56 protein-coding genes and 1 pseudogene (2 of these 57 only partly in view) are annotated in these 56,219 nt (G+C 61.4%); 32 read left to right on the plus strand and 25 right to left on the minus strand.

Annotated elements, in window-relative coordinates; all coding sequences use genetic code 11:
• Positions 1-843, minus strand: the 5' portion of a protein-coding gene (locus HFO99_RS21760; RefSeq protein ID WP_222363526.1) for a hypothetical protein. 1,680 nt of this gene lie to the left of the window's left edge; 843 of the gene's 2,523 nt are visible here — the first part of the coding sequence; the start codon lies at positions 841-843; its stop codon lies beyond the left edge, outside the window.
• 190 nt (positions 844-1,033) lie between these two features.
• On the opposite strand from HFO99_RS21760, the gene HFO99_RS21765 reads away from it, so the two are divergent.
• Both HFO99_RS21765 and HFO99_RS21770 read left to right on the plus strand, forming a co-directional pair.
• Positions 1,034-2,320, plus strand: a complete 1,287-nt coding sequence (locus HFO99_RS21765; protein WP_222247642.1) for an ABC transporter substrate-binding protein — start codon at positions 1,034-1,036, stop codon at positions 2,318-2,320.
• Between the two features lie 422 nt (positions 2,321-2,742).
• Positions 2,743-4,005 (plus strand): DUF3422 domain-containing protein, encoded by a 1,263-nt coding sequence (locus HFO99_RS21770; RefSeq protein WP_222247640.1) that lies wholly within the window; start codon positions 2,743-2,745, stop codon positions 4,003-4,005.
• 67 nt (positions 4,006-4,072) lie between these two features.
• Here the strand turns inward: HFO99_RS21770 and HFO99_RS21775 are convergent, their stop codons facing one another.
• From HFO99_RS21775 to HFO99_RS21800, 6 genes are all read right to left on the minus strand, one after another.
• A complete protein-coding gene (locus HFO99_RS21775; RefSeq protein WP_222363528.1) occupies positions 4,073-6,217 on the minus strand; it encodes a methyl-accepting chemotaxis protein in 2,145 nt (714 codons plus the stop codon).
• A 16-nt stretch (positions 6,218-6,233) separates the two neighbouring features.
• Positions 6,234-7,163, minus strand: coding sequence for a substrate-binding domain-containing protein (locus HFO99_RS21780; RefSeq protein ID WP_222363530.1), 930 nt, complete (start codon positions 7,161-7,163; stop codon positions 6,234-6,236).
• Between the two features lie 200 nt (positions 7,164-7,363).
• On the minus strand, positions 7,364-8,248 hold the full coding sequence (locus HFO99_RS21785; protein ID WP_222363532.1) for a carbohydrate ABC transporter permease: 885 nt from the start codon (positions 8,246-8,248) through the stop codon (positions 7,364-7,366).
• A complete protein-coding gene (locus HFO99_RS21790; protein ID WP_222363534.1) occupies positions 8,238-9,164 on the minus strand; it encodes a carbohydrate ABC transporter permease in 927 nt (308 codons plus the stop codon). Before HFO99_RS21790 ends, HFO99_RS21785 begins: the two co-directional genes overlap by 11 nt.
• A 66-nt stretch (positions 9,165-9,230) precedes the next feature.
• Complete coding sequence (locus HFO99_RS21795) at positions 9,231-10,454, minus strand: ABC transporter substrate-binding protein (RefSeq protein WP_222363536.1); 1,224 nt, start codon at positions 10,452-10,454, stop codon at positions 9,231-9,233.
• A gap of 51 nt (positions 10,455-10,505) precedes the next feature.
• Complete coding sequence (locus HFO99_RS21800; protein ID WP_222363538.1) at positions 10,506-11,828, minus strand: alpha-L-fucosidase; 1,323 nt, start codon at positions 11,826-11,828, stop codon at positions 10,506-10,508.
• Between the two features lie 207 nt (positions 11,829-12,035).
• Here HFO99_RS21800 and HFO99_RS21805 point away from each other — a divergent pair, with 207 nt between their 5' ends.
• Positions 12,036-13,043 (plus strand): LacI family DNA-binding transcriptional regulator, encoded by a 1,008-nt coding sequence (locus HFO99_RS21805; protein ID WP_222363540.1) that lies wholly within the window; start codon positions 12,036-12,038, stop codon positions 13,041-13,043.
• Positions 13,044-13,061: 18 nt separating this feature from the next.
• Here the strand turns inward: HFO99_RS21805 and HFO99_RS21810 are convergent, their stop codons facing one another.
• Positions 13,062-13,355 carry a hypothetical protein gene (locus HFO99_RS21810; protein ID WP_222363704.1) on the minus strand — a complete coding sequence of 98 codons (294 nt, stop codon included), beginning with the start codon at positions 13,353-13,355 and terminating at the stop codon, positions 13,062-13,064.
• Between the two features lie 26 nt (positions 13,356-13,381).
• Here HFO99_RS21810 and HFO99_RS21815 point away from each other — a divergent pair.
• The 4 genes and pseudogenes from HFO99_RS21815 (at position 13,382) to HFO99_RS21830 (ending at position 17,329) form a co-directional block, all read left to right on the plus strand.
• Positions 13,382-14,156, plus strand: a pseudogene (locus HFO99_RS21815) (FadR/GntR family transcriptional regulator).
• Between the two features lie 353 nt (positions 14,157-14,509).
• On the plus strand, positions 14,510-15,523 hold the full coding sequence (locus HFO99_RS21820; RefSeq protein ID WP_222363544.1) for an ABC transporter substrate-binding protein: 1,014 nt from the start codon (positions 14,510-14,512) through the stop codon (positions 15,521-15,523).
• A gap of 94 nt (positions 15,524-15,617) precedes the next feature.
• Complete coding sequence (locus HFO99_RS21825) at positions 15,618-16,436, plus strand: ABC transporter ATP-binding protein (protein WP_222363546.1); 819 nt, start codon at positions 15,618-15,620, stop codon at positions 16,434-16,436.
• Positions 16,437-16,447: 11 nt separating this feature from the next.
• A complete protein-coding gene (locus tag HFO99_RS21830; RefSeq protein ID WP_222363548.1) occupies positions 16,448-17,329 on the plus strand; it encodes an ABC transporter permease in 882 nt (293 codons plus the stop codon).
• An 80-nt stretch (positions 17,330-17,409) separates the two neighbouring features.
• Here the strand turns inward: HFO99_RS21830 and HFO99_RS21835 are convergent, their stop codons facing one another.
• Both HFO99_RS21835 and HFO99_RS21840 read right to left on the minus strand, forming a co-directional pair.
• Positions 17,410-18,813: a sensor histidine kinase gene (locus HFO99_RS21835; protein WP_222363550.1), complete on the minus strand. Its 1,404-nt coding sequence runs from the start codon at positions 18,811-18,813 to the stop codon at positions 17,410-17,412.
• Positions 18,803-19,471: a response regulator gene (locus HFO99_RS21840; RefSeq protein WP_222331866.1), complete on the minus strand. Its 669-nt coding sequence runs from the start codon at positions 19,469-19,471 to the stop codon at positions 18,803-18,805. The genes HFO99_RS21835 and HFO99_RS21840 overlap by 11 nt, the downstream gene beginning before the upstream one ends.
• Before the next feature lie 157 nt (positions 19,472-19,628).
• Between HFO99_RS21840 and HFO99_RS21845 the strand changes: the two genes are divergently transcribed.
• The gene (locus tag HFO99_RS21845; RefSeq protein ID WP_222363552.1) at positions 19,629-20,207 is read left to right on the plus strand and encodes an isochorismatase family protein; all 579 of its coding nucleotides are present in this window, start codon (positions 19,629-19,631) and stop codon (positions 20,205-20,207) included.
• Positions 20,204-21,214, plus strand: a complete 1,011-nt coding sequence (locus HFO99_RS21850; protein ID WP_222331864.1) for a GlxA family transcriptional regulator — start codon at positions 20,204-20,206, stop codon at positions 21,212-21,214. Before HFO99_RS21845 ends, HFO99_RS21850 begins: the two co-directional genes overlap by 4 nt.
• On the opposite strand, the gene HFO99_RS21855 is transcribed toward HFO99_RS21850, so the two are convergent.
• A complete protein-coding gene (locus HFO99_RS21855) occupies positions 21,209-22,036 on the minus strand; it encodes a carbohydrate-binding protein (protein ID WP_222363554.1) in 828 nt (275 codons plus the stop codon). The two genes, HFO99_RS21850 and HFO99_RS21855, sit on opposite strands and share 6 nt — an antisense overlap.
• 125 nt (positions 22,037-22,161) lie before the next feature.
• On the minus strand, positions 22,162-23,958 hold the full coding sequence (locus HFO99_RS21860) for a heparinase II/III family protein (protein WP_222363556.1): 1,797 nt from the start codon (positions 23,956-23,958) through the stop codon (positions 22,162-22,164).
• Between the two features lie 131 nt (positions 23,959-24,089).
• Between HFO99_RS21860 and HFO99_RS21865 the strand changes: the two genes are divergently transcribed.
• The 7 genes from HFO99_RS21865 (at position 24,090) to HFO99_RS21895 (ending at position 32,263) form a co-directional block, all read left to right on the plus strand.
• Positions 24,090-25,076 (plus strand): carbohydrate ABC transporter permease, encoded by a 987-nt coding sequence (locus HFO99_RS21865; RefSeq protein ID WP_222363558.1) that lies wholly within the window; start codon positions 24,090-24,092, stop codon positions 25,074-25,076.
• Positions 25,073-25,909, plus strand: coding sequence for a carbohydrate ABC transporter permease (locus HFO99_RS21870; protein WP_222363560.1), 837 nt, complete (start codon positions 25,073-25,075; stop codon positions 25,907-25,909). Before HFO99_RS21865 ends, HFO99_RS21870 begins: the two co-directional genes overlap by 4 nt.
• 4 nt (positions 25,910-25,913) lie before the next feature.
• Entirely contained in the window at positions 25,914-27,086 is a 1,173-nt protein-coding gene (locus tag HFO99_RS21875) for a glycoside hydrolase family 88 protein (protein WP_222331860.1), read from the plus strand.
• Positions 27,087-27,101: 15 nt separating this feature from the next.
• Positions 27,102-28,211 (plus strand): ABC transporter ATP-binding protein, encoded by a 1,110-nt coding sequence (locus HFO99_RS21880; protein ID WP_222363562.1) that lies wholly within the window; start codon positions 27,102-27,104, stop codon positions 28,209-28,211.
• Positions 28,212-28,231: 20 nt separating this feature from the next.
• Positions 28,232-29,020, plus strand: a complete 789-nt coding sequence (locus HFO99_RS21885) for a YesL family protein (protein WP_222363564.1) — start codon at positions 28,232-28,234, stop codon at positions 29,018-29,020.
• Between the two features lie 40 nt (positions 29,021-29,060).
• On the plus strand, positions 29,061-30,335 hold the full coding sequence (locus HFO99_RS21890; protein WP_222363566.1) for an ABC transporter substrate-binding protein: 1,275 nt from the start codon (positions 29,061-29,063) through the stop codon (positions 30,333-30,335).
• A 77-nt stretch (positions 30,336-30,412) separates the two neighbouring features.
• Positions 30,413-32,263: a DUF2264 domain-containing protein gene (locus HFO99_RS21895; RefSeq protein WP_222363568.1), complete on the plus strand. Its 1,851-nt coding sequence runs from the start codon at positions 30,413-30,415 to the stop codon at positions 32,261-32,263.
• Between the two features lie 46 nt (positions 32,264-32,309).
• On the opposite strand, the gene HFO99_RS21900 is transcribed toward HFO99_RS21895, so the two are convergent.
• Positions 32,310-32,816, minus strand: coding sequence for an HIT family protein (locus tag HFO99_RS21900; protein WP_222363570.1), 507 nt, complete (start codon positions 32,814-32,816; stop codon positions 32,310-32,312).
• A gap of 208 nt (positions 32,817-33,024) precedes the next feature.
• Between HFO99_RS21900 and HFO99_RS21905 the strand changes: the two genes are divergently transcribed.
• From HFO99_RS21905 to HFO99_RS21920, 4 genes are all read left to right on the plus strand, one after another.
• Complete coding sequence (locus HFO99_RS21905) at positions 33,025-33,852, plus strand: hypothetical protein (protein ID WP_222363572.1); 828 nt, start codon at positions 33,025-33,027, stop codon at positions 33,850-33,852.
• The gene (locus HFO99_RS21910; RefSeq protein ID WP_222363574.1) at positions 33,849-34,493 is read left to right on the plus strand and encodes an RES family NAD+ phosphorylase; all 645 of its coding nucleotides are present in this window, start codon (positions 33,849-33,851) and stop codon (positions 34,491-34,493) included. Before HFO99_RS21905 ends, HFO99_RS21910 begins: the two co-directional genes overlap by 4 nt.
• A 230-nt stretch (positions 34,494-34,723) precedes the next feature.
• Positions 34,724-34,987 carry a hypothetical protein gene (locus tag HFO99_RS21915; RefSeq protein ID WP_222363576.1) on the plus strand — a complete coding sequence of 88 codons (264 nt, stop codon included), beginning with the start codon at positions 34,724-34,726 and terminating at the stop codon, positions 34,985-34,987.
• A 44-nt stretch (positions 34,988-35,031) separates the two neighbouring features.
• Positions 35,032-35,301 carry a cyclase gene (locus tag HFO99_RS21920; protein ID WP_222247611.1) on the plus strand — a complete coding sequence of 90 codons (270 nt, stop codon included), beginning with the start codon at positions 35,032-35,034 and terminating at the stop codon, positions 35,299-35,301.
• A 126-nt stretch (positions 35,302-35,427) separates the two neighbouring features.
• On the opposite strand, the gene HFO99_RS21925 is transcribed toward HFO99_RS21920, so the two are convergent.
• From HFO99_RS21925 to HFO99_RS21940, 4 genes are all read right to left on the minus strand, one after another.
• Entirely contained in the window at positions 35,428-35,847 is a 420-nt protein-coding gene (locus tag HFO99_RS21925) for a metal-dependent phosphohydrolase (protein WP_222332215.1), read from the minus strand.
• A gap of 5 nt (positions 35,848-35,852) precedes the next feature.
• Positions 35,853-36,179 carry a DUF2934 domain-containing protein gene (locus tag HFO99_RS21930; RefSeq protein WP_222363578.1) on the minus strand — a complete coding sequence of 109 codons (327 nt, stop codon included), beginning with the start codon at positions 36,177-36,179 and terminating at the stop codon, positions 35,853-35,855.
• Between the two features lie 53 nt (positions 36,180-36,232).
• Positions 36,233-36,589, minus strand: a complete 357-nt coding sequence (locus tag HFO99_RS21935; protein WP_222331854.1) for a hypothetical protein — start codon at positions 36,587-36,589, stop codon at positions 36,233-36,235.
• Positions 36,590-36,697: 108 nt separating this feature from the next.
• Complete coding sequence (locus HFO99_RS21940) at positions 36,698-36,988, minus strand: hypothetical protein (RefSeq protein WP_131643281.1); 291 nt, start codon at positions 36,986-36,988, stop codon at positions 36,698-36,700.
• A gap of 337 nt (positions 36,989-37,325) precedes the next feature.
• On the opposite strand from HFO99_RS21940, the gene groES reads away from it, so the two are divergent.
• The 3 genes from groES (at position 37,326) to HFO99_RS21955 (ending at position 39,711) form a co-directional block, all read left to right on the plus strand.
• Positions 37,326-37,640 (plus strand): co-chaperone GroES, encoded by a 315-nt coding sequence (groES, locus tag HFO99_RS21945; RefSeq protein WP_222331853.1) that lies wholly within the window; start codon positions 37,326-37,328, stop codon positions 37,638-37,640.
• A gap of 150 nt (positions 37,641-37,790) precedes the next feature.
• On the plus strand, positions 37,791-39,422 hold the full coding sequence (groL, locus tag HFO99_RS21950) for a chaperonin GroEL (protein WP_222363580.1): 1,632 nt from the start codon (positions 37,791-37,793) through the stop codon (positions 39,420-39,422).
• Positions 39,423-39,474: 52 nt separating this feature from the next.
• Positions 39,475-39,711 carry a hypothetical protein gene (locus HFO99_RS21955; RefSeq protein WP_222331851.1) on the plus strand — a complete coding sequence of 79 codons (237 nt, stop codon included), beginning with the start codon at positions 39,475-39,477 and terminating at the stop codon, positions 39,709-39,711.
• Between the two features lie 54 nt (positions 39,712-39,765).
• On the opposite strand, the gene HFO99_RS21960 is transcribed toward HFO99_RS21955, so the two are convergent.
• From HFO99_RS21960 to HFO99_RS21970, 3 genes are read right to left on the minus strand one after another with little or no spacing between them, the layout of a single operon-like run.
• Positions 39,766-40,044, minus strand: coding sequence for a DUF6522 family protein (locus HFO99_RS21960; RefSeq protein WP_222331850.1), 279 nt, complete (start codon positions 40,042-40,044; stop codon positions 39,766-39,768).
• Between the two features lie 35 nt (positions 40,045-40,079).
• Positions 40,080-41,210, minus strand: a complete 1,131-nt coding sequence (locus HFO99_RS21965; RefSeq protein ID WP_222363582.1) for an HPP family protein — start codon at positions 41,208-41,210, stop codon at positions 40,080-40,082.
• A gap of 52 nt (positions 41,211-41,262) precedes the next feature.
• Positions 41,263-42,168 (minus strand): LysR family transcriptional regulator, encoded by a 906-nt coding sequence (locus tag HFO99_RS21970; protein ID WP_222363583.1) that lies wholly within the window; start codon positions 42,166-42,168, stop codon positions 41,263-41,265.
• Between the two features lie 261 nt (positions 42,169-42,429).
• On the opposite strand from HFO99_RS21970, the gene HFO99_RS21975 reads away from it, so the two are divergent.
• Positions 42,430-42,741 carry a hypothetical protein gene (locus HFO99_RS21975; RefSeq protein WP_222247597.1) on the plus strand — a complete coding sequence of 104 codons (312 nt, stop codon included), beginning with the start codon at positions 42,430-42,432 and terminating at the stop codon, positions 42,739-42,741.
• Between the two features lie 154 nt (positions 42,742-42,895).
• Here the strand turns inward: HFO99_RS21975 and HFO99_RS21980 are convergent, their stop codons facing one another.
• Positions 42,896-43,798: a GNAT family N-acetyltransferase gene (locus tag HFO99_RS21980; RefSeq protein ID WP_222363695.1), complete on the minus strand. Its 903-nt coding sequence runs from the start codon at positions 43,796-43,798 to the stop codon at positions 42,896-42,898.
• Positions 43,799-44,077: 279 nt separating this feature from the next.
• On the opposite strand from HFO99_RS21980, the gene argE reads away from it, so the two are divergent.
• The 6 genes from argE (at position 44,078) to HFO99_RS22010 (ending at position 50,647) form a co-directional block, all read left to right on the plus strand.
• Positions 44,078-45,199 (plus strand): acetylornithine deacetylase, encoded by a 1,122-nt coding sequence (gene argE, locus HFO99_RS21985; protein WP_222363584.1) that lies wholly within the window; start codon positions 44,078-44,080, stop codon positions 45,197-45,199.
• A gap of 26 nt (positions 45,200-45,225) precedes the next feature.
• A complete protein-coding gene (locus tag HFO99_RS21990) occupies positions 45,226-46,149 on the plus strand; it encodes a 2-hydroxyacid dehydrogenase (protein WP_222363585.1) in 924 nt (307 codons plus the stop codon).
• 25 nt (positions 46,150-46,174) lie between these two features.
• The gene (locus HFO99_RS21995) at positions 46,175-46,528 is read left to right on the plus strand and encodes a cupin domain-containing protein (protein WP_222363586.1); all 354 of its coding nucleotides are present in this window, start codon (positions 46,175-46,177) and stop codon (positions 46,526-46,528) included.
• A gap of 129 nt (positions 46,529-46,657) precedes the next feature.
• Entirely contained in the window at positions 46,658-48,121 is a 1,464-nt protein-coding gene (locus HFO99_RS22000; RefSeq protein ID WP_222363587.1) for an aldehyde dehydrogenase family protein, read from the plus strand.
• Positions 48,122-48,130: 9 nt separating this feature from the next.
• On the plus strand, positions 48,131-49,174 hold the full coding sequence (locus tag HFO99_RS22005) for a tartrate dehydrogenase (protein ID WP_222363588.1): 1,044 nt from the start codon (positions 48,131-48,133) through the stop codon (positions 49,172-49,174).
• A 15-nt stretch (positions 49,175-49,189) separates the two neighbouring features.
• Positions 49,190-50,647: an NAD-dependent succinate-semialdehyde dehydrogenase gene (locus HFO99_RS22010; protein WP_315857780.1), complete on the plus strand. Its 1,458-nt coding sequence runs from the start codon at positions 49,190-49,192 to the stop codon at positions 50,645-50,647.
• A 63-nt stretch (positions 50,648-50,710) separates the two neighbouring features.
• On the opposite strand, the gene HFO99_RS22015 is transcribed toward HFO99_RS22010, so the two are convergent.
• The 4 genes from HFO99_RS22015 to HFO99_RS22030 all read right to left on the minus strand — a co-directional run bounded on the left by HFO99_RS22015 (position 50,711) and on the right by HFO99_RS22030 (position 54,514).
• Positions 50,711-51,985 carry an NAD(P)/FAD-dependent oxidoreductase gene (locus HFO99_RS22015; RefSeq protein ID WP_222331840.1) on the minus strand — a complete coding sequence of 425 codons (1,275 nt, stop codon included), beginning with the start codon at positions 51,983-51,985 and terminating at the stop codon, positions 50,711-50,713.
• A gap of 13 nt (positions 51,986-51,998) precedes the next feature.
• Complete coding sequence (locus HFO99_RS22020; protein WP_222331839.1) at positions 51,999-52,667, minus strand: haloacid dehalogenase type II; 669 nt, start codon at positions 52,665-52,667, stop codon at positions 51,999-52,001.
• A 157-nt stretch (positions 52,668-52,824) separates the two neighbouring features.
• Positions 52,825-53,499, minus strand: coding sequence for an aldolase (locus HFO99_RS22025; protein ID WP_222331838.1), 675 nt, complete (start codon positions 53,497-53,499; stop codon positions 52,825-52,827).
• Between the two features lie 16 nt (positions 53,500-53,515).
• Positions 53,516-54,514, minus strand: coding sequence for a LacI family DNA-binding transcriptional regulator (locus HFO99_RS22030; protein WP_222363589.1), 999 nt, complete (start codon positions 54,512-54,514; stop codon positions 53,516-53,518).
• A 239-nt stretch (positions 54,515-54,753) separates the two neighbouring features.
• On the opposite strand from HFO99_RS22030, the gene HFO99_RS22035 reads away from it, so the two are divergent.
• Both HFO99_RS22035 and ltnD read left to right on the plus strand, forming a co-directional pair.
• Positions 54,754-56,070: an MFS transporter gene (locus tag HFO99_RS22035; RefSeq protein ID WP_222363590.1), complete on the plus strand. Its 1,317-nt coding sequence runs from the start codon at positions 54,754-54,756 to the stop codon at positions 56,068-56,070.
• Between the two features lie 68 nt (positions 56,071-56,138).
• Positions 56,139-56,219, plus strand: partial view of an L-threonate dehydrogenase gene (ltnD, locus tag HFO99_RS22040; protein WP_222247566.1) — the 5' end (the start) only. 864 nt of this gene lie beyond the right edge of the window; 81 of the gene's 945 nt are visible here — the first part of the coding sequence; the start codon lies at positions 56,139-56,141; the stop codon falls past the right edge of the window.

The raw sequence follows: 56,219 nt of genomic DNA on the forward strand, positions 1-56,219 counted from the left end.
GCCGCAGACGTCTTCGGCCGTGAGGCTGCTCTGATGGGCCTTGAGCGTCAATCGGGAATGCGCGAGAACGGGCCGCTCGTGACCATGGCCGACGACCTTGAGCTCCACCGGCAGATCGCGCTCGGGCGCCGTGCCGAAGATGATCTCCAGAGGCTGATTGACGAAAACGTCGCGGGCCGGGCGCACGCCACGGGCAAGGGCTTCCAGCTCGCGGACCTCTTCCTGGTCCAGCGATACGGGCAGCAGCACGCAGAGCGGCTCCTCGTCCAGCATCTCGAGCTCGAAGAACCACGTCGTGTCACGCTCAGCCAAGTCTTCGGTGTGGACGAGAATCTGGTTGTCGCCGGCTTTAAGCGGCAGGCTGATGTCGGTTGCGCTCTCGACGTTGCGCTTGAAGGGTTCGAAGCGCACTTCCTCCTGTCCGTTGACCCATATGCGAACGCCGCCGCAGGTCTTCAGCCTGAGATTGAGCGTTCGCGCGGTCTCTGTCCTGAACGTGCCCTTCAGCCATCGCCTGAGGTGCGTCGGCACGTGCCAGAAGCCGGTGAACTCGACGCGGCGGTTCGAGCCGGGAAGATTGAGGCTTTCGGTCGGCCAGGCGGTGTCGGGCAGTAGCGGCCGCCCGACCATGGTCGACCAGAAGGCCTTGCGGCAGGGCAGGTCGCCGACATCGACGAAACCGTTGATGAAACGATAGTTCACGCGGTCTTCGGCCGGCGCAGGCTCGCCGGGAAAATAGCTGGCGATGAGGCCGGAAACGGCCCATGCCGTGATCGTCTGGCCCTCGGCCGCGCTGTAGGCTGGCGCCATATCGTCCCGCTGCTTGATGCATTCCGTTTTCACAGACCGCCTCCTCCGCAATCCTATGAAAATATTTTCATTAGGTCTTTGTGCGCGCTATTTTTGCAAATTGCCCAAAAACATCGCTATTGCCGTAGAAAACAGCTTGACGGAACGAATGTCAAGTATATGAAATTCATTCATCGATGGCTGACGCCGCGATTGATGAAAATGTTTTCATGGGAGGATGAAAATGAAAACCTATCTCTCAGGAGCCCTCGCACTGGCGCTGGCTACCGTTTCTTTCGCATGGGCCGGCGCGGCCATGGCGGAAACCAAGACGATCACCTTTCTGTTCACCGACGACGACCAGGCTTACGTCGAGCGGATGGAAGCGCTCAGCAAGGAATTCGAGACGGCGCATCCCGACGTCAAGGTCAATTTCGTCTCGTCGGGCTACGATGCGGTCGCCAAGCAGCTACCAGTACAGCTTGCCGTCGGCGAAGGCCCTGACATCGCCAAGATCACCGACTGGCAGCTTGCGCCTTATTACCTCGACATGCGTCCTTACATGAAGGACCCGGACGGTTTCGCCAAGCTGCACGGCGACAGCCTGAACACGCTTCGCTTCCCCGGCGTCAACGATCCGCAGTCGATCAATGGCTATATCGCCTCGCAGACCTTCAACCTGCCCTTCGTCAACAAGACGCTGTTCGAACAGGCCGGCGAACCGCTTCCGAAGCCCACCGCCACGTTGAAGGATATCGTCGAAGCCTCGGCGCGCGTCGCCAAGGCGACCGGCGCTCAGATCCCCTTCACGATGGATCGCTCGGGCCACCGCTTTTCCGGCGCGGCATTCTCCTACGGCTCGAACTACGTCAAGGACGGCAAGTTCTTCTTCCCCGACGATGCCGCCAAGCGTTATGTCACGGATCTCTACGGCTGGACGAAGGACGGCTCCTTCCCGAAGGAAATGTGGGGGGCGGCCGGCGGAACTCAGTACAAGAACATGGGCGACGAGTTCGTCAACGGCAACGTTGTGACCTATCTCGCCGGCAACTGGATGGTCAATCCGTTCCAGAAGAAGATCGGCGACGCCTTCGACTGGACGGCGATCAGCGCGCCGTGTGGCGATGCCGGTTGCTATGCGATGCCGGGCGGCACCGCGATCGTCGGCTTCAAGCGCACCAAGTCTCCGGAGGCCGTGGCCGCGTTTATCGAGTTCCTCGGCTCTGAAAAGGTCCAGCGTGAAATCGCTGAAAACTACGTCATCCTGACGGGCGCCGACATCAAGGACCCGCAATACAAGCTCGAAAGCAAGAATGCCAAGGAAGCGATGGCCGTCTTCCTCGGAAGCCGCAATAGCGTGCCGCAGGCAGCCCGGGACCTGGAACGCCTCAAGGGATCCTCCGCCATCTATCAGCTCATCGTCCAGAGGATGAGTCAGTTGATTGTCGGCGAGCTTTCCCTCGACGAGACCTTCAAGGCAATGAGTGCCGACGTCGACAAGGTCAACGTGGCGCTCGCCGCCAACAAGTAACGGCCGCGCCTGTCTCCCACAGATTGCGCGCTGCATCAGCCACGGCCTCGCAACGGGCCGTGGCTGATCGTTTTTTGCTTCTGCCTGCCGGCCTCTCCGACACTTCGATCTTCGAATTGTCGATGATCTGAACCACGCTACATCTGCCGCAAGGAAAGGTGGCGCTCTCGCCGTTCTCTGCCTCGGCGTGCAACTGCTCGGCAGCCTCGCTGCCTGGCGTTTGCTCTGAACCAACGGTCGAGTGCGAAGGCAAGCGCAGTCTCCGCACAGGCTGGCGAACGCATGGTGACACACGCCTCGGGAGAGGCTATAGCCGTTGTCAGCCTTCGCCGGCTCGCAGGCGCGATGGTCAAACCACATATGCCGGCAACCCGGTTACATCAGGCGATCCAGCGCTGCCTACCCTACAGAGGTGCATTTCCATGCCGATGGGCTCCGAGCATCCGCTGCGAAGGGAACTTCACAACGAGCTGCACGCGCGGCCATCGCTTTACTTCGACGGCGACACGGATGTGTGGCATGTCGCCATCGTCGGCGACAATGCCCCTCCTCAAATGCCCAATTCCCTGCCAGGACTGGAAGACGTCTCCACGACCCGCGAGGGCAACCACGGTATCGGCCGCATCGGCGACGGCCGGCTGAAGTGGGAGGCGCATACCGAGTTCCTGACCCTGACCTTCGTCGTTCCGGCATCGGCCGAACCCGGCAGCAACCCGCCGGAAGCCTTTCAGGCGTGCTGCCGCCAGATCGACGGGAAGGTCATCGCAGCCGTCCGGGTGCTGGTGCGCGACGAGAAGGACGGGCAGCGTCCGGAAAAACCGAGGCTCGACGATGTCGCCTCGCAAGTCGGCGGCGGCGACGCGGAAGTGCATTCGAACTTCCGCCTGACCGACAGCGGCTTCGTGGAATTCCTGTTTTTCAACCGCAACCTCAATGCCTATCGCACCGGCCGCATGGTCAGGCGTTTCCTGGAGATCGAGACATACCGGATGATGGCGTTGCTGGCGTTGCCGATGGCACGCGAGACGGTGTCGAAGCTTTCCATCTTCGACCGTCGCCTCGACCTGCTGATCGCGCACATGCAAAACGCGGTCAAGGTCGACAAAGCCCTGCTTTCCGAGGTCACCAAGCTCTCGTCGGATGTGCTCAACTTCTCAGCGCTCGCTCGCCACCGCTTCGGCGCGACGAAAGCCTATGCCGAGATCGTCGCAAGCAGAACGTCGGAGCTTCGCGAGGTGCGCGTCGAGCAGCGCCAGAGGATCGGCACCTTCATCGACCGGCGGTTTCAACCAGCCGTCCGCTCGGTCGAAGCCGCCGAACGCCGCCTCGACGAACTGGCCGAACGTGTGAGCCTGGCCGGAGACCTTCTCAGGACGACCGTGCAGGTTCAGCTCGAAGATCAGAACGCGTCGCTACTGACCTCGATGGAAGAGCGGGCGCGCATCCAGGTGCATATCCAGCAGGCGGTCGAAGGCTTCTCCGTCATCGCCATCACCTACTACACCGTCGGGCTGGCGAAGATCTGCCTGGAAAGCATTTCCGAACTGGGCGTCGACCCGCACATGGCGAAGCTCGCCGTTCTCGGCGCCATCCCGCTCGTGCTCTTCGCCGTCTGGACGGCAATTCGTCACGTTCGCAAAAGCATTGCCGGCGCACCGCACGCTCCGCCATCCGGGAGCCATTGACACCATACCAGACACGCGCTCGCCGCCGCCCTTTCGGGCGGCGGCGTTTGCTCGTATCGACAGGACGTCAGGATGCCAACGCGTAATGCCGATGCTCCGATGTCCGGCCGCTGCTCGTCCTGAAGCGCCGCAGCAGCTCGGCAAGGCTTTCGGTTTCATGCGTCAAGCTCTGGGCGGCGGCCGTGGTCTCTTCGACCATCGCGGCGTTCTGCTGCGTCACCTTATCCATCTGGTCGCCGGCGGCCGAGACCTCGCGCAGGCTCGTCGCCTGTTCGCGGGCGGCAACGGCGATCTCGGCCACGGTCGCATTCATGGCGGTGACCTGCTCGACGATCTGTTCGAGCGAGAGGCCGGATTCACCCACCAGCTGGACGCCGGTCTTGACCTGCGCCGAGGAGGTAGAGATCAGCTGCTTGATCTCCCTTGCCGCGTTGGCGGAGCGCTGGGCCAGCTCGCGGACTTCCTGGGCGACGACGGCAAAGCCCTTGCCTGCCTCGCCGGCCCGCGCCGCTTCCACGCCGGCATTCAGCGCCAGCAGGTTGGTCTGGAAGGCGATCTCATCGATGACGCTGATGATGTTGCCGATCTTGGACGATGAATTTTGAATTTCCGTCATCGCATCGATGGCACGGGCAACGATCTCGCCGCCCTTTTCGGCATTGGTGCGAGCGGTCGCCACGACTCCCTGGGCGCGGCTTGCGCCCTCAGCAGTTCCATTGACGCCGCGGGTCACCTCACCCAGCGCCGCGACGGTCTCCTCCAGCGAGGCTGCCTGCTGCTCGGTGCGGCGGGCGAGATCGTTGGAGGCGGTGGAGATTTCCGCAAGGCCGGACCGGATGGTGGCGACCGCGCGAATGACGGCGTCGACCGCCTCTTCTAGGCTCGCAACCGAATTGTTGAAATGATCCCGGATCCTGACATAGCGATGGTCGACTTCGCCGACGCGGACGGTGAGGTCGCCCTTCGAGAGTGCGTCCAGCCCGACTGAGATCTGGCGGAAGGCATGTTCCATCACCTGCGCGTCGCTGAGCCGCTCGGCCTCCTGGCGCAGTCGCTCTTCTTCGGCCGCCAGGCGGGCGCGTTCGGCATTGGCTTCCGCGATCAGCTTGGCGCGCCCCGTTTCCTGGAAAACCTTCAGCGAACGCGCCATGGCCCCCAGTTCGTGGCGATGTTCGACGCCCGTTATCACGATCCCCTCCTCACCGCGGGCAAGCTGCTCCATGGACTGGGCCATGTTGCGCACCGCCGAGGAAATCAGTCGGCCGACGAAATAGGAAAGCACGAGGCCGATGACGATCAAGAGACCGCTGATGAGCAGCGTCGCGCTGGTCGCGGAGGCAACCGTTGCGTCGACCGAACCGTCGAGGTTCTTCTGCGCGCCGGTCACTGCCGCCTGCAGATCCTTGAACTCACCTGATATCTTCGGCGCCAGCACATTCAACTGCGTCTGGCGGATATTGCCGGAAGCCTGCAGCACGTCCTTCATGTCGCCAAGACGGGCGGTGTAGTTCTGCATCAACTGGCCGGCGCCCATCAGGCGCTTCTTCTGCAGCTCGTTCTTTGCGGCTTTGGCGGCAGCATCGTTGAGCGCCACCGCTTCGGCGAGTGCTGCTTGCGCCGTGTCATAGGCGGCAAAATCGTTGGAGTGCACGAAGCGTTCGGAGAAATAGAGGCTGCGGTTCAAGGCCTCCAAAGTCGCCGCCGTCATCTGCAGCAGGGCGACGTCGTTCTGGCGCCAGGCGCTGCGCACGACGTCGTTGAGCGCGATGCTGGTCCAGGGGCCGAATTCGGTGACCTTGGAGATCAGCATGTCGCGCCGGGCCTGAAGGGAAACGATCTGTTCGAAAGCCTTGCCATAAGCGGTGATCTCCTGACGGATCGCCGCAAGGCCGGACTGCAGGTCCCTGTTGCCCGCAAAACGCGGATCGTCCGCCTCGAAGGCCTTCACGCCGGCGCGAAAGCTGTCGACCACAGCCTGAGTCGGCGTCGAGCGGAAGGCTTCCGCCGACATCTGAATCTCGTGCAGCTGGTCGCTGTAGTCGGAGATGGCGAGACTTTGGCCGGCAGTGGCGCGGTAGGAGGCGAAGATCGAGGCGAGCCCGTTCATGCCCGAGATCGCGCTGACCGTGAGCAGGCTCATCAACAGGATCAGCGGCACGAAGCCGGAGGTGATCTGCGCGCGAATGCCGAATTTATTCCAGAAATGCAACATCATAGTCCTCTTGTGCTCACTGGCTCTTCGGCAGATAGCTGGCAATGTTCTCAGGTGTGACGAGTTCGAAGGGAACGTTGTTTTCGCGCGGCACCTTCTCTTTGCGGATCAACTTCGTGGCGGCGTCGACAGCGGCGGCACCCTGTCCGACGGCGCTCTGGAGAATGGTCACGTCGAGATCTCCGGCCACCATCGCGGCGAGCGCGTCGTCGGTCGCGTCTACACCGGCGACGACGACGTCCTTCATCGGGATATTGTTCTTCTTCATGGCGCGGATCGCGCCGAGCGCCATCTCGTCATTATTGGCGATGACCGCATCGAACTTGACGCCGGCCGACAGCCATTCCTGCATCTGCTGGTCGGCATGATCGCTCGACCAATAGGCCGCCTGCCGCTCGACGATCTGAAGGCCCTTGCAATCCGGGGTGGCGATGACGTCTGATATATCCTGGGTGCGGGCACGGGCGGCGGCGTGGAAGGGTTCGCCCATCAGCACGACGACGCGGCCTTTGCCTTTAAGGAGCGCGCAGACCTGCTTGGTCTCCAGCGTTCCGGATTCCTTCTCGTTGGAGGCGACCACCACCTGATTGTCGGGCAGGTCCAGCAGGTTGGAAGGAATGTTGTTGATGTAGACCAGCGGAATGCCGGCATCTGCCGCCATCTTGGTCATTTGCGGCCCGAGGTCACCATCGGAGACGGCAAGGATGATCGCGTCGACCTTGTCGGCAATGAGTTTCTGCACCTGCTGCTTCTGGAGCTCGTTGTCGCCATTGGCATTCTCGGTGACGAGCTTGAGGCCGGATATCGTCTGCCCATGCGAGACGACGCCGTTCAGAAGCGCCGTCCTGAATTTGTCGAGACCGGACATCGAAACCCCGATCGTCTGGGCATGGGCAGCAGAGATCGATATCGCCAAGGCGATGGATGCAAGCGTGGCGGTTTTCATGAATTCCCCTGCACAATTCGGATATGAATGCGTTATTTCAAATTTTGGTTAAATTTTACTTTTCTTCCGGAACCAAAAGTTAAGCGCGAGGATATGATCTTGCGGCGGCAGGAGCGCCTTCTTCGATTGCGATCGACCGGACTTGAAGGGCATCACACCAAACTTGATGCAACGCGCTCGAATCTTTGTTCTTATGAAGATTAGCGTCCACCGAAGCCGGAACTGACGGTAATGCCCTTGTAGATTACCCTCTGCAGCACGATGGCCAGGACGATACCCGGAAGCATGGAGATCGTCGCACCGGCCATGATGTAGTTCCATGCGGTGCCCTGCTGTGTCTGGAACAGGGTGAGGCCGAGCGGCAGCGTGGCTTTTTCGACGCCGCTGGTGGCGATCAGCGGCCAGAGAAAGCTCTTCCACTGTGCAATGAAGGTGAACAGCGACAAGAGGCCGATGGCCGGCATGGCAAGCGGAACGATGACCGTGACCAGGATGCGCAGGCGTGAAGCCCCGTCCATCATCGCCGCCTCGTCGAGATCCTTGGGAATGCCGAGGATGAACTGCCGCAGCAGAAAGGTGCCGAAGGAGCTGAAGGCGACCGGCAGGATCATGCCGTGATAGGTGTTGATCCAGCCGAGCTTGCTGACGATGAGGAAGAGCGGGATGACAAGCATTATCTGCGGGATCATCAGCGTGCTGAGATAGGTAAGCAGCAGCCCCTCGCGGCCGGGAAACTTCAGCCGGGCGAAGGCGTAGGCGGAAAGGCAGGATACCGCAATCACGATCGCCGTCACACCGCAGGCAACCACGAAGGAATTCAACAGGAAGGTTCCGAACGGCAGGGAAACCAAGGCTTCGACGAATGTTCCCCAATGATACTCCTCAGGGAAGATGCGGACCGGCACGGCCATCACCTCGGCATTGGAGCGTACCGCGTTCGACACCATCCAGAAGAAGGGGAAGAGGAAAAGCAGCGCGATCAGCGAAAGCGCCGTGTAGCTGACGAAGGTGCCGACGCGCCGCAATATGCGGTGACGATGCTGAGACACGGAATGCGGATGCCGTGAGGTCGGATCAATCGTCATAATGCACCCATTTGCGCTGCATGTGGAATTGCAGGATAGTGAGCGCCATGATCATGACGAACATCACCCAGGCGAGAGCCGAGGCATAACCCATCTGGAAGTTGGTGAAGCCCTTCTGGTAGATGGCGAAACCAAGCGTCGCCGTTGCCGATCCCGGACCGCCGCGCGTCATCGCGAATATCTCGTCGAAGACCTGCAGCGAGGTGATCGCCGTCATGACGGTGCCAAAGAAGATGGTCGGCGAGATGAGCGGCAGGCGGATGCGCCAGAAGCGCTGCCAGGCATTGGCGCCGTCGATCGTCGCCGCCTCGAGATAATGCTTCGGCACCAGGTCGAGGGCGGCGTTGAACATCACGACGTTATAGCCGACATTCGCCCACAGGGTGACAAGCACGACCGCCTGCATGGCCCAGGTCGAGTTCAGCAGGAAATTCGGCAGGCCGAGGCCGAGCGCGCGGATGATGGTATCGGCCAGCCCGTCCGGCGTGAAGATCAGCAGCCAGACCACCGACGCCGCGATCGTCGGCGTGAAGGCCGGGAGGAAGAAGATCACCCGGAAGATCGCCTTGCCGCGCTTCAGGCTCGATATCCAGACCGCCAGCGTCAGCGAGACGATGATATTCAGCGCCAAATACTCGGCGGCGAAGAACAGCGTGTTGCTCAATACCGTGTAGAAGGCCGGATCGACAGTGAAGAGCCTGATATAATTCTGAAAGCCGACGAAGGACGGCGTCGAGATCAGCTGCCAGTTGGTAAAGCTGAGCGCCAGCGACGCCACGATCGGCAAGGCCATGAAGACCATGAAGCCGAGGAAACTCGGCAACAGGAACAGCATGGCTGTCTGCGTCTCCGGCTTCAGGAAGAGCCGGGGCCGACCGGGCTGCAAGGGAACTTCGGCAACAGCGCTTTGCGACATGTCTTCCTCCATGCGCGGCAGGTCCTGCCGCGGCGGCGCTAGCGCGTCCTGTCGGACGCGCTAGCTTTATTGCTGCGCGAGGCTCTGGATGGACTCCATCGTCTGCTTGGCGTCGACGCTGCCGGCGAAAGCCGGCGGGAAATACTGGTTGAAGAGGTTTTCCACCGCCGCCCAGTTGTTGGTGATCACGTAAGGCACGGAATGCGCCAGGGAATAGTCGATGGCCTCGCCGCCATTGGTGATGTCCTTGGCCGCCACTTTATACCAGGCCGATTGCGCCGCCGTGCGCGCCGGCAAGGCACGGCCTTGTTCGGCGAGATAGGACAAGGCTTCCGGGCTGGTCAGCACCTGGATCGCCTTCCAGGCCGCGTCCTTATTCTTGCTCGTCGTAGAAATGCCGAAACCGGAGCCTGCGGTGACGGCCGAAAGTTCGCCCTCATCGCGCGGCAGGGTGGTGAGGCCGATCTTGAACTTCGCCTGGTCCTTCATGCCGATGATCGACCAGGGGCCGTCGATATACATGGCAACATTGCCCGAATTGAACCGGCCCTGGACGACATCACCGGGATCCGCGCCACCCGAGGGGACCAGCGGCGCGATCTTATCCTTGGCAGCAAAGCCGATCATCCTGTCGGCAGCGGCAACTGCGCTCGCACTGGTCAAGTCGAGCGCACCGGCGTCGTTGACGTATTTATCGCCCCAGGCCGCGGCCAGGACCGAATAGTTGGTCGGGGTGATGCCGAAGCCGTACTTGCCGTCCTTCGTCAGCTTCTTGGCGGCATCGGTGAACTCAGCAAGCGTCCAGCCCGGCTTCGGCAGCGGAACGCCGGCGGCTTCAAGCGCGTCCTGATTATAATAGATGACCCATGGACCGACATCGTACGGCAGACCGTAAAGCTGTTTGTCGACGGACATGCTGCCGATGATCGAGGGGGTGAAGGCGCCGACGTTGAACTTATCGGTCTCGATCCGGTCATTCAGAGGCTCGAGCAGCGAATAGAAGTTCGGCATGCGTAGCGACTGCATGGAAACGATGTCGGCGAGCTGTCCCGATGCCGCCAGCACCGGCAGCCTTGTCCAGTAATCGACCCAGCCGGTCGTCGTCAGCGTTACCTTGATATCGGGATATTTGGCGGTCACCATCTCCGCCAGGTGCTGCCAGCTCTTGGTGTCGGTTTCGGAGCCGGTCCACATCTGCCAGGTCAGGTTGACCTGCTCGGCCGATGCGGCTGTCGCAAAAAGACTGCTGCCGAAAGCGGCAAGCAAAAGCGTTTTCTTCAGAACCTTCATGGGTTTCTCCTCCCTCCATGAACGCAAAGGACACGCGAGTGCGATCGAGCTTCACGCCTTTAGGATGATCTCGATCACCGGCACGGTAACGTCCGGGCGCCGGACCGGCAGTTCGAGCGTGATCATGCCTTCCGGCACCGTCACGCCGATATTGGAATCCACATCCCTGGTCTGGGCGAGCCAGCGGACCTCGCTGGCGTCGTGCAGGAACTGCGCATAGGCGATCCTGTCGGCGATGCCCTCGATGTGGATGTGGCGGTAAGGCCAGTTGTAGACATGCAGATAAAGACGATTGCCGCGCTGGGTATAACGGCAGCCAGCCGGCACCGGATGGCCGGATGGCCCCGCCCCATAGATGGAACGCCCATTGACGGCCATCCAGTTCTGATAGACCTCGAGCGCACTGATGGCGCGCGCATCGAGCGTGCCCCGGCCGGTCGGGCCGACATTCATCAGGAGATTGCCGCCGAGCGCGACGGAATCGATCAGCAGCTGGATGATCTGTTCCGGGCTCTTCCAGGTATCCTCGTCACGATGATAGCCCCAGGAGCCGCTGAAGGTATGGCAGGCTTCCCAGAGTACCCCCTGGCTGGCGATGGCCGGGGCCACGCGCGGCGTATATTGCTCCGGCGTCGTTACGTCGGGCAGGTTGCCCTCCGGCAGATCGAGGCGGTTGTTGACGATGATGCCGGGCTGCAGTTCGCGCACCAGATCGACCAGCCGCTCACTCTCCCAATCGGCGCGCCCCTTGCCGGGCAGGCCATGATAATCGCGCCCGGGATAGCTGAAATCGAACCAGATGATGTCGATGCGGCCGAAGCCGGTCAGAAGCTCGCGCACCTGTTCGCGCATATAGGCAGCGTAGTTGGCGATGTTACGGCCGGCATTCAGCGCCTTGGCGTCGGGATGGTTGCGTAGCGGATGGTGAACGTCGATCGGGAAATCGGGATGGTGCCAGTCAAGCAGCGAATAGTAGAAGCCGATCTTCAGCCCTTCGGCGCGGAAAGCTTCGACCAGCGGCGTGAGCAGATCTTTGCCACAGGGCGTGTTCGGCGCCTTGTAGTCCGTCAACTTGCTGTCCCAGAGGCAGAAGCCCTCATGATGCTTGGTCGTCACCACGACATATTTCATGCCGGCAAGACGTGCCCGCCGCGCCCACTCCTTGGGATCATAGAGATCGGGATCGAAATTGTCGAAATAGCGCTGGTAGTGGTCGTCGGTCAGCTCTTCCCGGTTCTTCAACCACTCGTGCCGGGCTCCCAAGGCATAGAGTCCCCAATGGATGAACATGCCCAGGCGATCCTGGCTGAACCACGCGTGTTTCTCCGCCCCTCCCGATGCCGGATTTTCCGGCTGGCGTTCCGAACTCGTCACAGGTTTCTCCTCCCTGTTTTCCGGCCCAACATCATATCGAACCGGTTCGGTAAATGATCATCTCGCCTGATCCGATGTCTGTCAAGACGAAATTCGCGATCATAAGTTCAGAAAGGAAGACCCCTGCGAACAGGTGATTTGCAGCATGAACGTTGCGCCGACCAATAAAATCGGACATAACAAGACATTAGAACCGGTTCGATAGCTATGACCACCATACGAGATGTCGCGCGCCTTGCGGGGGTTTCAATCTCGACCGTCTCGCTCGCGCTCAACAGCCCGAAGCGGGTCGGCGCCGAGACGCTCGACCGCATCCTGCAGGCGATAAAATCGACCGGTTATCGCATCGACCCGGTGGCCCAGACGCTGGCGCGCGGACGCAGCTCGCTGATCGGTTTCGTCTCGGCCAATCTCGGCAACATGTTCTTCGGCGACATCCGGCGAGAGATCGAGCACCAGGCGCTCGATCACGGTTATTTCGTCCTGATCGCCGACTCCTCCGGCAGGGCCGATCTCGAACGGGCGCTGCTGGAGCGGCTGGAGGCGCAGAAGATTGCCGGCATTGCGCTGGCGGCAAACGGACGCGGCGAGGAGTACGCCACATTCCTGCGCGACTTCAAAACCCCGATCGTGATGTTCGACCAGAAGGTGGAGGGCGCCGAGCGCGATTTTGTCGGTTCCGACAACCCGCTGACCACCACCATCCTGACGGAACATTTGCTGCAGCTCGGCCATAGGCGCATCGGCTTCATTTCCGGGCCGAGCGGTCTGCACACCGCCGACGAGCGCCTGAAGGGCTTCATGGATACGATGGCCGGCGCTGGCGTGGACATCGACCCTTCGCTGGTGGTCGAAGGCGGCTACACCAGAACCGGCGGCCACGCGCAGGCGATGCGCCTGCTCACCCGCCGCGATCGGCCGACCGCCATCATCGGCGCCAATAACATGACGGGTCTCGCAGCACTTCAGGTCATGCAGGAGATGGGTTTCCGCTGCCCCGACGACGTGTCGCTGGCGATGGTCGACGACGTGCCGTGGAGTAACGTCATCACACCGCGCATCACCATGGTGGTGCAGGATGCGCAGAAGCTTGGCGAACTGGCAGCGCAGCGCCTGCTGGCAAGAATAGCAAGTCCGGAGGGTGCCGCCGCGCCGCCGCAGGACTTCATCCTGACGCCGAGATTTGTGCGCGGGGAGTCGACCAGGCGGTTGTGAGTGCCTGCCTGAATTCCATTAACTAGGCAATGAAACCGGCTTGTCGCCGTCGAGGCCATCGGCCCAGGCCTGGACCGACCGGTGATCAACGGCATTGCCCTCGTCCACGTCGGCCAGCGCCTCCAGCGTCAAACGCCGGCGCTTATCCCTAAGCGGCAGTGGAACTTGTGCGGTCGGCACATCGGTCTTCATCGAAGCTTCCTCGTCAATCGTCGCCCGATCATAGCTGCCGACACTGGTCATCTGCAAACCAGGCAAGAAACAAGCGGCCACGTATTCATCCATTGAAAGACGGATAAATTTGTCATACATGTGTGATGAATCGTGAATGCTGAGGTTTGGGCGGCATTCGGATCAAAGCCGATGCGGGGGTCAGGCGTGGCTATGCAGATGAAGGATCGCAGCAAAGGCTCCGGGTCGCTGGTCACACAGGTCGGCGAAAGCCTCCGGCAAGCCATATTGAGCGGCCAATATTCCGCCGGCGACAAGCTTCCGAGTGAACATGAGTTGACCGAAACACACGGCGTCAGCCGGACCGTCGTGCGTGAGGCGGTGGCAGCACTTCGCTCCGACGGGCTTGTCGAGGTGCGCCAGGGAGCGGGTATCTTCGTACTCGGTGCCGATCCGGCGCTCTCCGCGCGGAAAGTCGACAAGGCCCGCGTCGCCTCCGATCTTGAGGTACTCGAGATCAGAACACCTGTCGAAATCGAGGCGGCCGGCCTTGCAGCCTTACGCCGCTCGCCGGCACAGGAGGAAGCGATATTCGAATGCCACCGGAAAATCCTCCGGTGCATCGAGAGTGATCAATCCATTCGCGATGCGGATCTCGAGCTCCATGCCGCGATTGCGGAAGCGACGAACAATCCGCTGTTCAGGCAGTTCCTGGAGTCCCAGGGTTCGGCGATCATCCCGCAGTCGAGGCTCGTCCCCGAAACGAGGACGGCCGAACAGACCGCCTATCGAAAGCTGATCCACAGGGAGCACGAGGCGATCGTCGTCGCCATCTCGGACAGGGATGATCAAGCTGCCCGCAACGCCATGCGCGACCATCTGGTCGGCAGCCAGGCGAGGTACCGCAATCTGCTGAGGGATCTGCGAAGCTTTACGAGCTGACATCTGATCCCAAGCACTCACACGTCCTAGCCGGTCGTCAGGTGACCATGACGGCCGCGGGCAAGTCGTCTCACGATTTTCATGTTGAAGCGGTTGCCGCGAGGGCCGAACGCTGCCGATGCGCTCGGAAAAGTATATGTCTGCGATACATGTCTGTGGAAGGGACGGCGTATCCGGCTCAGGAAATGCTAGTGCAGTCATTGATGCATGGACGGGATTGGACGGGCTGCCTGCCCGTCTGCGGCTGAAAGCTAGTTGAAAGCTTCGACGTCATAGGAAGAGGCGGCATCGTGGAGGAGACACGGTCAAGGTGGCGAGACGACGATGCACGCAACCACAAGGAGGAGATTTCCATGCGTTCTACACGCAGCCTTTTTCACACCGTCGCTTTTTCTACGCTTCTCGCCGCAGCATCTTTCGCTACGAGCGCCGCAAACGCAGCTGACAAGATCACTATCATGGTCGGCGGTTATGAGAAGCAGATCTATCTGCCCGCCAAACTTGCCGAATCGCTCGGATACTTCAAGGACGAGGGTCTCGACGTCGAGCTCCTGAACGAAGCGGCCGGCGTCGATGCCGAAAACCAGCTTCTGGCGGGCGCCGTCCAGGGTGTCGTCGGCTTCTACGACCATTGTGTGGATCTGCAGGCGAAAGGCAAATTTGTCGAATCCATCGTCCAGTTCAGCCAGGCGCCGGGCGAGGTCGAGATGGTCTCGAGCAAGCATCCTGACATCAAATCTCCGGCCGACTTCAAAGGTAAGAACCTCGGCGTCACCGGTCTCGGCTCGTCCACCAACTTCCTAACCCTCTTCATGGCCTCGAAGGCAGGCCTGAAGCCCGGTGATGTCGTCACGGTTCCAGTCGGCGCCGGCGGCACCTTCATCGCTGCCATGCAACAGGATCAGATCCAGGCCGGCATGACGACCGAGCCGACAATCTCGCGCATGATCAAGACAGGCGAGGCGAGCGTGCTCGTCGACATGCGCACGGTCGAGTCGACCCGTCAGGCGCTCGGCGGTACCTATCCGGCCGCATCGCTCTACATGGAAGCGTCCTGGGTCGACGCGCACAAGGAAGAAGCACAGAAGCTCGCCAACGCCTTCGTCAAAACACTGCGCTATATCAACACGCATTCAGCCGCCGAGATCGCGGACAAGATGCCGAAGGACTTCTACGTCGGCGACAAGGACGGCTACATCAAGGCTCTCGGCGACGGCAAGGGCATGTTCACACCGGATGGCGTCATGCCGGAAGACGGTCCGAAGACCGTGCTTGCCGTGCTCTCGGAGTTCTCCAAGAACGTCAAGGGCAAGCAGATCGACCTTTCCAAGACCTACACGACGGAATTCGTCAAGAACGTCAAGTAAGGCGTCGCGTCGCCTCCGCTCCCAACCGGAAGCGACCTCCCATCGATCCATGGGCATTGCGTGCACGCGCCCAAAGCACGCCTCAGGTATCATCATGCAACATGACCAGAACCAGATTCCGGCGATCGAGCTGATCAATGTCAGCCGCCGCTTCGTCTCGCCGACCGGCAAGTCTCTTACGGCCTTGCGTGATTTCAATATGACGGTTGCCCGCGGGGAGTTCGTCGCCGTCGTCGGCCCTACCGGATGCGGCAAATCGACGACGCTCAATCTCGTAACGGGTCTTGCGCGCCCGAGTGCCGGTGAAGTCCGGCTGATGGGCGGCCCGATCAGCGGCATCGACCCGCGTGTCGGCTTCGCGTTCCAGACCGACGCGCTCTTTCCCTGGAGGAACGTCATCGACAACGTCATGGCCGGTCCGCTGTTTCGAGGCAAGTCGCGCACTGAAGCAGAAAAGAGCGCACGCGACTGGCTCGCCCGTGTCGGCCTTTCGAAGTTTCTCCATCATTATCCCCACCAGCTTTCTGGCGGTATGCGGAAGCGCGTCTCGCTCGCGCAGACCTTCATCAACGAGCCTGAGATCCTGCTGATGGACGAGCCGTTTTCGGCTCTCGACGTGCAGACCCGCACCGTCATGCACGAAGAGCTGTTGAAACTGTGGGCGGAGCGCAAGGCCTCGGTGGTGTTCGTCACCCATGATCTCGAAGAGGCGGTCGCCCTTGCCGACAAGGTCTATGTCCTGACCGCCGGCCCCGCGACGGTCAAGTCGGTCTACACGATCGATCTCCCCCGCCCGCGCGTCGTCTCGGAAATCCGCTACGAGCAGAACTTCATCGACTACTGCAGGACGATCTGGGAGGACCTCCGCGAAGAGGTCGAGACCAGCTACCGTCGCGCGAGCGAAGTGGCCTGAGGGAGGATATCATGGCACACACTACTCTTGAGGCCGGTTCGGCCACCCTATTTCGGCCGGGCACGTCGGACACGGAAATCGAGGCGTCGGCGCTGAAGGCGATGCGCCGGCGCAAGACGCTGGTGCGCTTCTGGCAGATCGCCATCCTGGTCTTCGTGATCGGCATGTGGGAACTCTCTTCCAACATGCAGTGGATCGATCCGTTCTTCTATTCGAGCCCGAGCGGCGTCGTTCAGCGCCTTTACGAATGGGCAACCGAAGGCACCACGGAAGGTTCGCTCTGGTATAATCTATGGGTGACGATGGAGGAGGCTTTGATCGGCTTCTTCGCGGGTTCGATCACCGGCGTCTTCGTCGGCATTGGCCTTGGCCGCAACCGCTTCCTGTCGGACATTTTCTCCGTCTATATCAAGGCGATCAACTCGATACCGCGCGTCGTTCTCGCCCCCATCTTCATCATGATCATGGGTCTCGGCCTGCCCTCCAAGGTTGCTCTCGCCTTCATCATGGTATTCTTCGTGGTATTCGCAAACGCCTTCCAAGGCGTGCGCGAGGCCGACCGTAATATGATCGCCAATGCCCGCATCCTCGGCGCCTCGGACTGGCAGGTCACCCGCACGGTGATCATTCCCTCGGCGATGAGCTGGATCTTCGCCAGTCTGCATGTGTCCTTCGGTTTCGCGATCATCGGCGCGATCGTCGGCGAATTCGTCGGCGCCCGGTTCGGGATTGGTCAGCTCATCTCGATCGCCAAGGGTACGTTCGACGCCGCCGGCATGTTCGCGGCAATCCTCCTCGTCATGGTCGTCACGCTTTTTGCCGAATACATCATGACATTGATCGAGAACCGTCTGGCGAAATGGCGTCCGCAACAGCACCTCGATACCCAGTGATCAAATCGGCCTCCTCCCAAGGCAGATAGAGAAGAAGGCCGGGTGCCATGCCCGGCCTTCTTCATTTGACGCGCTCGAGTTTAAGCGAGCGGAAGCCGTACCGTCACGATGAGCCCGCCGCCGCCTTCCGCATCATCGAGCGAGACTGAACCTCCTGCACCTTCGACAACCTCCCGAACGATCGACAACCCCAGACCGCTCCCCTCAGCTTCGGTCCCCATGATCCGGTAGAACCGTTCGAAAACCTGCTCGCGCTCCCCGCTCGGAATACCCGGCCCGTTGTCCTCGACGGTCACGACGGCATTGCCGTCCGCCTGCCCGACGGCGACGGTCACCCGTCCATTCGGGCGGGTATAGCGGATCGCGTTGTCTATGAGGTTGACCAACATCTCGCGCAACATCGTCTCGTCGCCGTCGACAATGACCGGGCGGACCGCTTCCAGACCGACGTCGATGTTGCGCCTGAGCGCCTCTTCGGCATGCGCTTCCAGGATCTCGCGGGCAGCCTTGCTGAGGTCTGTCGCATCGCTGCGCGGGCGCCGGCTTCCGGGCTCGGCCCGCGACAAGGTAAGAAGCTGGCTGGCGAGACGCGAAATCTGCTTCGTGCTGGTGCGAAGGGCGACAAGCGCCTCGTCACGGCGAGCCGGATCAGCTTCCCGGGCCGCCACGCTCGCCTGCGTCGAAATCAGCGCGAGCGGCGTTCGGAGCTGATGCGCGGCATTCGATACGAACCGTCGCTGCGCGGCCATCTGGTTCTGGACGCGCTCCATATGGTCGTTCAGGGCATGGACGAGCGGCTGCAGTTCGCTCTGCACCATTTCCGGCGGCAGCGGATCAAGACGATGGCGGCCGCGCTGGCGCACGGCGTCCCGCAGTCTCAGAGCGGGCGCCAGACCCCGTTGAAGCCCGAGGATGGTCACCAGGCTCGCGACGAAGACGAGCACGAACTGCTTCGAAAAGTCCGAAAGCCACAATTGCCGTCGCATCGCATATTGGCTGTTATGCGTAACGGCGACGGTCACGGAGATCGTGCCGTCATCGGGCAGGCCGACGACAGGATGGTCGAGCATCATGACACGCACATCGGCACCATGGAACGCGCGATCGGCGCCTGCCCGCTGGACGGCCGGCAACGGCAAGTCGGGAAAGCCGCTGACCAGACTGCCCCACGCGGTGATCACCTGGTAAGATACCCGGTCGCCGAAGCCTGTATCAAACATCTCCAGCGCGGAAGGCGGCACGTCCACCTGGACATTGCCGCCCTCGTCGACGCGGACGGCCTCGGCAATGACGCGGGCCGAGGCCAGAAGTGTTCGATCCGTCACCAGCTTTGCCGTAGCATCCGCCGTCCAGAAGCTGTCGTAAAGATTGAAGCCGATCGCGCCGAACAGGGTCATCAGCACCCAGCAGAGCAATTGTACCCTCAAGCTGTGGCTGAGCCGCGCGATCGCCGCGCCGACCTTTGTAACGAGGCTACTGGACATGTCGGAGGAGATAACCGAGCCCGCGCAACGTCGCAATCTGAGCCGAACTGCTCTCCAGTTTCTTTCGCAGCCTGTGGACGTAGATTTCAATGGCGCTCGGATCCGCCTCGTCGTCGAAACCGAAGACGCTTTCAGAAAGCGCGGCTTTCGAAACCGTGATGCCATGCTTCATGACGAGCTGCTCGAGAACGGCATATTCGCGCGGCGTCAATTGCAGCGGCTCGCCTGCGACGAAAAACTGCCGCGTTCCACCAGAAAAAAGCAGGTTGCCGACGGTGATTTCCGACGAGGCCCGATCCTGGCCGCGGCGGACCACCGCACGGATCCTCGCTTCGAGCTCGGCGATTTCGAAGGGCTTGGCGAGATAGTCGTCGGCACCGCTGTCGAGCCCCGCCACACGGCCGTCCAGGCTGGCATTCGCGGTCAGGATGATGACCGGCAGCTTGCTCCCGGACTGCCGCAATCGCTTCAAAAGCGTTAACCCGTCAAGTTTGGGCAGCGCAAGATCGAGGATCATCGCCGAATACTCCGCCACCTTGAGCAAATGCTCGGCGTCCTCGCCGTCATGAGCAATGTCGATAGCATATTGCGCCTGTCGCAGGGCTTTACCCAGCCAGGCCGCCAGATCCTTGTTGTCCTCCACCACAAGCAGTCTCATCCGACCTCCTTAGCATGTGCGGACGGTCTGGCGGAAGCTTGACCCGATTTCCTCCGCCGAGGCCTGGCATCCATGGCGCGAATTGTCCGTTATTTGTCCGGCGCGCGCATTTTCCTCTGTTTTCAAATCGCCGAATATGACTTCATGATCAACCTGCATGGAGCAAAAAATGTCCGGCCATGACACTGTCCTTCTCGTTATCGACGCCCAGGAGTCTTTCAGACATCGCGATTACTGGGATGAAAACCTCGCCTCCGCCTATATCGATCGTCAGCAGGCTCTGATCGACGGTGCGGAAGCCGATGGGATACCCATCATCCAAATCTTCCATGTCGATGAAAACGGGCCGTTTTCGGAAGCATCTGGGTTCGTCAGCACACTCGCCCCGCTCAGGATCGCCCCCAAGGCGACGTTCAGGAAGAGGCGCCATAGCGCCCTGGTCGGTTCCGGTCTCGACGTGTGGCTGACCGAGAACGGCGTCCATCGTATCCTCGTCTCCGGCATCCGCACCGAACAGTGCTGCGAGACCACGACCCGTCATGCCTCCGATCTCGGCTATCAAGTCGACTATGTCGGCGAGGCGACCCTGACCTTCCCAATGACCGACGCCGCAGGACGCACCTGGAGCGCCAAGGAAATCCGGGACCGGACCGAATTAGTCCTGTCGGGCCGCTTTGCTCGGATCGCGACCGTCGACCAGGCCCTGGCGGGGCGTGGAAAGTCACTCGCCGCATGACGGACGCCGCGCAGCCCTTCGATATTCCGGTCTTCATCGTCGTGCCGCCGCGCGTGCTGCTGCTCGACGTCGCCGGGCCCATCGAAGTGCTGCGCAAGGCGAACCTCGAACAGTGCACAGTGCGCTTTACCGTCGCCTATATCGGCCCATCGGCGACGGTCGGCAGTTCGATCGGCCTTGCCGTTACGGGCGTCGCCGCATTGCCGGAGAGCTTGCCCGATACCGCGCTTGTCATCATTGCCGGCAGCGCCGATGCCCCGATGAAAAACAGCGCCCCAGGGAACGAACAGGAGCGCGCCGACCAGGCTGCCATCGTCGCATGGCTGAGGCACGCCATTCGCCCGGGAATTCGTCTGGTCTCGATCTGCTCGGGCGCATTGCTCGCTGCCGAGGCAGGCATGCTCGATGGCCGCGATTGCACCACCCATCATGGCTGCATAGAGGATCTGGCGAGGCTCGCTCCCACCGCGCGCGTCCGGGACAACCGGCTCTATGTCGAGGATGGAGATCGCCTCACCAGCGCCGGCATCACCGCCGGCATAGACCTTATGCTGCATATCGTTGCCGAAGCGGCGGGGCATGCCTGTGCGCTTGCGGTGGCGCGATATCTTGTCGTCTATCTCAGGCGCGGCGGCTCGGATCCGCAGCTTTCGCCCTGGCTCGAAGGCCGCAACCATATCCACCCGGTCATTCACCGTGCACAGGATGCAGTCGCCGCCAACCCGTCTGAGGATTGGTCGGTAGAGTCGCTCGCCCGCCTCAGCGGCGCCAGCCCGCGCAACCTTTCACGGCTGTTCAACGAGCAGACGGGCATGAGCGTAACGGATTTCGTCAACCGCATGCGCGTGGCTCTTGCCCGCGAGATGCTCGCCGGTTCGCGGCTGGACATGGAGGCCGTCGCCATGCGCGCCGGCTTCGGCTCGGCACGGCAGCTACGCCGCGCCTGGAACCGTCTGAACGACGGCCCGCCGAGCACGGCACGGTCGAGGCTACCTACAAGCTCATAGCGCGAGAGGAAGGGCGGACGGCTTGAGGCCGGCTTCCTGTACCTCGGTTCCCCAGATTTCGATCTGGGTCAGCGCCGGATAGGGCGAGGCGTCCTCGGCCTTGATCAGGCCGTGCAGTTCCACCCACTCGACGACACAGGGCTCTATCGGAAAGGCCTGGGCGGCGCCCGATTTCACCAGCGGAAAACAGCAGGTCTTGCCGTTCGAGAAGGTGACGCTGGCCTCTTCCCACCAGGAATCGTGCGGAAAGTCGGCTCGGAGGTAGAAAACAATCTCGTCGATCCTGACCGGCCTGCCGAATTCCACCGTCAGTGCTGCTTGCGGATCGCGATTGATGCCCCAGCTCGTATAGGGCCAGAAGCCGTGATCATCGTTGGCCTTCTCGCCATCGATCGCGTTGCGCGCGGCAAAGACCGCTTCGCCGCGGGTCTCGACATTGGCGCGCGCATGCGGAAACAGAGCCCGATTAGCGTGATCGTCCCAGGGGTTGAGGGCGAGATTGCGCCGATGGACGATCTCATCAGGGCGTGTGCTTCGCGCTGAAAGCCGGTGGATATCGCCCCTGAAGGCATTCGGCGAATAGGGCTTGCGCTTATCGCCGAAGGGCACGGCGAGCGAATAGACGCATTCCTTCATATAGACCAGGCCGGGCTGGATCGCGCCATCAAGGGAGAGGAAGACATGCCCGGGCTCGGAGACCTCCACGACCACGCGATCGCCTTCGCGATAGCTCTGGCGATAGACCAGGAACGTCTCGTCCCGGCCCGCGGAACTCGCCAGCACCGCCCCACCGGCATCCACGATCTTTAGCGTCAATTCCATGCTCGCCCTCCCCAGAGCATGATGCCGAAAAGCGTGAGCGATTTCGGACGACATCATGCTCTAACTCTTTAATTTTAGAACAGGATTCAGATTTTTAGGCCGACCCGGCCTAAAATCATCCTGTTCTAGATGATCCGCAATCTCAGCAGCCTGCCGGCAAACGGCAGGCGCAACCGGTAGATTTTCTCGGGCCAGGCCGATCTCAGCCGGGCGTCCTCCACGACGATCTCGTCGATTTCGATCTCGCCGGCGCCCTCGACGAAAATGCTGCCGAGATCGGCGAGATCGATCCTGTCCGGGCTGACGGTCGGCGCCAGGCATGTCATCAGCGACAGGACCGCCGGCTTGCCGCCGTCATAGGTGTCGACGATCTCGACATGCCGGCCGCACAGCAGGGAAACGACGCGGCGGTAGCTGTGCAACTGCGCTTCGGGGGGATAGGCGTCTGAAATATCGAGCGATATGCGCGCGCTCCCTTCGTCAAACCCGACCTCGACATCGCGCGCGCCAAAAGCTTCGCCGGCCGACTGCATGACGCCTGCAAATGTCGGCAAGTTGTGGAACGCCGACTGCATCGTCCATATCTCGTAGCGCCGCGCCGAAAAGGTTTTTGCGGTATAGGTCTCGACGCCGACATCGATCAGGAACGGATGTCCGCTCTTGTAGAGCGTCACGCTCCCGACATCGCTGTGATTGTGGCCCTCGCCGTTGTTGCCGCCCTTGACCGCAAGCGAAAATTGCTCGTCGTGGGCGATGAAAAGGCCGATGCCGGGATAGAAGATATCACGCCGGGATGCAGGATGCGGCGGGGCGGCAGCCGGAAACGTCGGGCCGGCCAGCAGCTCCTGCACGCGATACCAGAGGTTCCATTCCCCGGGCAGGTGCGGATTGCCGGAAGCGGCCCTGTCGGCCGCAGCGAACTCAGCCAGCATCTCAGAGCCGACCGCCTGTCCGAACAGATATTCCCGCACACTGCAGGGGTCGACCACCGCGGAAGAATCCGCGAAGTTGAAATAGTAGCGGCCAGCCACATGCATATGGGCAATATATTCGGCCATGTTGCGGATTTTCGGCTGTTGCCAAAATTGGCCGAACAGGCCCGGCGCCACCCTATCCAGGATGGTCAAAGCGCCATGCAGGCAGAGTGCGGCGTGACGGTAATAAAGTACGCCCTCCTCGCAGGCGCCGTCCTCGGCATAGTCCTTCAGGAAGGCGTCGAGGCTGCCGAGCGCCTTTTTGACGACGGCGTGGCGCGTGGGCTGATCTGTTTTCAGGGAGAAGACCGTCAACAGGACGTTCTGGCTTATCCATGCCGTCCAGTTGTTCATCCGCTCCTCACCGCGGCCCATCCACCAGAAATGCCGGCCGAGATAGGGCGAAAGGATGCGGGTTTCGATCTCGCGGTGCACGCGTGCCGTAATCTCGGGGCTGATGCCGTCGAGCTCGTCGCGAAGCAATGCGACGATGGTGGCAAGCAGCGCCGCCGTTTCGGCGGCGAAGAGATCGACGATAGGCTGCGAATTGTCGGGAAGCGGCAAGCGCGCGCCGCTTCGATCATAGGCGTTATGCGCCGGAAGCTGCCAGCCGCTCTCCTCCGCGATCAGGAAGACGCCGTCGACGATCTTCGGCAGGAAGCGCGTCTTGCCTTCGATGAGTTCGCCGAGCACCAGATCGTTGAGCATCCGGCGGCGTGTGAAATATAGCTCCTCGAAGCGCGCACGGTTGCCCGTCGCGGTGAACTCCCGGTAATCCGACGCCGTGATCAGCGGAAAGGTGCGCGCAAGCGTCTCTTCGGCCTCGCCAATGACCAGCTCCCGTACCGCCTGCGGCACGGAGTTCCATCTAGGGCGATCGGAGCCCACCGCCCCGGGCGTGAAATCGCCCAGCACATCCGGCAGCCCCTTAGAAATCTCGCTGAACATGTCCCTCCCCGCACTGGAAAAGCATCGATGAGCGCTTGGTCTCCATTCTCACCTATCATATGTGTTTTGCGCTTTCCATGAAATTCGTATGACCAATTCAGAACTTGTTTGACCAATACCGGATATGTGCTATGTGGTTGCGGGAGGAAGAGGAGGCATCGGTGTCCATATCGAATTCGGTCATCGCGACGGATGGCGCTCCGGCAATCTCAAGCCGAAAAGTCGCGGTCTTGTCCAAGCGCCAGCGCAGGATGCGCAGCGCGCTCGTCGCCTATTCCTTCATTGCCCCGAATTTCATCGGCTTTGCCATCTTCACGCTCGGCCCGATCCTGTTCGCCTTCGTGCTCGCCTTCATGCATTGGGACGGCTCGAATGCGATCACATTCGCCGGGCTGGATAATTTCTGGCGGCTCTTCGAGGACAAGGCCTTTATCGCGGCGTTCTGGAACACGGTGATCTATACGGTCGCTTCCGTGCCGGCGACGCTCATCTGCGCGCTCGGCCTCGCCGGTCTTCTCAACCAGAAGATTGCGGGGCGTGATTTTTTCCGCACGGCGATGTTCTTCCCTTACGTCGCCTCGCTGGTGGCCGTCGCAGTCGTCTGGAACATGATCTTCAATCCCGAGATGGGACCGGTGAACATGATCCTCTACACGCTCGGCCTTGATCCCAAGAACATGCCGGGATGGGCGGCCGATCGCCACTGGGCGATGGTGACGGTGATCCTCTTCGGCATCTGGAAGAACATGGGCTATTACATGGTCATCTATCTGGCCGGCCTGCAGGGCATCAATTCAGAGCTCTATGAGGCCGCCGATCTCGATGGCGCCAATGCCTGGCAGAAGTTCATTCATGTCACCGTGCCGCAGCTCGGGCCGACGACCTTCTTCGTCACCGTGATGCTGACGATCCAGTCCTTCAAGGTATTCGATCAGATCTACATGATCACCCAGGGCGGGCCCGGCACATCGACGCTCGTCCTCGTCTACCACATCTACAACGAGGCCTTCATTTCCTGGGATCTCGGCTATTCCAGCATGGTAGCGCTGGTGCTGTTCTTTCTCGTGCTTGCGGTCACCGTCTTCCAGTTCCGACGCCAGAGGGAGGACGAGGCATGAGGATCGCGGGACGCAAGGTGACCGTCAGATCGGTCGCGATCTACGCCATCGTCATCGCCGTCACGCTCATCATGCTGATGCCCTTTGCCTGGATGCTTTCGGCATCGCTGAAGCTCAGCCGCGACGTCTTCGCTTTCCCGATCGAGTGGATACCCGCCGAGCCGCAATGGCAGAACTACGTCGATATCTGGACGAAGATCCCGCTTGCGCTGTTCATCTACAACACGTCGAAGCTGACGATCATCGTCACGTTGCTGCAGCTTTTGACCTCCAGCTTTGCCGCCTACGCGTTCGCCAAGCTGAATTTCCCCTACAAGAATACCCTGTTCCTCGGCTACATCGCCACCATCGCCATGCCCTGGCAGGTCTATATGGTGCCGCAATTCCTGCTGATGCGCGAATTCGGCCTCAACAACACGCATCTGGCGCTGATCTGCCTGCAGGCCTTCACCGCCTTCGGCGTCTTCCTGATGCGGCAGTTCTACATGTCGATCCCGACCGAGCTCTGCGAGGCGGCCCGCATCGACGGCATGAACGAATATCAGATCTGGGCGCGCATTATGCTGCCGCTGTCGAAGCCCGCGCTCTCGACGCTGACGATCTTCACCTTCGTCACCACCTGGAACGATTTTCTCGGGCCGATGATCTATCTGACCAAGACCGAGCTGAAGACCGTCCAGATCGGCCTGCGCATGTTCATCTCGCAATATTCGGCCGAATACGGGCTGATCATGGCGGCCTCCGTCGTCGCCCTCATTCCGGTTCTCATCGTCTTCCTCTCTCTCCAGCGTTTCTTCGTCGAGGGCATCGCCTCGACGGGACTGAAGGGTTAAATCCATGAACGCCGTCTCGTCCGTCGCCCCGCAGCCGATCACCGATCCGGAGGTCAAAGCTGCGCTCGATCTTGCCGTCGAGCAGATCAGGCGCAACCTGCCCCAGTTCACCCATGCCTCGCAGAACCATTCGAGCGTCGGAAATTTCTATCCCGCGGTGGCGAACGACCAATGGACCGCGGGTTTCTGGCCCGGTGAGCTATGGCTCGCTTTCGAGCACAGCGGCGAGGCGGTTTTCCGGGATGCCGCGCAGATCCAGGTCCAGTCGTTCCTGCATCGGATCGTGAACCGCATCGAGACGGATCATCACGACATGGGCTTTCTCTATTCGCCCTCCTGCATCGCCGCCTGGAAGCTCGTCGGAGACGAGGATGGCCGCAAGGCCGCCATCCTGGCCGCCGACCAGCTGATCGAGCGCTTCCAGCCCATCGGCCAGTTCATCCAGGCCTGGGGCCGCAAGGGGGTGGCGGACGAATACCGCTATATCATCGACTGCCTGCTGAACCTGCCGCTTCTCTATTGGGCAAGCCGCGAAACCGGCGATTCGAAATACCGTGAGATCGCTCTCATTCACGCCCGCACCACGCTCGCCAACTCGGTTCGGCCTGATGATTCCACCTATCACACCTTCTATATGGACCCGGTTACCGGAGCGCCGGTGCGCGGCGCCACCAAGCAGGGCTACAGGGACGACAGCGCCTGGGCGCGCGGACAGGCCTGGGCAATCGCTGGAATGGCCTTGTCCTATCGCTATGAACGGCTCGAGGAATATAGGCAAACCTTCGACCGGCTGCTCGCCTTCTATCTCAACCGGCTGCCGGCCGACGTGGTGCCTTATTGGGACCTCGTCTTTTCGGACGGCGACGGCGAGCCGCGCGACAGTTCGTCGGCGTCGATCGCCGCCTGCGGCCTTCTGGAAATGGCCGATCTCGTCGAGCCGGAACCGGCAGCACGCTATCGCACGCTGGCGCGGCGCATGATGAAGAGCCTTACCGATCACTATGCGGTCAAGGATCCCAGCGTCTCCAACGGTCTGGTGCTGCACGCCACCTATTCGAAGAAATCGCCGTTCAACACCTGCCGCGGCGAGGGTGTCGATGAATGCGTCTCCTGGGGAGATTATTATTACATGGAAGCTTTGACGCGCCTTTCGCGCAGCTGGTCTTCCTATTGGTGAATTCAGGAGAACCCGATGGCCAGCATTTCGCTTAAAGAGCTGAACAAGAGCTACGGTGCGCTCACCGTCGTCCACGACATTGACCTCGAGATCGCAGACAAGGAATTCATCATTCTGGTCGGCCCGTCGGGCTGCGGCAAATCGACGACGCTGCGGATGATCGCCGGCCTCGAGGAAATATCGGGAGGAGAGCTCAAGATCGGCGGCGACGTCATGAACGACGTCCCTTCCAAGGATCGGGATATTGCCATGGTCTTCCAGAATTATGCGCTCTATCCGCATATGACCGTCTACAAGAACATGGCATTCGGTCTGCAGCTTAGGAAGGTATCGCGCGACTTCATCGATGCCCAGGTGCAGGACGCCGCCAGGATCCTCGACATCTCTCACCTGCTGAACCGCAAACCGAAGGCGCTTTCGGGCGGGCAGCGCCAGCGCGTCGCGCTCGGCCGCGCCATGGTGCGCAATCCGGCGGTCTTCCTTCTCGACGAGCCGCTTTCCAACCTCGATGCCAAGCTGCGCGGCACGATGCGCTCCGAAATCACCAAGCTGCACAAGCGCCTCAACGCCACCTTCATCTACGTCACCCATGACCAGGTAGAGGCCATGACCATGGCTGACCGGATCGTCGTCATGAAGGACGGCCATATCCAGCAGGTCGATACACCGCAGAACCTCTATGATCGCCCCGTCAACATGTTCGTCGCCGGCTTCATCGGCGCACCGCAGATGAACATGCTGCCCTCGACCATTCTGCGACGGGGCGACGGCTACGTCGCTGTCTTCGACGGCCGGGAACTGCCGCTGCCCGCCCATTTCGACAAGGGCAGGATCGCCCCTTACGAGGGTCGCGAGTTGATACTCGGCATCCGTCCCGAGAATTTCCACGAATTGCCGCCGGCCGACATCGCACCGGAGAACCTGGCACCCCTCAAGGCGATCGTCGAACTTGCCGAACCGATGGGCTCGGAAGTGCATCTGAACATGGTGGCGGGCGGGCGCAATCTTATCGCCCGCGTCTCGCCGCGTTACCGGCCTGATATCGGCGAGCAGGCGACGCTGGTCGCCGATATGACCAATGCACAGCTGTTCGACACGGAAACGGAACGCTCGATTCTATACTGAGACGCCTGCGGGAGATGGCTATGCAGTGGTTGCGGGACATGTGGACGAGGGAGGGACCGGGCATTCCGAAGGATGCTCCGAAGAGGACCGGCCTTGCCCTCTTCGCCGAGATCCTCGCCCGCGAGTGGTGGGAGATGGTCAAGCTGAACATCCTCTTCATCCTGACGGCCCTCTTCGTCGTGACGCTGCCGGCAGCCCTCGCCGCCATGGCCCGGGTCTCGGTGGCCCTCGTGGAAGACCGCAACACCTATCTGCTACGGGACTTCATAGAAGCCTTTCTGCGCTACTTCTGGCGCGCCACCGCCTGGAGCCTCGCGCTGGGAGGCGCGATCGCAATCGGCCTCTATGCGATCGCAACCTATGGCGCCGGCGCGCGGGACAATCTGTTGCTGAGCGCACCGCTGACGATCGCGCTCGTCGCCACCGCCTTCGTCGCGGTCCTCGCCTGCCATCTCACCGTCTTGATGGTGATGCGCGATCTGCCGGCTCTCCAACTGCTGCGCCTCGCAGCCCTCGCCTCCGTCATCCGTCCGCTCCCGGCTCTCGCCGCGCTCGCCTTTACCGCCAGCCTTTGGCTGGCGCACATCCTCTTCTATCCGGTTTCGGTGTTCATGCCGGCAACCTTCAATTTTTCACTCGGAATGTTCGCCGTCGCGTTCGGCGTCCATCGGGCGGCGGTGATGGTTCTGGAGCAATTCCAGCAAAAGTGCGCAGCGGTTTTGCGTCCGGAATTGCGCGAAAACCAAAAGATACACCTGCCAAACGCAACACGGCCGCACGGCGAACCGCATAGACGAGACGCTTCATAAAATAACTGATCCAGAGATGATCCAGGGAAGGAGAACGGGAATGTATTTGGATAAATTCGGGGGGGCGGTGAAACTTGCCGTGACGGGTTTCACCTTGGCGGCGATGACGGCCGGGGCAGCGCTTGCTCAGGACGCCGTGACGCTCAAATGGGCTTTGTGGGACTGGGACAAAACAGCCTATTACAAGCCTCTGATCGAGGCCTATCAGGCCAAACACCCCAACGTGAAGTTCGAGCCGATGGACCTCGGATCGCAAGACTACCAGCAGATGATCTCGACGCAGCTGACCGGCGGCTCCAAGGACATCGACATCGTCACCATCAAGGACGTGCCGGGCTACACCAATCTGGTGCGCGCCGGCAACATCGCCGATCTCAGCGGCTTCGTGAAGGATCAGAAGATCGACCCGGCGCCCTTCGGCGGCCTGATCGAAGAGCTGACCATTGATGGCAAGATCTACTCCCTGCCGTTCCGCTCCGACTTCTGGGTTGTCTATTACAATAAGGACATCTTCGACAAAGCCGGCGTCCCCTACCCCACCAATGACATGACCTGGGCGCAGTTCGACGCGACCGCCGAGAAGCTTACGGGCGGCATGGGCACCAACAAGACCTATGGCGCGCTGCTGCACACCTGGCGTTCGACCGTCCAGCTGCCCGGCATCCTTGACGGAAAACACACGCTCGTCGATGGCGACTACGCCTTCCTGAAGCCCTGGTACGAGCGGGCGCTGACCCTGCAGAAGGACGGCGCCATTCCCTCCTACGCCTTCCTCAAGACGTCGAACACACATTATTCGGCGCTCTTCTTCAACGGCACGATCGGCATGCTGCCGATGGGAACCTGGTTCGTCGGCACCCAGATCACCAAGGTGAAATCGGGTGAATCGAAGAGCAAGAACTGGGGCATCGTCAAGTTCCCGCATCCCGACGGTGTGGCAACCGGCACGACCGCTGCGCAGATCTCCGGCCTGGCGGTCAACGCCAATTCCGTTCACAAGGATGCCGCGCTCGATTTCATCAAGTTCGTCACCGGTCCTGAGGGCGCAGCAGTCATCGCATCGACGGGTACCTTCCCTGCGCTCAAGACGGATGACGTCAGCGCCAAGATCGCGGCAACACCCGGCTTTCCTGAGGATGCGGCCAGCAAGGAGGCGCTGAAGCCGTCGAAAACCTACCTGGAGATGGCGGTCAACCCGAACGCCGCCAAGATCGAGGTCGTGCTCAACCGTGCGCATGACGCGATCATGACCGACAGCACCTCCGTCGATGACGGATTGAAGGAAATGACCGAAGGCGTGAAGGCCATCAAGTAGGCGTCCAGAAATGTCGACGGCCGCGGGCAATATCTGCCCGCGGCCGATCCTGTTTTTCATGAATTTCGAGCCTGACAATGATTTATGATCCCGCCCGGGCCAATCCGCTTTTCGGCAATCCCCTGAAGACCCGCGACGACCTCGCCAAGGCCGTCACCGATCTGTTCGAGCCGCTACTGCCGTATTTTTCCGAAGGCGGCGCCCGTGTGCGCCTCGGTGCGGCCGGCGCGATCTTCGATCGGGCGGCGGCGGATCTGGAGGGATTTGCGCGGCCGCTCTGGGGGATCGTTCCGCTCGTTGCCGGCGGCGGCACGTTTCCGCATTGGGATCTCTATCGTCGCGGGCTGGCGAACGGCACCAATCCCGCTCATCCCGAATATTGGGGCGATCTTGCCGACCGCAATCAGCGGCTGGTCGAGCTAGCCGCAGTCGGCTTCGCCCTGGCGCTCGTGCCCGAGCACATCTGGGAACCGCTTGACGACAGCGAAAAGAAGACGGTCGCTGCCTATCTTCTCAGAGCGCGCGAGCTGGAATTCATCGACAATAACTGGAAATTTTTCCGTGTGCTCATCGATCTCGGGCTGGAACGCGTGAGCGTAGCGTTCGATCACCGGAAAACACTCGCCTATCTCGACGAACTGGAGACCTTCGACCTCAGGGATGGTTGGTATCGCGACGGGCCGGTTCGGCGGGTCGATCATTACATTCCCTTCGCCATGCATTTCTACGGCCTGATCTATGCGGTGCTGGCCAAGGGCGACGAGGCGCGCAAGGATCGCTTCCGCGATCGCGCCGAGATCTTCGCCAGGGATATCCGCCACTGGTTCGGCCCGGATGGGGCAGCCCTTGCCTTCGGCCGCAGCCAGACCTACCGCTTTGCGGCAGGAGGCTTTTGGGGCGCGCTTGCCTTTGCCGGCGTCGAAGCCCTGCCCTGGGCCGAGATCAAGGGTTATTACATGCGCCATATCCGCTGGTGGTCGGCGATGCCGATTGCCGATCGCGACGGCGTTCTCTCGGTCGGTTACGGCTATCCGAACCTCTTCATGAGCGAGGGCTACAACTCTCCCGGCTCGCCCTATTGGGCGCTTAAATTCTTCCTGCCGCTCGCCCTTGCAGGGGATCATCCATTCTGGACCGCCGAGGAGGCACCGCAGCCGGAATTTCCGGAGCCGGTTGCGCTGAAACCGGCGGGAATGGTCGCCATGCACACGCCGGGAAACGTGGTCGTACTCTCCTCGGGGCAGCAGCACGACAAGATGCTCGGCGCAAACGAGAAATATTCGAAATTCGTCTATTCCACCCGCTACGCCTTCAACATCGAAGCCGACGACCGGAATTTCTCCGCCGCAAGCTTCGACGGCATGCTCGGCCTCTCCGACGACGGCATCCATTTCCGCATGCGGGAAACACTCGAAGAGGCGCTGATTGCTGGCGACCTGCTCTATTCGCGCTGGCGCCCCTGGAGCGATGTCACGATCGAAACCTGGCTGCTTCCCGAAAACCCGTGGCATATTCGCATCCACCGCATCGCTACGCCACGCGCCCTGCTGACCATCGAGGGCGGCTTTGCGATCGAACGCGCGGATTTCAATGCCGATCGCTCCGATGTAGGCGATGGCCGGGCCGTCTGGTACGGACAGACCGACGTCAGCGCCATCGTGGATCTATCGCCCCATCCGAGGACCGGCCATGCGATGAGCCCGATCCCAAACACCAACCTCATCCACGCCAAGACCCTGCTGCCGCAGCTGCGCGGCGAAATCGGCCCCGGCACCATCGTGCTGACGACCGCCGCGATGGCCCTGCCCACTCGCGAGAATTGGGCAAAGGCGCTCGATAACCCGCCCGCCAGCCCCCGCCTCGACGAGGTGGAGCGTCTCTTTCGCGAAAAAGGCACCCGGGTGCCGGCATTCGCCCTCGGGACGTAGCTTGGAGCAGCGGCTTCCGGGTCTCAACCGCGAGCCAGACGGTTAATTATCGTGCGGTCAGCTCGGTACGGTATGCTTCAGCAATGCGCTGCGCCAACTGTGCCATTTGATCGTCAGGTATCTGCAGAACCCCGTACTCCGCCATCAGTGCATGGTATTGCTGCCTTTCAAGCGGCACACCTGAGGGCAAGGAAACGACATGAAAATGCAGGTGGCTATTGGCTTGTTGGCTGCCGAGCGAAAGCACATGAATTCGCTCGGCGTCGAACACGTTTTTGAAGGCGCGCGACAAGACATGTACCTTCTCCTGTAGTCGAAGATATTCGTCCGTCGACATGTCCCGCGCCAGATCCTCACGGTGCTCCTTCGGACAGACGAGGCAATAGCCCGGTAGAGCGGGATATTTGCTCAGGAAAATGATCGTCTCGTGGTCTTCAAAAACGCGATGATGAAAGAAGTCAGGGTCATTCCTGACCAAGCCGCAGATAAAGCATGGCCTTGTTCCGATGTCGTGCACATAGGCCTTGAGATCAAATGGTTGGCGTTCGATCATTCTAAACCTCTGTCGTCTCACGCGCCGAGGCGTATCCGATCGTCAAATTGGTGCGACAACCGATATTGGGAAGTCAAATCGATCCTGCCATCAAATCTGTCCACGGGCGCATATGCGAGGTTATGGTCATCCTGACACTCCCATTGCAATCGACTTTGCATGACTTAAGTGATATTGAGATGTTCATCATCAATCTCACGTGGCCGAAATGACCGAAGCTCTCTTTTCCGAATTTCTCATGATTGATCGGTCCTCCGCCAACGACGGGCAAACCGTGCCATTGGCTGGCCGCCGGCGCAAAGGCGTTGCTCCAGAACGGACCTCGGATGGAAACGCTCTGCGAGATGCGTTCGCGGATGCCTTCCTGCAGACCCTGACGAAGTTCGCCGTCGATCGATCTGCTTTTCCTGAGAACGCGGACCCCGAACTCGCGAAGCTCGCCAGGGCGATGGCAAATGTTGCGGTCGGGGATTCCGTGGTAATCCGCTTGAAACCCGATCTCCCGGAAGGACATCGCAGATCCGTCAAGACCTTCTTCCAGACGATGGTCCGCGTCAGCGGCTCGCTAGAAGAAAGCCGGCTGGAAGACGCGATCAACAAGCTCGCGGATGTTATCCTGCCTGATGAGCTTGGCGAGGCGCGCGGCGTGCTCGCAGCGGACAATCTGGAGCTCAGGGATCGCTTCATCGCTGAGGTGCCGCAGCTCACCAGCGCAGAGATCGGAAACCGCGCCGGCTCAAGCGCGAGAAACCTGTACGCGACTGCGGCGCGCTGGAAGAAAGCCGGCGACATTTTCTCAGTACATCATCGCGGCACCGAATATTTTCCGGCGTTTCAGCTCCGGGACGGACGGCCGCATCCTGCGATCAAGAAGGCGCTTGTGGCGCTTCCGGAAAACCTGTCTCCATGGCAGCGCGCATTCTGGTTCGTTTCAACGAACGGCTGGCTGGACGACAAAGCGCCCATGGATGTACTTGACGATATCGACGCGGTGGCTGCTGCCGCGGCCCGTGAACGGCAAGAGGTCATTGGGTGAGCCACCCTCCTCTGCCAAGCCCGCCGTCGCCCTTTCCAACGATCAACATCCGGACGATCAAGGCAGGTACGGCGCTTCATCGGACCCATCTGTCTTCGTTCCGGGCAGGGCAATTCAATCCCTGCGAGGGACAGCCGACGCGCTTTGCACCGTTCAACGACGCGCACGGCAATTGTGTCGCGACGCTCTATGCGGCAACGAGCAGAGAGGCGGCCGCCTTCGAGTCGATCTTTCACGACATCGAACCGGCCGCCGCTTTCAAGACCATCCGGCTTGCCGTCGTCGAAGCGCGGACGGTGAGCGTCATCGCGCCAAAGCGTGATCTGCAGCTGGCAAGCCTTTTCGCACCCGATTTGAAGGCCTGGAAACTCCGTCGAACGGATCTCATCGAAACGCCGAAGTCGACCTATGGCGAGACCGTCCTGTGGGCCGAAGCCATTCATCGGGCGCGCACCGACATTGACGGGTTGATCTGGACGTCCCGCCAGTGCGACCCCGAGCAATGCATCATCCTGTTCGAGGATCGCTTGGCAGAGGACCGGCTCGACGTCGTTCAATCCATCGACGCCGGCGCGGATGCTGGCCTCCTTCTCGAACTGCGGGACTATGGGCGCCGTGCGGGCATCACGATCATATCTTAGCGCCAATGACGTTCGCTGACCCGGAACCGTCACCAGAGCTATTCTCAAAAAACCAATGCGCGCTCAACGCCGCCAGCGCATAATATTTTCGAATTACTCGATAATTATATTTATATCTTCAACTAATGAATAAGAAAAACCCACTCTTCGCAACATTGCTGTAATGAAATCCGGCAAAGCGCAGCAGCATACTCAGCTTTCAGTTTCCGAGATCTTGAGAGGAGGACGCAATGCCTACCATAATGATCTGCCACGACGTCAAAGACACGAAACACTGGCTCGCCTCACCCATCCGCAAGCAGGTATTGGAACCCGTCGGCGTCACGAACATTCGCACGTTTACAGACCCTCAAACGTCCAACCGCGTCGGCTTGGTCATGGACGTTGCTGATATGGATAAGTTGACGGCCTTCATGCAGACCAAGGCGGCGGCCGATGCGATGGCGAGTGACGGCGTCTTGCCCGAGACCATGACGTTCCTCGTTCAATCGTAACACACATCTCGACGAGACTTGGAAATGCAACGTGGGAGGATGATATGACGACATTATTCGTGCGGCACGAGGTCTCCGACTACGCCACTTGGCGCAAGACATATGATGCGTTTCATCAGGTGCAGAAGGCCAACGGGGTGACGGCGCAAGCCGTTTATCGGGCCATCGACAATCCGAACGATATTACCGTCACCCACGAGTTCGCCACGTTTGAAGCGGCGCAGGCATTCAGCAAGCTGGACGAGCTGAAGACGGCGATGCGTACGGGAGGCGTGCTCGGCACGCCGACGGTGTGGTTTGCCAACAAAGCATGAAATAGGCCAAACGGCCTCCACCGCTGTGCAACGGAGGCCGCCCGCTCTCGATGCATGATATGGAGGCGGGTGGGGGTGCTCGCCCGATTGCCGACCTTGGTGGCCCTTGCCGCCGCACGGCGCAAATTATGACCCGCTCTTTATGTCGCGCAGCAGATCCAGGCCGCGTTGGTATTTTTCCGTTTTCTTGCCGGCCTGTTCGGCCTGCCGGAGATTGTCTTCGAGATCGGCCCGTTTGACGGGCAAGGACAGCGGGTTTGATGCCGCACGTCGGACGAAGTCGTCATCCGGCTCGTCCGGCCGCCGTGTCAGAGCATTTACCGCGGAGACGATCGCCGGCGGAAAGCCTTCCTCCCTCAGCCTGTCGAGCGTCCAGCCGCTGCCCTTCTCGACGACGTCATGAAGGTAGGCAACTGTTCGTGGCTCATCGCCGGAAACCAGAAGGGCTACCCGCTGGCAATGCTCGAAGAACGGGCGGCCGACCTTGTCTGACTGGCCTTCATGAGCCGTAAGAGCGATCTGGATTGCATGGTCGAGATGCTGCATGGCGATCACGGCCCTTCGGCCTTCCTGATCTTCTGCGTGAAAGGCTTTTCGCCCGCCGCCATCTCGATGTCAGGCACCGGAGCCTTGGCGGCCTGGCCGGCCTTCGCTGGTGGGCGATCGAGATCACCGCTCTCGCCGGCGCCTTGAAGCAGCGCCGCGTCATCCCTGTCGTCTTGATCGAGCATGTCCTGCAGCGTCTCATGCTCATCCTCCCCGGCCAGTTCGTCACAGGCTTGCAGCCAATGACGTTTGTCGGCGCCATCCGGGCGGCCCTCCGCCTCCCAGATTTCGTAGGCACGGCGACGGATCTGCTCGTGCTTGTCTATAGCCATGATCGCCTCCAAGTCATTGGGATGAGCCGTCCGAAGGGCGGCCCGGCCGCCTTTCAGGGCGTGTTGATGGTTGGAAGAAAATCCTCCACCTGTTTGCGTTGATCCTTTGGAAGCGTCTCCACCCGTTCCTTCCAGAACCGTTCGGCCTCCGGCAGATCCTCATCCCATTGGCGAACATCGGTGATATTGTCGTCGATCATTGATCGGCGGTGGCCGCCGAGGCTAAGATATTCCTTGGCAAGCTTCAGGCTTGGGGTTTCGGTGCCGCGATCGCGATCTGATGCCGACGTCGCGTTGCGCAGGGCGTTTGCCAATGCCCTTTGGCGATCGATCTCGGCCCGTTCGGTATCGGCGGACCGCGCGTCGTCCGTGCCGCTCTCTGGCGGCACGTTGGATTTAAAAGTCGTCATGGATCACCTTTCGATGTTGTGATCCAATAACCTTCGCAAGCAGTGAGAGTTCCGCGTGGGTGGCGATTGATTTGAGCGGCGTTCGAGGCGGGGCCGCGCATCCGGCGATCAATGGACTGCCATGCTCACCATCCGATAGGGGTGCACGGCTTCGAATTGCGAGATCATCGCCGTTGCCTGCTGTAATACCAGCTCGGCATTTTCCGGATCGTCACGGGCAAGTTCGTCGGCGTTGACGCGGATCGCTTCAGCCATGTTGTTGGAGAGTGCCGCAAAATGCGTATTGCCTTCGACAAAGGCCTCACGCGCCGTATCCTCCAGGCTACGAGCGATGTCAACGAGGATTTCCTCGCGTTCCTCGATACTGAGGTCTTTGATTATATTGGTCTTCTCTTCCATGTCACTCACTCCAAAAGACGTGGGACGGTGATCGAGCTATCAAGCCTCAATCACCGAAGAGTTGGGAACGCCGAAACCCCGATTCAAGCCTCAATGCAGCTCGAACTCGCTTCGACACGCCACTCACTTATTGACCGAACGCAGGGGCCGATTTTCTGTTCCCTGCCGGGCGTTAGCAGTCACCGGCGGAGAGTGCTAATATTTCTGTCGTCCCCTCTTGAAATTGCCGAACCGTCGAACCAGATCATTCGCGCAAGGCGCGCGCGCGAACCTGCACCCCGCCCGGATTGGTCATCCGGTCCGGCCACGTCATCACTGTTTGTCGATGGAGGAAGATATGTCGTTCCGACCGCTTCATGACCGCATTCTCGTCCGCCGGGTCGATTCAGAAGAAAAGACCAAGGGCGGCATCATCATTCCCGACACCGCCAAGGAAAAGCCGCAGGAAGGCGAGGTTATCGCCGTCGGCCCCGGCGCGCGCAACGATGCAGGCCAGATCCAAGCGCTCGACGTCAAGGTCGGCGATCGCATCCTGTTCGGCAAATGGTCCGGCACCGAGATCAAGATCAATGGCGAAGACCTGCTGATCATGAAGGAAAGCGACGTGATGGGCATCATCGAAACCCAAGGCGAAAAGAAGCAGGCCGCCTGATATCCCTGCGGACATCGGTCGATGCTGGAGCGCTTCAGCTTTTCATGGAAACGCAGAACCGTTCCAACCTTTTATTTTACGCAATTCCGAACGGAAATCGCTTCGCACTTTTCCTGGAATTGCTCTGGCTGCCTATGAAGGAGTGAGGACATGGCTGCTAAAGAAATCAAATTCAGCACCGAAGCCCGCGAGAAGATGCTGCGTGGCGTCGACATCCTGGCCAACGCCGTGAAGGCGACCCTCGGCCCGAAGGGCCGCAATGTCGTGATCGACAGGTCGTTCGGGGCGCCGCGCATCACCAAGGACGGCGTTTCGGTCGCCAAGGAAATCGAACTGGAGGACAAGTTCGAAAACATGGGCGCCCAGATGGTCCGCGAAGTCGCTTCGAAGACCAGCGACATCGCCGGCGACGGCACCACGACCGCAACGGTGCTGGCCCAGGCGATCGTCAAGGAGGGCGCCAAGGCCGTTACGTCGGGCATGAACCCGATGGACCTGAAGCGCGGCATCGATCTAGCGGTCGCGGCCATCGTCGCGGAACTGAAGGCCAACGCCCGCAAGATCTCCAACAATTCCGAAATCGCCCAGGTCGGCACAATCTCCGCCAATGGCGATGCCGAGATCGGCCGCTTTTTGGCGGATGCCATGGAAAGGGTCGGCAATGATGGCGTCATCACGGTCGAGGAAGCCAAGACCGCCGAAACCGAACTCGAAGTCGTCGAAGGCATGCAGTTCGACCGCGGCTATCTCAGCCCCTATTTCGTGACCAATGCCGACAAGATGCGGGTCGAGTTCGAAGACCCCTATATTCTCATCCACGAGAAGAAGCTGTCGAACCTGCAGTCGATGCTGCCGGTTCTCGAAGCCGTCGTCCAATCCAGCAAGCCGCTGCTGATCATCGCTGAAGACGTCGAAGGCGAAGCGCTTGCTACGCTCGTCGTCAACAAGCTGCGCGGCGGCCTGAAGATCGCTGCCGTCAAGGCGCCTGGCTTCGGCGACCGCCGCAAGGCCATGCTCGAAGACATCGCCATCCTGACGGCCGGCACCGTCATCTCCGAAGATCTCGGCATCAAGCTCGAATCCGTCACTCTCGACATGCTCGGCCGTGCCAAGAAGGTTTCGATCGAGAAGGAAAACACCACCATCGTCGATGGGTCAGGCGCCAAGTCCGACATCGAAGGCCGTATTGCCCAGATCCGCGCCCAGATCGAGGAAACCACGTCCGACTACGACCGCGAGAAGCTGCAGGAGCGGCTTGCCAAGCTCGCCGGCGGCGTTGCCGTCATCCGCGTCGGCGGCTCGACCGAAGTCGAAGTGAAGGAGAAGAAGGACCGCGTCGATGACGCGCTTCATGCAACCCGTGCCGCCGTCGAAGAGGGCATCCTGCCGGGTGGCGGTGTGGCGCTGCTGCGCGCCGTCAAGGCGCTCGATAATCTCAACACGGCCAACCAGGACCAGCGCGTTGGTGTGGAGATCGTCCGCCGCGCGGTCGAGGCGCCGGCTCGCCAGATCGCCGAAAACGCCGGTGCAGAAGGCTCGATCGTGGTCGGCAAGCTGCGGGAGAAGAGCGAGTTCTCCTACGGCTGGAACGCTCAGACGGGCGAATATGGCGACCTCTATGCCCAGGGCGTCATCGATCCGGCGAAAGTGGTGCGCACCGCGCTGCAGGATGCGTCCTCCATCGCCGGTCTTCTCGTTACGACGGAGGCCATGATCGCCGAGAAACCCAAGAAGGACGCGCCGCCGCCAATGCCCCCCGGCGCCGCCGGCATGGATTTCTAAAAAGGCTGCCGGCCCGCCGCACCCCGGGCGGGCCTTGTCTAAGGGAATAGAGATGGTTCAAACGATCAAAAGCCGATCGCAGGTACCGCTGGACTCCCGCGATCTCGAAATCTGCCAGCAGGTCTTCGACAAGATCAGATCCGATTACCAGGTGACAAAGGACAGCGACGAAGCCGAACGAATGGCGAGCATCATCATCGAGCTTTACCGACAAGGCGTACGTGACCCCAATCACCTGCAGTCGATGGTCGAGGCGGCCCGCGGCCTCTTCGAAACGAGCGAGCGGTAGGAAATGTCGTGCCTGCGCGTCATAAGCACCGCGCGGGATCACACATAATGATGGTCAGCGCGGGTGCCGTCCGGAGGATCTTCCGCGGAGAACGGTCATCTGCTCCTGCTGCACCTCATTTTCATCGTTCAAAACGGCTTGCCAAAGCCTGTTGCCGAGCCGAAGCGACACCCGTTTCGTCCCCTCGTGTTCAGCCCTGCCGATTTCCACGGAGCTGACGACGGAACCATGGCGCATGTGACGGCGAAGATCAGCCAGCGATAATCCGAACCGCTCCGCCAGTTCCGATGATTCCAGGATAAAATCGCCATTTGAATCGCGCTCGATCAGCACCGACTTTTTCTCCAGCTACGCTCCAAGTCCACTCCTCAGGCCACCGCCGCAATAGCATTGTCCTCCTTTGGCAGCAGCCGCGCCACTGCGCTCAGGAGATCCGTCTGCGATATCAGGCCAAGAATGCGGTGATCGTCATCGACAATGATGACGGCATGCGTGCGCCCGTTCGTCAGAACGGGCAATAGCGACAGAGCAGGATCCGAAGGTCTCGCCACCGCCGGCCTCGAGATCGCATGGGCGATGGTCTCGGTGCTCATCGACAACTCCCGTAAACCGACAGCGCCGACGAGACGGCCTTCTGGATCCTTCACCGGCAGTGTACGGATATTATGCTTGAGCAGAAGGTGCCGAGCGGCATCCGGTTCCGAAGCCTCCCCAATGGCGATCACGTCGCGCGACATGATATCCGCACAGCTGATCTTGCCGTTTGAGCGGATAGCCGCTTGCAGCTCGACCTGCTGCAGCAGGCGGCCGAGGTCTGCCCGATCGATATCGAAAGTTTCGTCAAGTGCTTCGAGGGCCGCATCGACATCTTCCTCGCGGAAACCCACCCGCACGGCAGATGGCAGATCGATCGTCCGATGGGTGTTCTCCGCCGATTTCGGAACGACGTGCGGATAATTCCGCTTGGACAGCCTGTGGAACAGCAGGCCAAGACCGACGAGAATGCAGGAGTTCAGAGCGACGGGCACGAAGGGAAAGAGGAATCCCCAGCCGGCAACGACAGGGCCGCCGAGCACGGCGGTCAGCGCGGCGGCTCCTCCCGGTGGATGAAGGCAGCGCGTGAAGGACATCGCGCCGATGGCAAGCGAAACGCCGACACCGGTCGCGATGATCGGATCACGAATGAAATAAGCGGCAATGATTCCCATCAGTGCGGAAATCGTGTTGCCGCCGATGATCGACCATGGCTGCGCAAGCGGGCTTGCCGGGACGGCGAAAAGAAGCACCGCGGAAGCCCCCATCGGCGCGACGATCAAGGGAAGATGCGGTCCCTGCCCGAACAGGTAGCCGCTGATAACGCCGGTAAGACCAATGCCCAGCAAAGCGCCGAAGCATGCGATCAATCGCTCTCGTAAGGTCGCACCAGCCAGAATCGGTGAAAACAACCGGAAGCGGCGGAAGCGGCTCGGTCCCTCTTTCGGGGAAACGGGATAGTGCATGACAAGACCAATTTGAATGTGGATTATGGAGAGCGAAAGGGAGAGGTGCGGGCTAGTGTGTTGCCAGCCGGAGATCTCTGCCTTTGGTCACGCTGAGGACTTCGTGGAAGGCGTTGAAAGCGCTGGGTCGATCATTCCTGCGGTAGACGAGCAGCGTCTCGACGGGTCCCAGCTGATAGGTCTGGACAGGCGTCGGCCAGTGCATGAGATCAAGGACGGATCGCGGCATGACACCGGCCGTTTTCCCGGTCGCAACGCTCGCCAGGATCGCGTGGTAGGAACCGAGCTCGCTCGTCGGCAGCGCGCTCGATTTGCGCGCCCAGTTTTCGGCGATCCTGCGATAGGTGCAGCCGGGTTCCAAAGCTGCGAGTGATCCGACACGCAGGTCGGCGGCGGATTTAATGGAGGGATGCCCGGATGGCAACACGATCAGCAGCTCTTCGACGAAGATCGGCTCCATTTCGAGCGCCTTGAGTTCGGCATCGAAGCTCGAGTCTTGCTCGCGCATCGTCTTGGGTGGACGGGCAATCAGCGCACAATCCAATGCATCAGAGAGAACGTCGCGGGTCAGATCGCGGGACGCCCCCATTGTCAGATGAAGCGACACCTCCGGCCACATCTGATTGAATTGCGTCAGCGCCGCCGGCAGCCTGCTTGCCGCCGTGCTCTCCATGGTGCCGACCCGCAATGTCCCCGATGGGGCGAGGGGCCGCACGGCCTGGCGCGCTTCGAGCGCAAGCGCCACAAGCCGGTTGGCATAGGCGAGAAACGTCTCGCCCTCGCGTGTCAGCGTCATCTTCTTGCCGTCACGGCTGAAGAGGGAAACGCCGAGGTCCTCCTCCAACTGCTGGACGCGTGTCGTCACATTCGACGGCGCCCGCCCTACGGCCTTAGCCGCCTTCGTAACGCTGCGATCGCCGGCAACGGCGAGAAATATCTCGATCGATGAAAGGTCCAATGAAAAGATCTCATTTGCGGAATTAAGACGATAGATAATTCTCTATATAAAAATCATCGCCCCAGCTCAAGCCGGTTTCGGCATCGGACGAAAAACATGAGCCCAAGCAGGGGGCCGATTGCCGAAAAAAGGGTCGCGACGCCGAGGAAATAGCCATGCAAGCCGCGGCATTGCCTCCGTCGGACGACGTATTGAGGGTTTGAGGACTGGCATGAGGTTTGCATGCGCAGAGCTATCTGCAGATCGATCGGCGACGACCATATGTTGCAACTTGTCTTGACCTGTCTTCTTCTGAGCGTCGCTTCAGGCTTGAGCATGCGCCGTTTTCTTCTGCCGTATTTGCCAGGCGGCGATCTCGCGGAGAAATCTGCTCCTGTGACCATCGTCGCAAGCGCCGTCTTTCTGGGGGCAATCGCTTTTACCGTCTCCGATCAGAATCTCTGGGCAAAATCCGTCATCCTGATGGTCGGCCTTTCGCTGGCGGCCATGTTCGACGATGCGAGACCCAGGCTGACGATTGCCCTCTCCGCCGTCAGTTTGGCGGCCTATCTCGGGTTGCGTTCAATTGCCTGAGCCATTCGGCGTCTACCCCCGGAAGGCTTTTGGCAAACACCGTTCGTTCCGGCCACAATGCGAACGCCGACAGGCCCCGGCCGGCATACCCGCCTGTACCGGCGTTTAAACCACGGCGAATGCCGGGTTGTGTCGAGCGCCGATCCGGCCTGCGTCAACCGAGTGCCTGGCTGACGAGCGCATAGGTCCTCGGCTCGTGCGCCGCCTGATGTCTCGGAACCGGGAGCCAAGGGCCGCCGAGCGACATGGTCGTCACGATGTCGTAGACAGGGAGACCGCAGCGGGAGAGGAAATCGGAAAAGATCCCGCCCTGCTCGCGTGTGTCGAGGCGGAGAAACGCCCCTGCATGCTCGGCGGCATGCGGGCGGACGACGGCGATCGCGTCCGCATCGCTGTGCGCCACAATAGGACCGATGACATGGCCACGCCCGAACCGCCGGCAAAGCGAGAAAGCCTCGATCCTGTCGGCGCGGGTCAACACGATGCCTTTGGAATTTGCCATCAGCCGTGCCAGGAGTAGCTTGCGATCGGTGCCGAAGGCCACGCAATCCAATTCGGCGATCGCTTCCAGATCGCCAGCCTCCACTGCCCGTATTGCGGCACCGGACGGTAGCTCCACACCCGGCGGCGATATCGCTTCGCCCTGGCATTGAAAGACGAGCGCCTCGCGAACAAAGTTCAGGGAACGATAGAGACGTCGCGCTGCGCGCGTCGCATTCAGCCCGAGGTTCCGCCCGGCGACCTGCTCGAGCGCGTGGGCCATGAGCCATTGCCCGGCACCATTGGTTTGAAGACGCGGCGAGGTGATGACCATACCGATCGTGGCAAATTGGGCATCGTAGGGAAACCACATCGCAGAGCCCAGGATGCGGCCAATTTCATCGATCGCCACGATGCCCTGGCCGAATTCCCTCAATAACTGCCAGTCTTCGCCACGATGCGGCCAGGCGACGGTCATCGACAGCGCATGCAACTTGTCGAGGGCAACGCTGTCGATCCCGGCAATGTGCGTCTCGAAACTATCGACGAACCTGGATTCGGATGTCAGTTCACTCACTCCCACCCCCTGCCGCTTTTTTCTGGCCACGCCTGCGTCCGGAAACTTCTCTGCCCAGACTAGAACAGATAACTCGATACAATTCACCGGTAAGGCCGGCGCAAACACAACAATCGACCAAATCCGCCGCGCTTTCGGCAAGCAACGCCTGCGCCTCCCTCTACAGTCATTGATAGATTCATCGGCCGGAGTCGGCGTTTACAGTGAGAGCCCAGAAATGTCGCCTCCCCTCAGCCCAGTTGCAAGCACCTCGAAGATCCCCTCACTGTGAGCAATCCCATGCAGGTAATTGAAATTCTCGAAAGGCTCGTTGGTTTTCCCTCCGTCGTCGGCACGCCGAACGGCGAGATCGTCGCGTGGATCCGGCACTACCTGCAAAGCCACGGCGCTGTCGTCACGGAGCTTCCCGGCCCGGAGGGCGATCGGTCGAACCTCTTTGCCACGATCGGCCCGATGGAGGCGCCGGGCTATATCCTCTCGGGCCATATGGACGTGGTCCCCGCAATGGAAGATGGCTGGACCAGCAACCCTTTCCGCCTGCGGGCCGAAGCGGATCACCTTTACGGTCGCGGCGCCTCCGATATGAAGGGCTTCCTGGCCGCGGCTCTTGCGGCCGTTCCGGCGCTGGCGGAAACACCGCTTCGCCAGCCCGTCCACCTTGCCTTTTCCTATGACGAGGAGGCCGGCTGCCGCGGCGTGCCGCACATGATCGCCCGCCTGCCCGAGCTCTGTGCAACTCCGCTTGGCGCTATCGTCGGCGAACCGAGCGGCATGCGGGCGATCCGCGCCCACAAGGGCAAGGCCGCCGCCCGGCTGACGGTCGGGGGCCGCTCCGGCCACTCCTCGCGCCCGGACCAGGGGTTGAACGCAATCCATGCCATTACCGACGTCCTGGTTTGCGCGAGAGCCGAAGCCGAACGGCTCGCCTGCGGCCCGTTCGAGCCTGTCTTCGAACCGCCCTACTCCTCGCTTCAGGTCGGCACGCTGAAGGGAGGCCAGGCGGTCAACATCATTCCCGACAGTTGCGAGGCCGAGTTCGAGGCGCGGGCCATTTCAGGCGCCAATCCGGTCACGCTGCTGGCGCCGCTCCGCGCGGCGGCCGAGGGGCTATCGCAGCTCGGCTTTCAGGTGGAATGGCGCGAACTCAGCGCCTATCCGGCGCTTTCGCTTGCCGCCGATGCGCCGCTTGCGGCGCTGCTTGGCGAACTAACCGGCGCCGAGCCGCTCGCTGCCGTCAGCTACGGCACGGAGGCCGGCCTTTTCCAGCGCGCCGGCATCGATGCGATCATCTGCGGACCTGGCGACATCGGCCGCGCCCACAAGCCGGACGAATTCATCCTCGCCGGCGAACTGCTCGCGTGCCAGGCGATGATCGAGGCGCTTGGCCGCCGCTGCGCCTGATGACATCGAGATCAAGGAGCCGACTCATGACCTTTCTCTTCAATTCCGATGCGAAGCGCGGCGCCATCTTCGCCGAAGCCTTCGCGCGCGAACTGCCGGGCATTGCCTTCTCCATGGATACCCAGTCAGTCGAACCGGACGCCGTGGGCTACCTCATCACCTGGACCGTGCCGGAGGATCTCGCACGCTATCGCAATCTCGAAATCCTGTTTTCGATCGGCGCCGGCATCGACCAGTTCCGCATCGATGCCGTGCCTGCATCGATCAAGGTCGTGCGCATGGTCGAGGACGGCATCATCAGGATGATGCAGGAATATGTGACGCTGGCAGTCCTTGCGCTCCATCGCGACCTGCCGAGCTATCTCGACCAGCAGCGGCGCCGGACCTGGCAGACGATCACTTCTAGGCAAGCCTCGGAACGCCGCATCGGCGTGCTCGGGCTCGGCATGCTTGGCAGCGCAGTGCTCGAACGTTTGCAGCCCTTCGGCTTTCCGCTTTCGGGCTGGAGCCGTAGCCCGCGCGAGATCGACGGCATCCGATGCCTGAGCGGCCGCGACTGCCTCGATACTCTGCTTGCAACCACCGATATTCTCGTCTGCCTGCTGCCGCTGACAGATGAGACGCGCGGCTTCCTGAATGCCGAGCTCTTCGCCGGACTGCCGGCCGGCGCAGCACTCGTTCATGTCGGCCGCGGCGCTCAGCTCGACCACCAGGCGCTCGTCGACGCCCTCGACGCCGGACATCTCTCCGGCGCCGTCGTCGACGTCACCGAACCGGAGCCGCTACCTGAGGACCACGCCTTCTGGAACCATCCGAAGGTCCTGCTGACGCCGCACATTGCGAGCGTCACCCAAGCTGAAACCGCTGCGGCGGCCGTGATCGGCAACATCAAGCGGCACCAGGCAGGCCTCGATCCGATCGGACTGATCAATCGCAGCCGCGGCTACTGAGTTCTCAACCTAGGAAAGCGAAATCATGTCCCTCCTCAAGACGATCGACACCAACCCATTCTTCGCGCCGCGCGAGTCCGGTCCGCTCCCCGAACGGCTAATCTCGGGCAATCCGACCTTCAAGACCTGGGCGCAGGACGTCGCCCGCGGCGAGACGGTTCATAGCGGCGTGTGGGAAGCGACACCCGGCGAGACGCGCTCGATCAAGGGCGAGACCTTCGAGTTCTGCCATATCCTTTCCGGCCTGGTCGAACTCACGCCGGACGGTGGCGAACCGGTGGTCTACAAGGCCGGCGACAGCTTCGTCATGAAGCCGGGCTTCGTTGGCGTCTGGAAGACGATCGAGACGGTGCGCAAGATCTACGTCACCGTGTCATGAAGCCGACGCCGTAGATTTGACTGCCGCAGCGGCGAAAACGCAATTTTTCGCCGCTGCGGCATCACCCGTCGACGCATGCTGCTCGCCTTCCCCGGTTAGGCTTGTCTCAGCCCATCCCGAGGACATGCGATGACACTCAGCTTCGATCCGAACACGATTTCCCTGCCCGTCGGACATTTCATCGGCGGCCGGCTGGTTCCGGCAGAAGCCGTCATCGACATGCATCGCCCATCCGACGGCAAGGCCTATGCCGGCTGCCCGCTGGCCGACGAGGCCCTTGTCGACCACGCCGTCGAAACCGCCAGAGAAACGCTGAAGACGAGCAATTGGGGCGGCGTGCGGCCGCGTGAGCGCACAGTGGCGCTGCAGCGCTGGGCAGACTTGATCGAAGCCGAGGCGGAGACCCTCGCCAGGCTCGAGGCACTCTCTTCGACCCGGCCCATCGGTCATCTCGTCTCCGGCGACATCGCCGTCACCGCCGAACAGATCCGCTTCTTTGCCGAATTCGCAGACAAGGAAGGAGGTGACCTCGTCCCGACCGACGATGCGAACTTCGGCATGATCATGACGGAACCCTATGGCGTCGTTGGCGCCATCACCCCCTGGAATTTCCCCTTGTCCATGGCAGGCTGGAAGCTCGGCCCGGCGCTGGCGGCAGGCAATGCAGTGGTGCTCAAGCCATCGGAAATGACGCCGTTTTCGACGCTCTATCTCGCCGAACTTTCGGTGCGGGCCGGCCTGCCGGCCGGTCTCGTCAACATCGTGCTCGGCGACGGCCCGACCACCGGAAATGCGATCACCGGACATCCAGGCATCTCCAAGGTCAGTTTCACCGGTTCGACCGCAGCCGGCGCGGCAATCATGACCAATATCGCCCGCACCGGCGTCAAGCCGATGACGCTGGAACTCGGCGGCAAAAGCCCGCAGCTGGTCTTCGCCGATGCCGATCTCGAGCTTGCGGCGAGCGCAATCGCCGGCAGCATTCTCTCCAACGCCGGTCAGGCCTGCGTTTGCGGATCCCGCCTGATCGTCGAGGCGAAGGTGGCGGACGCGCTCGCCGCTGCACTCGTCGAGAGGCTGGCGGCCATCCGCCCCGGCCCCACCTGGGACGAGGCGACCGATTATTCGCCCGTCATCTCCGAACGACAGATCGCCCGCATGGACGGCATCATCCGTGCCGCGATCGACGGTGGCGCCGAATGCCTCACCGGTGGCCGCCGGCTCGACCGCGAAGGCTATTTCTACGCGCCGACCCTGATTTCGGGCGTGAGGGCAACTTCGCCGGCGGTTCTGGAAGAAATCTTCGGACCCGTGCTGACTATTCAGACCTTCGAGGATGAGGAGGAGGCTTTGAGCCTCGCCGACCATCCGGCCTACGGGCTCGCCGCCGGCCTCTTCACCCGCGACCTCTCGCGTGCCATCCGCGTGACACGCCGCCTTCAAGCGGGCACCGTCTGGGTCAACCGCTACGGCCGCTCGCGCGACCATATCCTGCCGACCGGGGGCTATAAGCAGTCCGGCATCGGCAAGGATCTCGGCCGCGACGCCTATCTCGCCAACCGCAAGAGCAAGAGTGTGCTCATCAGCCTGTGAGGACCTGCGATGAAAACCTACAAGATCGCCCTTCTGCCCGGAGACGGCATCGGCCGCGACGTGACGGCTGCAGCCTGGGCCGTGCTCGAAAAGGCAGCTGCAGCAAATGGATTTTCTCTTGATGCAACCAGCTATCCCTGGTCCTGTGATTACTATCTGGAGAACGGCAGCATGATGCCCGCCGATGGCATCGAAACGCTCAGATCCTTTGATGCCATCCTGCTCGGCGCCGTCGGCTGGCCTCGCAAAGTGCCGGATTCCGTTTCGCTGCACGGGCTTCTGCTGCCGATCCGCAAGGCTTTCGTGCAATATGCCAATATCCGCCCGCACCGGCTGCTGCCGGGTGTGCAGGGACCGTTGCGGTCCGATGGTTTCGACATCCTCTGCATTCGCGAAAATACCGAGGGCGAATATTCCGGCGCCGGTGGCCGCGTCCACCAGGGCACCGACAATGAGGTAGCGGTCGAGACCTCGATCTTCACGCGCAAGGGGGTCGAGCGCATCCTGCGCTTCGGCTTTGAGCAGGCGCAGGCGCGACGCGGCAAGCTAGCCTCGGTGACGAAGTCCAACGCGCAGAAATATTCGATGGTCTTCTGGGACGAGATCACCCAGAGGATCTCCGCCGAATATCCCGATGTCGAGGTGACGAGCTACCATATCGACGCCATGGCCGCCCGCATGGTCATGGCGCCTGATAGTCTTGACGTCGTGGTCGCCTCCAACCAGTTCGGCGATATCCTGACCGACCTCGGCGCCGCCATTCAGGGCGGGCTCGGCTTTGCCGCCTCCGCCAATATCAATCCTGATCGCTCGGCGCCGTCGATGTTCGAACCGGTTCACGGCTCGGCGCCCGATATCGCTCATCTCGGCATCGCCAATCCGATCGCCGCGATCTGGTCGGGCGCGATGATGCTGGAGCATTTGGGAGAAACGGCTGCCGCCTCAACGGTGATGGCCGCGATCGAGGCGACGACCGCACGCGGCATCGGCGCGATTCCCGGCAAGGACAAGACCGACGCGATCACGGCAGCGGTGCTTTCGGCACTTGGCTGATCAATGGAGAAGAGAATGAACGGATTAAGGGATAGCGATCTGCTTCGTGAGCAAGGGCTGATCGACGGAGAATGGCGCGGGGCTGAAGCGGGGCGCACGATCGAGGTGATCGACCCGGCGACGCAGCATGTGCTGGGCACGGTGCCCGACATGGACGGAGCCGATACGAGGACGGCGATCGCCGCGGCGGAAAAAGCCTTTGGTCCATGGCGCGCAAAGACCAATGCCGAGCGCGGCGCATTGCTGGAAGCCTGGCACGATCTGATGCTCGACAATATCGAGGATCTGGCGCTGATCCTCACCCGTGAGCAGGGCAAGCCACTGACGGAAGCGCGCGGCGAAATCCGCTACGGCGCCTCGTTCATCAAATGGTTCTCCGAGGAGGCGCGCCGCATCGGCGGGACGACCATTCCCTCACCGACGGCGGACCGGCGGATCGTCGTTCTGAAGGAGCCTGTCGGCGTGTCGGCGATCATCACGCCGTGGAATTTTCCGAATGCGATGATCACCCGCAAGGTCGGGCCGGCACTCGCCGCAGGCTGCACCGTAGTCGTCAAACCATCGGACCTGACCCCCTTTTCGGCGCTGGCGCTCGGCGTATTGGCGGAGCGCGCCGGCATCCCCAAAGGCGTGATCAATATCGTCACCGGCATGCCGGCCGGCATCGGCGACGAACTGATGGCGAACCAGACCGTCCGCAAGATCTCTTTCACCGGTTCCACCCGGGTCGGCTCGCTGCTGATGCGCGGCGCGGCCGACAGTGTCAAGCGGCTCAGCCTCGAACTCGGCGGCAACGCGCCCTTCATCGTCTTCGATGATGCCGATCTCGATCTTGCCGTGGAAGGCGCGATCGCCTCGAAATTCCGCAATGGCGGGCAGACCTGCGTCTGCGCCAACAGACTTCTCGTCCAGTCCGGCGTCTACGATGCCTTTGCCGCCAAACTTTCCGCGCGCGTATCGGCCATGAAGGTCGGGGCAGGCACGGATGCCGGCACGGATATCGGGCCGATGATCAACAGGGCGGCAATCGAGAAGATCAAGCGTCACATAGACGATGCGGTGGAAAAGGGAGCGCGGATCCTCGCCACCGCGGGTTCCGTGCCTGAAGGCGGTCAATATGCGGTGCCGATGGTGCTCGGCGGTGCGACGACCGAGATGCAGCTTGCCAGCGAAGAGACCTTCGGACCCGTTGCCCCGCTTTTCCGTTTCGACAACGAGGAAGAGGCGATCCGTATCGCCAACGCCACGCCCTTCGGCCTTGCGGCCTATTTCTACACCGAGAGCCTGAAACGCTCCTGGCGTGTCGCCGAAGCGCTCGAATTCGGGATGGTCGGCCTGAACACGGGGGCGATCTCGACCGAGGTCGCTCCCTTCGGCGGCGTCAAGCAGTCCGGCCTCGGGCGTGAAGGCGCCCAATGCGGCATCGAGGAATATCTCGAAATGAAGAGCTTCCACATCGGCGGACTCTCCTGACCGACAAGACGACAAAGGGCGCCAGGACATCATCCCGGCGCCTTTTGCTGATCCATTTCTGCCTTACTGGAAGCGGTCGAGCGTCTTGTAATAGAGCCCGACCAGCGGCAGGAACCACGGTTTGCCGAAGTGGCCGGGGACGGCCGGCCAGTCGAGACCCTTGATCGGGTTACGGTCGGCCTTGCCGAGGATGGCGTCGGCCATGATCATGCCGAGATGGGTGGAGAGCTGGGCGCCGTGGCCGGAATAGCCCATGGCATACCAGACACCATCGACATAGCCGGCGCGCGGATAGCGGTCCTTGGTCATGTCGACGAGCCCGCCCCAGCAATAGTCGATCTCGACGCCGGCGAGCTGTGGGAAGATTTCACCCAGGCTGGCGCGGAGAATGTCGCCGCTCCTTGCATCCGAGCGTTGATCGGACGTGGCGGAAAACCGGGCGCGGCCGCCGAAGATCAGCCGCTTGTCGGGCGACAGCCGGAAATAGTTGCCGATGTTCATTGACGTGACGCAGGTGCGGTTGCCCGGCATCGTAGCGGCGATTTCAGCATCGGTCAGCGGGCGGGTGGCGATCAGGAAGCTGCCGACGGAAACGATCCGGCGGCGAAAATAGCTGAAGAGCGACGGCGTATAGGCGCCGGTCGCGACCAGCACGTGGTCCGCGGTGACGGTGCCGCGTGCCGTCGTCAGGCTGTGGCGACCATTGCCCTGCCGGTGCTCGGTCACGGCTGCCTTTTCGAAGATGATAGCGCCGTGACGCGCGGCTGCCGTGGCGAGCCCCGCGACATAGCGGCCCATATGCATCATCGCGCTTTTCTTCGAGAGCATGGCGCCATGGAAAAGCGAGCCGACCTCGTTTTCCAGGTCGCTCGCGGTCAGAAGTGCCGTGTCCGGATCGACTTCTCTGTGAACAGCCTCGAAATTGCGGGCAATGGCATCGAAATGCTGCGGCTTGGAAGCAAGCTTCAGCTTGCCGGCGCGGCGGAAATTGCAGTCGATCCCCTCTTCGGCGATGATCGCCTCGATCGTGTCGATGGAATGGTCGAACGCCTTGTAGAGGGCAACGGCGCGCTCCACGCCGAGTGCTGATTTGGCGGACAGGAAACTGTGGGCGAGCCCGTTGTTGAGATGGCCGCCATTGCGCCCCGATGCCCCCCAGCCAACCCGTTCGCCTTCCAGCACGACGACCTTGACGCCGGCTTTCGCAAGCTGGCGCGCTGCGGCAAGCCCGGTGAAGCCGGCACCGATGACGGCGACGTCGTAATGTCCTTCGACGGGGCCTTGAGCGGCGGCGGCAAAGGCTGGTGCCGTGTCGTGCCAGTAGGATTCGAACTGCATCCGCGTGTCTCCGTCAGAGCCCGACGACGCCAGGCAGGCCCGAGAGGTCAGGAATTTCGACATAACCGTAATAGGGGTTGGCCGGCTCATGGCCGCGATTGACCCAGACCTTGTTCTTGATGCCGAGATCGTGGGCCGACATCAGGTCGTAGCGGAAGGAAGACGAGCAATGCAGCACGTCTTCCGGCCCGCAGCCCAGCATATCGAGCATATATTCAAAGCCCTTGAAGCGTGGCTTATAGGACTGCGCCTGCTCGGCGGTATAGACCGCATGGAAGGGCGCGCCGAGCTTTTCGACGTTCGACATGATCTGCGAATTCATGGCGTTGGAGAGGATGACCAAAGGGATTTCCTTGGCGACCTTGGCAAGACCGGCCGGGACATCCGAATGCGGCCCCCAGGTTGGAACCCGCTCATAGACCATCCGGGCGGCTTCGTCGTGAAATGTCACGCCGTTGCGCTTGCATGTCCGCTCGAGCGAATTGTGTACTACCTCGGCATAGGGTTTCCAGTCGCCCAGGATCTCGTCGAGCCGATAGGCGGCGAAATTCTTGATGAACTCCACCATGCGCCGCTCGTCGAGCTCTTCGCCGTAGAGGTCGCGCGCCGCTTCCGCCATCTGAAAGTTGGTCAGCGTGCCGTAGCAGTCGAAGGTGATGTATTTTGGACGGAAGGTCGTCATCTGCGTATCCTTGAACGATCGGAGCTGTCACAATCATAGGCATCGCTTCACCCACAGCTCGCCTGAATTGGCGGCATCGGAAGCAGAATCTATCGTATCGAAAGCGGGGTTTGGCAGAAGGTTGCGCACCTGCCGCGGTCATCGGCCGGCGACGCCTTCAATCGCCGTCGTGATCGTGATCGTGATGCGACGGAAGGTCGAGGCCGAAGGTGTTGACGAGATCGGCCACCTGCGCCGGGCTGAGGAAACGGGGATTGAGGTTGCGCAGCAGTAGATAGAGCTTCGCCGTCTCCTCCAGTTCCTCGGTCGCAAAAACCGCCGCCTCCAGGCTGTCACCGGCAACAACCGGTCCGTGATTGGCCAGCAGCACCGACGAATACTTGCCCGCCAGCCCGCGGATGGCATCAGCCACCGCCGGATCGCCGGGACGATAATATGGCACCAGTGCGGTTTCGCCGGCGCGCATCAGATAATATGGCGTCATCGGCGGCAGGGCGGCGCGCGGATCGATCTCCGGCAGCATGGTCAATGCCACCGCGTGGGTGGAGTGAAGATGGACAATGGCGCGGGCGCTGCCGCGCGTATCGTAAAGGGCCGTGTGCAGCGGAATTTCCTTGGTCGGCTTGTCGCCGGACAGGAGCCGGCCTTCGGCATCGAGCCTGGAGATCCGTGCCGGGTCGAGAAAGCCGAGCGAGGCGTTGGTCGGCGTGACCAGCCAGCCGCCGTCCTCCAGCCGCAACGATATGTTGCCCGACGAACCGGGCGTCAGCCCGCGCTTGAACAGCGAGCGGCCGTATCGGCAGATTTCCTCACGCAGGCGCGCGTCGGACATGACAGTTCCTCCAATATTAGGCGGTTGCCCCTTCGATCAGTTCAAAGCCGAGATCGACGGCCTGTGGCGGCGCATTGGCGACGACCAACTGCGCGGCAATCTGCCCGGTCGCCACGCGCGGCGTTCGGATGGTCGACAAGGGTTGCGGTGTCGCCCGGCCGATATCGAGGCCGTTATAGCCGAAAATGGCGAGCTTTGAGGGGATCGCGATCCCCTCGGCCAGACAATGAAAATAGCCGCCCAGCGCCATGTCGTCGTTGGAAAAATAAACCGCATCGAGATCGGTCGTCCGGGCAAGCAGCCGCTCCAGCCCCAACCTGCCGTTTTCCACGGACGAAGCGCCTGGGAGAATTTCGCGGGCGACGAGCGGGGCGTCATGCGCGCCGAGCGTTTCGCAAAAGCTGGAAAACCGCTTGCCGGCACGGGTATCGCGGTTCAGGTCGTGACCGACATAGCCGATCCGGCGATACCCCCGCTTGAGCAGGAAGGCAGCGCTCCCCCGCCCGGCTGCGCGGTTCGAGAAGCCGACCGCGATATCGAGAGCATCGCCGTCGAGATCGAGCAGTTCGACGACCCGACACCCGCTGGCGCGCAGCATCTTGACCGTGCCCTCGGTATGCTCGCATCCCGCCAGCATGACCGCCGCCGGCCGCCAGGCGAGCATCGCGGCGGCGAGCGCTTCCTCCTTGCCCGGATCATAGTCGGTCACCGAGAAGACCGCCTGATACCGGTTTTCCTCCAGAACGGCACTGGCGCCGCGCAGCACATCGGGAAAGACGATGTTGGACAGCGAGGGAATGACGAAGGCAACGAGACGCGAACCGGTGGAGGCCAGCGTTCCCGCAATCCGGTTCGGCACATAGCCCAGCCGCTCGACGGCGGCCATCACCCGCTCGCGCGTCTTGCCGGAAAACGAACCGTGGTTGCGCAGCACACGCGACACCGTGCTCTCGCCAACACCGGCCGCTTCCGCGACCTCGGCAAGCGTTACCGTCGGTTGAGGTTTGAATTCCATCGTTACGTTTGAACCCGACTGTTGAGGTGGTTGTCCGACCTGCCGGCCCGATGACCACCGCTCTGCCCCCATTTTTCACCGCTCCCGCCAAGAAGCAAGGTTTTTTTGGCAGCGCTACCAATTTGCCGTTGGCAGCGCTGCCAAAATGGATTAATGAAATGGCAGCGCTGCCAAAACGTGGCATGGCGTGCCGCGGGAGGACCTCAAAGAGACCGCGGCAGCAATCGGAGGAGAAAATCATGACGCTGCAGACGCAAGCGCCAGTCGTTGGCGCACATCCCGCCCAGACGCTCGAAGACCGTGCCTATGGCAAGGTATTCTGGCGCATCGTACCCTTTTTGATGCTGTGCTACGTGGTCGCCTATCTCGACCGCGTCAATGTCGGTTTCGCCAAGCTGCAGATGTCGAGCGAGCTCGGCCTCTCGGAAGCCGCTTATGGCATCGGCGCAGGCATTTTCTTTATCGGCTATTTTCTGTTTGAAGTGCCGAGCAACATCATCATGAACAAGGTGGGCGCACGGGTGTGGATCGCCCGCATCATGCTCACCTGGGGCATCATTTCCGCCGCCTTCATGTTCACCTCGTCGGAAACCGTCTTCTATGTCCTGCGTTTCCTGCTGGGCGTTGCCGAAGCCGGGTTTTTCCCCGGCATCATTCTTTATCTGACCGCGTGGTATCCGGCCCATCGCCGCGCCAGGATCATCACCACCTTCATGTCGGCGATCCCGATATCCGCCATTTTCGGCAATCCGCTTTCGGGCCTCCTGATGGACAGGTTTCACGGCACGCACGGCCTTTCCGGCTGGCAGTGGATGTTCCTGATCGAAGCCATTCCAGCCATTCTTTTCGGCGTTGCGACGTTCTTCTACCTTGATGATACGATTCAGGGCGCGAAATGGCTAAACGATGAGGAAAAGCGCGTGCTGACGGCCAGTATCGAGGCGGAGAACCGGGCCAAGACGGCAAGCCCGCACAGCATCGGCGCAACGCTGACCGACCGTCGCGTCTGGCTGATGTGCCTGATCTATTTCTGCTTCGTGCTCGGGCAATATGGCCCGAATTTCTGGATGCCGACGATCGTCAAGGCCTCCGGCGTCAACGGAAACCTCAATATCGGCCTGATTTCGGCGATCCCCTATATCTGCACATTCGTCGTTATGCTGGCGCTCGGACGTTCCGCCGACAGGCTGCGCGAACGCCGCTGGCACCTCGTCGTCCCGGCCCTCATCGCCGCCGGTGGCTTTGTCGCGGCGACGATGGCAACGAGCACAGCGGCCTCGATTGTCTGCCTCTCGCTGGCTGCTGCCGGCGCCATCAGTTGCGCGCCGCTGTTCTGGTCGCTTCCGACGGCATTTCTCGCCGGCACCGGCGCTGCGGCCGGCATTGCCTGGATCAATTCGGTCGGCAATCTCGCCGGGTTTCTCGGGCCGTTTCTGATAGGCTATCTCAAAGACTTCACCGGCACCAACAGCGCCGGCATGTATCTGCTGGCGGCTGCCTTGGTCATTGGTTCGCTGGCCGTGTTGACGGTTCCCGCGAAAACCGTCAATCGCTGAACAACAGCCCCTCCGGGATAGCACCCGGAGGGGCGCAGACCTTTCTCAAGATACCGGAGAAGCTCCTCATGTCACCGCTTGCTGAAAACTCGGGCTCGGCCGTTGTCGCGGCCGTCATCGGTCTTGGTTCCATGGGGCTTGGAATGGCC

It is taken from the genome of Rhizobium leguminosarum, assembly GCF_019798305.1.
In the GTDB taxonomy this organism is placed as follows: Bacteria; Pseudomonadota; Alphaproteobacteria; order Rhizobiales; family Rhizobiaceae; genus Rhizobium; species Rhizobium leguminosarum_U.

Bases quoted from the DNA above. Each gene is read 5' to 3' on its own strand.
- HFO99_RS22010 (WP_315857780.1), top strand. From the start codon at position 49,190: ATGAACGGATTAAGGGATAGCGATCTGCTTCGTGAGCAAGGGCTGATC.
- HFO99_RS21860 (WP_222363556.1), bottom strand. From the start codon at position 23,958: ATGTTCAGCGAGATTTCTAAGGGGCTGCCGGATGTGCTGGGCGATTTC.
- HFO99_RS21845 (WP_222363552.1), top strand. From the start codon at position 19,629: ATGGAGCAAAAAATGTCCGGCCATGACACTGTCCTTCTCGTTATCGAC.
- HFO99_RS21885 (WP_222363564.1), top strand. From the start codon at position 28,232: ATGCAGTGGTTGCGGGACATGTGGACGAGGGAGGGACCGGGCATTCCG.
- HFO99_RS21840 (WP_222331866.1), bottom strand. From the start codon at position 19,471: ATGAGACTGCTTGTGGTGGAGGACAACAAGGATCTGGCGGCCTGGCTG.
- HFO99_RS21935 (WP_222331854.1), bottom strand. From the start codon at position 36,589: ATGACGACTTTTAAATCCAACGTGCCGCCAGAGAGCGGCACGGACGAC.
- HFO99_RS21785 (WP_222363532.1), bottom strand. From the start codon at position 8,248: ATGACGATTGATCCGACCTCACGGCATCCGCATTCCGTGTCTCAGCAT.
- HFO99_RS21770 (WP_222247640.1), top strand. From the start codon at position 2,743: ATGCCGATGGGCTCCGAGCATCCGCTGCGAAGGGAACTTCACAACGAG.
- HFO99_RS21805 (WP_222363540.1), top strand. From the start codon at position 12,036: ATGACCACCATACGAGATGTCGCGCGCCTTGCGGGGGTTTCAATCTCG.
- HFO99_RS21835 (WP_222363550.1), bottom strand. From the start codon at position 18,813: ATGTCCAGTAGCCTCGTTACAAAGGTCGGCGCGGCGATCGCGCGGCTC.
- HFO99_RS21850 (WP_222331864.1), top strand. From the start codon at position 20,204: ATGACGGACGCCGCGCAGCCCTTCGATATTCCGGTCTTCATCGTCGTG.
- HFO99_RS21920 (WP_222247611.1), top strand. From the start codon at position 35,032: ATGACGACATTATTCGTGCGGCACGAGGTCTCCGACTACGCCACTTGG.
- HFO99_RS21925 (WP_222332215.1), bottom strand. From the start codon at position 35,847: ATGCAGCATCTCGACCATGCAATCCAGATCGCTCTTACGGCTCATGAA.
- HFO99_RS21940 (WP_131643281.1), bottom strand. From the start codon at position 36,988: ATGGAAGAGAAGACCAATATAATCAAAGACCTCAGTATCGAGGAACGC.
- HFO99_RS21790 (WP_222363534.1), bottom strand. From the start codon at position 9,164: ATGTCGCAAAGCGCTGTTGCCGAAGTTCCCTTGCAGCCCGGTCGGCCC.
- HFO99_RS21995 (WP_222363586.1), top strand. From the start codon at position 46,175: ATGTCCCTCCTCAAGACGATCGACACCAACCCATTCTTCGCGCCGCGC.
- HFO99_RS22015 (WP_222331840.1), bottom strand. From the start codon at position 51,985: ATGCAGTTCGAATCCTACTGGCACGACACGGCACCAGCCTTTGCCGCC.
- HFO99_RS21775 (WP_222363528.1), bottom strand. From the start codon at position 6,217: ATGTTGCATTTCTGGAATAAATTCGGCATTCGCGCGCAGATCACCTCC.
- HFO99_RS21880 (WP_222363562.1), top strand. From the start codon at position 27,102: ATGGCCAGCATTTCGCTTAAAGAGCTGAACAAGAGCTACGGTGCGCTC.
- HFO99_RS21955 (WP_222331851.1), top strand. From the start codon at position 39,475: ATGGTTCAAACGATCAAAAGCCGATCGCAGGTACCGCTGGACTCCCGC.
- HFO99_RS21975 (WP_222247597.1), top strand. From the start codon at position 42,430: ATGTTGCAACTTGTCTTGACCTGTCTTCTTCTGAGCGTCGCTTCAGGC.
- HFO99_RS22000 (WP_222363587.1), top strand. From the start codon at position 46,658: ATGACACTCAGCTTCGATCCGAACACGATTTCCCTGCCCGTCGGACAT.
- HFO99_RS21900 (WP_222363570.1), bottom strand. From the start codon at position 32,816: ATGATCGAACGCCAACCATTTGATCTCAAGGCCTATGTGCACGACATC.
- HFO99_RS21895 (WP_222363568.1), top strand. From the start codon at position 30,413: ATGATTTATGATCCCGCCCGGGCCAATCCGCTTTTCGGCAATCCCCTG.
- HFO99_RS21825 (WP_222363546.1), top strand. From the start codon at position 15,618: ATGCAACATGACCAGAACCAGATTCCGGCGATCGAGCTGATCAATGTC.
- HFO99_RS21875 (WP_222331860.1), top strand. From the start codon at position 25,914: ATGAACGCCGTCTCGTCCGTCGCCCCGCAGCCGATCACCGATCCGGAG.
- groES (WP_222331853.1), top strand. From the start codon at position 37,326: ATGTCGTTCCGACCGCTTCATGACCGCATTCTCGTCCGCCGGGTCGAT.
- HFO99_RS21930 (WP_222363578.1), bottom strand. From the start codon at position 36,179: ATGGCTATAGACAAGCACGAGCAGATCCGTCGCCGTGCCTACGAAATC.
- HFO99_RS21870 (WP_222363560.1), top strand. From the start codon at position 25,073: ATGAGGATCGCGGGACGCAAGGTGACCGTCAGATCGGTCGCGATCTAC.
- HFO99_RS21765 (WP_222247642.1), top strand. From the start codon at position 1,034: ATGAAAACCTATCTCTCAGGAGCCCTCGCACTGGCGCTGGCTACCGTT.
- HFO99_RS22025 (WP_222331838.1), bottom strand. From the start codon at position 53,499: ATGTCCGACGCGCGCCTGCGTGAGGAAATCTGCCGATACGGCCGCTCG.
- HFO99_RS22030 (WP_222363589.1), bottom strand. From the start codon at position 54,514: ATGGAATTCAAACCTCAACCGACGGTAACGCTTGCCGAGGTCGCGGAA.
- HFO99_RS21780 (WP_222363530.1), bottom strand. From the start codon at position 7,163: ATGAAAACCGCCACGCTTGCATCCATCGCCTTGGCGATATCGATCTCT.
- HFO99_RS22005 (WP_222363588.1), top strand. From the start codon at position 48,131: ATGAAAACCTACAAGATCGCCCTTCTGCCCGGAGACGGCATCGGCCGC.
- HFO99_RS21820 (WP_222363544.1), top strand. From the start codon at position 14,510: ATGCGTTCTACACGCAGCCTTTTTCACACCGTCGCTTTTTCTACGCTT.
- HFO99_RS21905 (WP_222363572.1), top strand. From the start codon at position 33,025: ATGACCGAAGCTCTCTTTTCCGAATTTCTCATGATTGATCGGTCCTCC.
- HFO99_RS21990 (WP_222363585.1), top strand. From the start codon at position 45,226: ATGACCTTTCTCTTCAATTCCGATGCGAAGCGCGGCGCCATCTTCGCC.
- HFO99_RS21795 (WP_222363536.1), bottom strand. From the start codon at position 10,454: ATGAAGGTTCTGAAGAAAACGCTTTTGCTTGCCGCTTTCGGCAGCAGT.
- HFO99_RS21965 (WP_222363582.1), bottom strand. From the start codon at position 41,210: ATGCACTATCCCGTTTCCCCGAAAGAGGGACCGAGCCGCTTCCGCCGC.
- HFO99_RS22020 (WP_222331839.1), bottom strand. From the start codon at position 52,667: ATGACGACCTTCCGTCCAAAATACATCACCTTCGACTGCTACGGCACG.
- groL (WP_222363580.1), top strand. From the start codon at position 37,791: ATGGCTGCTAAAGAAATCAAATTCAGCACCGAAGCCCGCGAGAAGATG.
- HFO99_RS21915 (WP_222363576.1), top strand. From the start codon at position 34,724: ATGCCTACCATAATGATCTGCCACGACGTCAAAGACACGAAACACTGG.
- argE (WP_222363584.1), top strand. From the start codon at position 44,078: ATGCAGGTAATTGAAATTCTCGAAAGGCTCGTTGGTTTTCCCTCCGTC.
- HFO99_RS21890 (WP_222363566.1), top strand. From the start codon at position 29,061: ATGTATTTGGATAAATTCGGGGGGGCGGTGAAACTTGCCGTGACGGGT.
- HFO99_RS22035 (WP_222363590.1), top strand. From the start codon at position 54,754: ATGACGCTGCAGACGCAAGCGCCAGTCGTTGGCGCACATCCCGCCCAG.
- HFO99_RS21865 (WP_222363558.1), top strand. From the start codon at position 24,090: ATGTGGTTGCGGGAGGAAGAGGAGGCATCGGTGTCCATATCGAATTCG.
- HFO99_RS21810 (WP_222363704.1), bottom strand. From the start codon at position 13,355: ATGTATGACAAATTTATCCGTCTTTCAATGGATGAATACGTGGCCGCT.
- HFO99_RS21855 (WP_222363554.1), bottom strand. From the start codon at position 22,036: ATGGAATTGACGCTAAAGATCGTGGATGCCGGTGGGGCGGTGCTGGCG.
- HFO99_RS21830 (WP_222363548.1), top strand. From the start codon at position 16,448: ATGGCACACACTACTCTTGAGGCCGGTTCGGCCACCCTATTTCGGCCG.